Origin of the sequence: Pseudomonas graminis, from assembly GCF_013201545.1 — a bacterium.
GTDB lineage: Bacteria > Pseudomonadota > Gammaproteobacteria > Pseudomonadales > Pseudomonadaceae > Aquipseudomonas.
In genome coordinates this window covers 5,076,883-5,132,993 of record NZ_CP053746.1, presented here as the reverse complement: position 1 = coordinate 5,132,993, position 56,111 = coordinate 5,076,883, and the positions used below count along the sequence as shown (strand labels likewise).

Genomic DNA, 56,111 nt, shown 5'->3' with positions numbered 1-56,111 from the left:
ACACGTCCATCGAGCAGGTCATGCGCCTGATGGTGCCATTCCTGGCGGCCGGCATGCGCGCCGAAACGGGTGTCACCGATAACGCCATGCTCACCGCGCAACTCAGGCCCCGGACCAAAACCTCCACACCGTTGCCTGCCAAGGTCTGAAGCGCGTCACCGGCTGGCGGTGGCGTAATTTGCATCACATCCTTCGATCCCTCACCATGCCGGCTTGAGCATTGGTTGTTGAAGGATCTTCCTATGAGTTCTGGCCTGCAAGGCTCCCTGATGGTGGACGTCGCCGGTACCTGGCTGACCTCCGAAGACCGTCAGTTTCTGCGTCAGCCCGAAGTGGGCGGCCTGATCATTTTCGCGCGCAATATAGAGAGCCCACGGCAAGTGCGTGAGCTCTGTGCATCCATTCGCGCCATTCGTCCCGAGTTGTTATTGGCTGTCGACCAGGAGGGCGGCCGCGTGCAGCGCCTGCGCCAGGGTTTTGTCCGGTTGCCGCCGATGCGCGCCATTGCCAGCCATCCCAATGCCGAAAGCCTCGCCGAACATTGTGGCTGGCTGATGGCTACCGAAGTCCTGGCAGTAGGGCTGGACCTTAGCTTTGCGCCGGTGCTGGATCTGGATTATCAGCGCAGTGCGGTCGTTGGCACCCGATCCTTTGAAGGCGAGCCCGAGCGCGCGGCATTATTGGCCGGCGCCTTCATCCGCGGAATGAATGCGGCGGGCATGGCCGCTACGGGCAAGCATTTCCCGGGGCATGGTTGGGCCGAAGCGGACTCCCATGTGGCTATCCCCAACGACGAGCGCAGTCTGGAAACGATCCGCGCCAACGACCTGGTGCCCTTTCAGCGCCTGAGCAAACACTTGGCAGCGGTCATGCCTGCCCACGTGATCTATCCCCAGGTCGATCCGCAGCCGGCGGGTTTCTCCCGCCGCTGGCTGCAGGACATCTTGCGCGGCGAGCTGGGATTCGATGGGGTGATCTTCAGCGATGACCTGTCGATGGCTGGCGCCCATGTGGTGGGTGATGCCGCGAGCCGCATCGAGGCGGCGCTTACCGCCGGTTGTGACATGGGCCTGGTGTGCAACGACCGCGCTGCGGCTGAGCTGGCGTTGAGTGCCGCGCAGCGCCTGAAGGTCTCGCCTCCTGCGGCGCGACTTCACAGAATGCGCGGGCAGGGCATAGCGTCCACCGAATACCGGCAGCACCCGCGCTGGCTGGCGGCACTGACTGCCTTGCGCGCTGCTCAACTGCTCGAATAAGGATTCCCATGACTGTTTACGCGATTATCGGCGGCACTGGCCTGACCCAGCTCGACGGGCTGACGATCCGTCAATCCCTGGCGGTGAATACGCCTTACGGCGCGCCGTCCGGCGATATCCATTTGGGCGAGTACGCCGGCCGCGAGGTGATGTTTCTGGCCCGTCACGGTCACCCGCATCGCTTTCCGCCACACAAGGTCAACTACCGCGCCAACATCTGGGCGCTGAAGCAGGCCGGGGCCGAAGCGATTCTGGCGGTCAACGCCGTAGGCGGAATCCACCCTGACATGGGCACCGGCCATTTCTGCGTGCCCCATGATCTCGTGGATTACACCAGCGGTCGCGATCACACGTTCTTTGCCGATGACCTGGAGCACGTGACCCACATCGATTTCAGCTTCCCCTACAGCGCGCCGTTACGGGCCCGGCTGATTGCGGCGCTGGCTGCCGAGGGCTGCGCCCACAGCGATTTCGGCGTGTACGCCTGCACCCAGGGCCCGCGTCTGGAAACCGTGGCGGAGATCGCGCGACTGGAGCGTGACGGCTGCGACATCGTCGGCATGACCGGCATGCCGGAAGCGGCCCTGGCCCGTGAGCTTGACCTGGAATATGCCTGTCTGGCGCTGGTGGTCAATCCGGCTGCCGGCAAGTCGGCGGCAGTGATCACCATGGCCGAAATCGAGCAGGCTTTGCACGACGGAATCGGCAAGGTCAAGGCAACACTGGCAAGGGTGCTCAGCGCCGCTTGATGCAGGAAAATGTCGGTCTGGCGGGGCCTTTCTAGAACGCTGGCTAGGCCGGGGAGAGCAGCAAAGTCAACGCCATTTCGTTGAAAAAGTTGTCCACGGAAAGCGTGAATATGTCTGTGGATAAGTTTCTGTAAGCCAGTAGTTGCAAGGCTTTAGCTGCAATGGTCGTTTAATGATCAGGTTTGCCAACGGCACCGATGCAGCAGGTTAATCGTCAGAATTCTCTTCGAATCGGGCCGGAACGGTGGGAGGTAAAGCGAGGGGGAAGATCAGGCGGCGGGTGCCCGGCAGCGCATCAGGAATGACGCGCTGCCAAAGCAAGTTTCCGTAGGGAAAAGTCAAATATCACATCAGGACAAGGAAGCCTGATCGGCTGATCAGGATTCAGCCCACTCGACATCGGTCAAGCCCAGTTGCTCGGCTTTTGGCTTGGTAACCTTCGGAACGCGATCCGAGCGGTATTTTGGAATCTGACCAAACCCGGCATCCACAGACGCCCAATGCCAGGCAGATGCGTTGTCCATGGCTTCAGCGCTGATGTAGAAGCTTTTGTAGCTGCCGTGCAGCAGATAATCGATTCTGAAATGCTTGTACTGTGCCACGCTTGCAAACCTCCCTATCAGTCACTCTCTTTGTAACTGAGTCGTCACCGCCGGGAAAATTCACTCGAAATTCTCGTTCTAAGCCAAATGGTTAGCTTTAGTACAGAACGATGAGCGAACCGTCGATCACCCTCACAAATGAGTGGCAAGCCCCGGTTTTGAGCGGTTCCAGCGACGCCATGGCGGCATGAAGCACAGAGCGATGCGGCAGTGACGACCCTTCACATCGTCCTGCCGCCCCTTTTCACACTCAAATGGTTACTTGTTCAGGAATTTGAACACAGTGGTCTGGGTGTAGGCCTTACCTGGTTCCAGGCGAGTCGAAGGGAAGGCCGGCTGGTTCGGCGAGTCGGGGTAGTGCTGGGTTTCCAGCGTGAACGCGCCCCAGTGCGGATAGATCTTGCCGCCCTTGCCTTTCACAGTGCCGTCGAGGAAGTTGCCCGTGTACAGCTGAACACCGGGCTCGGTGGTAAAGAGCTGCAAACGACGACCCGACTTCGGATCGACCACGTCCGCTGCCAGATTCGACAGCTTGCCTTTGGTATCGAGCACCCAGTTGTGGTCGTAGCCTCCCTGGGTCGCTTCAGCGAACTTGAGCTGCTCGTTGTCTTCACGGATGCGCTTGCCGAAGGCGACAGGTTTGAGGAAGTCAAACGGTGTGCCGGCCACTGGCGGCAGCTCACCGGTCGGGATCAGCGTCTCGTTGACCGGCGTGTAATGCGCAGCATGCACCACCGCCACCTGATCCAGGATGTCGCCGTTACCCGCGCCCGCCAGGTTGAAGTAGCTGTGGTTGGTGAGGTTGAGAACGGTCGGTTTGTCCGTTGTCGCGTGGTACTGGATGCGCAACTCGTTCTTGTCATTCAGGCTATAGGTGACTTCGGTTTTCAGCGTACCGGGGAAACCCATCTCGCCGTCGATCGAGACGTACGTCAGCTTGACCCCGACCGAGCCTTTGCCCTTGACCTCTTCAGCCTTCCAGATCTGCTTGTCGAAGCCTTTCGGCCCGCCATGCAGGGAGTTGGTCTTGTCGTTCAGCGGCACCTGATAGCTTTTGCCATCCAGGGAAAACTTGCCGCCCGCGAGGCGATTGCCGAAGCGGCCAATGGTGGCGCCGAAAAACGCGGTGCCTTTGACGTAGCCATCCACGTCGTCGAAGCCTAGAACCACGTCTTCAGCCTTGCCGTGCTTGTCCGGCACCAACAGCGATTGCAACGTGCCGCCGTAAGTAATGACGGTGGCCTGCATGCCCTTGCTGTTGCGCAAGGTGTATTTCTCGACCGGCGTGCCATCGGCGAGTTTACCGAAAGCACCGTGTTCAGTGGACAGCCCGGCGGCTTGCACGTGCAGGGCGGCGGCCATCAGTGACAGCCCCAGGGCAGGGATAAGCGTCTTTCTCATTGCGTCGGTCCTTTTGTTTTTATGGGCATGTTGTCATGGGGTATTTGAGGCATACCGCCCGAAGGCGGCACCTTTGTTGCTCGAAGCGGGTGCGGCGAAGCAGTAGGTCAATCACTCAGGATTCTACAATTGGTCATACTATTTAAGTTGGCTGGTCCTGATAATTCGATTTATAGATCAAAACCACTCGCTTTAAAAATAAATTGTAATACTATTTGGCGAAAGGCAGTGTCTGTCCTGACGCGGGAAGGTCTAGCCCAGAATCGCTCGCCTGTACAGGCGATTGACGCCTAATCGTATGATCATTAGCCTCGATTTGCGGAACACACCGCAAACAGGGGCGGATCAATGAGCAGCAGTTTTCACGCGTCGACGGTAGACGGCCTGGGGGCCTGGATTGCTCAAGGCAACGTGATGCCGGGGCAGTCGCTGAAGGTTGAAGCGGCATTGGGTGAAGAGTTCGGGGTCAGCCGGACGGTGATTCGTGAGGCCATCAAGACCTTGGTGGCCAAGGGGTTGCTGGAAGTCGGGCCTAAGGTGGGCACGCGGGTATTGCCGGTGCGCGCCTGGAATCTGTTTGACCCGCAGGTTGTGGGCTGGCTGGCGGCAAAAGGTCTGCCGACAAGTTTTGTGCTGGACCTGCTGGATTTACGACGCGCCATTGAACCGATGGCCGTGCGATGGGCGTGTGAAAGGGCGACACCGGAGCAGATTGCCGGGATTCAGGCAGCCTATGCGCAGCTTGCGGCCAGCGTCGCCGACTTCGGCGATTACAACGCTGCGGATCAACGCTTCCATGAAGCGGTGCTGGCGGCGAGTCACAACCAGTTTATCGAGCAGATGCTGCCGGCACTGGGCGCTCTGCTGGCGATTTCGTTTGAAGTGTCATCGGCGGTGCCCGGCGAGCTGGGCAGAACCTTGCCGTTGCACAAGGATCTGGCGGACGCCATTGCGAATCGGGATTCGGCGCGGGGTGTGTGGGCCTGCATGAGTCTGATAGAAAACGCTGGTGAAGTGATCGCGCGTTCACGGGAACAACCGCCGTCACGCTATTCCTGAGCAGGCACGTTTGACGTTTCAGAGGTGAGCTTTTTGAGTGGCTCACAGACCTACAATAATAAGCAGGAAATCTTCCATGAAATGGCTGCCGGTCTGTGACCAGCGTTTCAAATTGGCCGAAGGGCCGTTCTGGGACCATGCCCATCAGGCGTTGTACTGGGTCGATATCGCCGGCTTCCGCGCGCTGCGCCTTCACGCCGGCAAGCTGTCCCACTGGCAGTTCACCGAGCCGGTCTCCGCCTTCATTCCTACCATGACAGGCGATGCACTGGTCACCCTCGCCAGCGGGGTCCACCGTCTCGACCTCGATTCCCCGTCCCATCAGCCTGTTATTTCTCTGCTATGCGCCGCCGACCCTGTGGCCGGCAATCGTGCCAACGAAGCCCGTTGCGACCGGCATGGCCGGCTGTGGCTGGGGACCATGCAGAACAACCTGGACGAGGAGGGCGGTGACCTGCCGATCGAGCGTCGCTCCGGCGGACTTTACCGCGTCGACGGCGATGCCTCGGTCGCGCCGTTGCTGAACGGGCAGGGCATCGTTAACACACTGGTCTGGCCGGAGAACGATGCAGCGGTACTCACCGCAGACACTCTGGATGGCGTGATCTATCGCTACCCGATCAACCAGGATCATTCCCTCGGCGAGCGGGAGGTCTGGGCCCATGAGCATTCGCGCGGTGCCCCCGATGGCTCGGCGATGGACGAAGATGGTTTTGTCTGGAACGCCCGCTGGGGTGGTGGCTGCCTGATCCGTTTTGCCCCCGATGGCAGCGTTGATCGGGTCGTCGAGTTGCCGGTCAGTCACCCGACCAGTTGCGTGTTCGGCGGGCCGGACATGACCACGTTATTCGTCACCAGCGCGCGGCCTGCAGATGGCGCGCTGGAGCTGGATGGGTCTGTGATTCAGATGAAAATTGGCATCAAGGGCATGGCCTCGCATCGCTTTGCGGGGTGAGCCAAACCCTGTGCGGTAGAGGTGTGACACTCGGTTACATAGGCTTCATTGATAATATGATATGACTGTTTTCAGTCGGTCGGCCTGCGTTGTTCCAGCTGCATTCCGTCCCGACACTCACTGCTGAACGCTGTAGCTAGTCAATAAAAATAAGGAGTTAGCTATGTTGAGTCGCCACGGGATTCGTTCCCTGTGCTGTGCTGCTGTTGCCACCGCCATCCTCGGCATGAGCGGCGGTGTATCTGCCGCTGATAAGGTCAAGATCGGCTTCCTGGTCAAACAGGCTGAAGAGCCCTGGTTCCAGACCGAATGGGCCTTCGCTGAAAAAGCCGGTCAGGAACACGGTTTTGAAGTGATCAAAATTGCCGTTCCCGACGGTGAGAAAACCCTCTCCGCCATCGACAGCCTCGCCGCCAACGGCGCCAAAGGGTTTGTCATCTGCCCGCCTGATGTTTCCCTCGGCCCGTCCATCGTCGCCAAAGCCAAAGCCAATGACATGAAAGTGATGGCCGTCGACGACCGTTTCGTCGACGCCAAAGGCAAGTTCATGGAAGACGTGCCGTACCTGGGCATGGCCGCGTTCGAAGTCGGCCAGAAACAGGGCGCGGCCATGGCCGACGAAGCGAAAAATCGCAAGTGGGACTGGAAAGAAACCTACGCGATCATCAACACCTACAACGAGCTCGACACCGGCAAGAAGCGCACCGACGGTTCGGTGGATGCGTTGAAGAAAGCCGGTTTGCCTGAGGATCACATCCTCTTTGCTCCGCAGAAAACCCTCGACGTGCCAGGCAGCATGGATTCCACCGGCGCTGCCCTGCCGAAGCTGCCGTCGGCCGCGAAAAATCTGATCATCGGTGGCATGAACGACAACACCGTACTCGGTGGCGTGCGTGCAACCGCTGGCGCCGGCTTCACCGCCGCCAACGTCATCGGCATCGGCATCAACGGCACTGACGCCATCGACGAGCTGAAGAAGAAGGACAGCGGCTTCTTTGGGTCGATGCTGCCTAGCCCTGACAAAGAGGGTTACAACACCGCTCTGGCGATGTACGAGTGGGTCACCACCGGTAAAGAACCCGCGAAATACACCGCCATGGACGACGTGACGCTGATCACCCGCGCCAACTTCAAGGACGTGCTGACCAAGATCGGTCTGTACAAGTAAGCGCGGCAGTCGAGTCGGGACGCCTGAAACTCAGGCGGATATCTGCAAGGCCCCGTTTCACTCGCAAAGGGTGGGGCGGGGTGGAGGTGGTTCATGCAACAGGCATCGGTTCAACAACAGGTTCAGCCTGGCGGCAGCCTGCGCTTCAACGGGATCGGTAAAACCTTTCCCGGTGTGAGGGCGCTGTCGGACATCAATTTCGAAGCTCGGCCAGGCAGCGTTCACGCGCTGATGGGCGAGAACGGCGCGGGTAAATCGACGCTGCTGAAGATTCTCGGTGGCTCGTACCAGCCCAACAGCGGCGATCTGCAGATCGGCGATCAGCACCTGGCGTTCAAATCAACCGCTGACAGCATCGCGGCCGGCGTCGCGGTGATTCACCAGGAACTGCACCTGGTCCCGGAAATGTCGGTGGCGGAGAACCTGCTGCTCGGTCACATGCCCAATCGCTGGGGCATGATCAACCGTCGGGCCATGGTCCGACGCGCGAGGGAGCTGCTCAAAGGTCTGGCTGACGAGATCGACCCGAACACGCGCCTGGGTGATCTCTCCCTGGGTCAGCGGCAATTGGTGGAAATCGCCAAGGCCATGTCGCGCAACGCCCATGTGATTGCGTTCGACGAACCCACCAGCAGCCTGTCGGCGCGCGAGATCGATCGTCTGATGGCGATCATCACCCGGCTGCGGGATGAAGGCCGGGTCATTCTCTACGTGTCTCACCGCATGGAAGAAATCTTCCGCGTGTGTGACGCCGTCACCGTGTTCAAGGATGGGCGCTTCGTGCGCACCTTCGAGGACATGGCTGATCTGGACCATGACCGCCTCGTGACCTGTATGGTTGGGCGCGACATCCAGGACATCTACAACTATCGGCCGCGCCAGCATCAGGGGCCGAGCCTGCGAGTGACTGGCCTGATGGGCCCCGGTTTGCAGGAGCCCGTCAGTTTTGCCGTGGAGAAGGGGGAGATCCTTGGCTTCTTCGGGCTGGTCGGCGCCGGTCGGACCGAGATGTTTCGCATGCTGTCGGGGCTGACGCGCAGTCAGGCCGGGGCCTTACAACTGGAGGGCAAGCCGCTGAACCTGCGTTCACCGCGCGACGCCATCGACGCCGGCATTCTGCTGTGCCCGGAAGACCGCAAAAAAGAAGGCATCGTGCCGCTGTCCAGTGTCGCCGAGAACATCAACATCGGCGCGCGGCCTCGCCATGTCAGCCTGGGCTGCCTGATTCAGGGCCGCTGGGAGCGTGACAACGCCCGGCACCAGATCAAGTCGATGAACGTCAAGACGCCTTCGCCCGAACAGCAGATGCTGTTTCTGTCGGGTGGCAATCAGCAGAAGGCCATTCTCGGCCGCTGGCTGTCGATGCCGATGAAAGTGCTGCTGCTGGACGAGCCCACCCGGGGCATCGACATCGGCGCCAAATCCGAGATCTACCAGATCATCCACAACCTCGCTGCCGATGGCATTGCGGTCATTGTGGTGTCCAGCGACCTGATGGAGGTCATGGGCATTTCCGATCGGATTCTGGTGATGAGTGAAGGCGCCATCACCGGCGAATTGTCCCGCGAAGAGGCTAATGAACAGCGTCTTCTGCAACTGGCATTGCCGCGTACGCGCGGTTGAACCTGGCCTTGAAAACTGGCTATGAAAAATAAGAACGAGGTGCGTATGTCTACCGAATCCAGCCTGACGGCTCCCCGCCAAGGCATGAACCTGCGTCGATTCGTCGACGACTGGGCCATGCTCATGGCCGCCCTGGGCATCTTTGTGCTCTGTGCGCTTTTGATCGACAACTTCATGTCACCGCTGAATATGCGTGGCCTGGGCCTCGCGATTTCCACCGTCGGCATCGCCGCCTGCACCATGCTGTACTGCCTGGCGTCAGGGCATTTCGACCTGTCGGTCGGTTCGGTACTGGCGTGCTCAGGCGTCATTGCCGGGATCGTCATTCGTGACACCGACAGCGTGTTTCTGGGCGTATCGGCGGCGCTGGCCATGGGCTTGCTGGTCGGGCTGATCAACGGCATCGTCATCGCCAAGCTGCGCATCAACGCGCTGATCACCACGCTGGCGACCATGCAGATTGTGCGGGGGCTGGCGTACATCTTCTCCAACGGTAAAGCCGTGGGCGTCGGCGACGAGGCCTTCTTCGTGTTCGGTAACGGTCAGCTGTTCGGCGTGCCGGTGCCGATTCTGATCACCATCGTCTGCTTTATCTTCTTCGGCTGGCTGTTGAACTACACCACCTACGGACGCAATACCCTGGCCATCGGCGGCAACCAGGAAGCGGCGTTGCTGGCAGGCGTACACGTCGACCGGACCAAGATCATCATCTTTGCCGTGCACGGGTTGATCGGCGCGCTGGCCGGCGTGGTGCTGGCCTCGCGCATGACCTCCGGTCAGCCGATGATCGGACAGGGCTTTGAGCTGACGGTGATTTCCGCGTGCGTACTGGGCGGGGTGTCCCTGAGCGGGGGCATCGGCATGATTCGCCACGTGATCGCAGGGGTATTGATTCTGGCAATCATCGAGAACGCCATGAACCTGAAGAACATCGACACGTTTTACCAGTACGTAATCCGCGGCACGATCCTGTTGCTGGCGGTGATCATCGACCGGTTGAAGCGTCGCTGATTCGGGGTCGTCTGGACTGCGCTGTGTGAGGAGGGCCTCTCCCCACACAGCCTCATCTCCTACCATGCCGCTTTACACCAGCTTCGAGGTCTCGAAGATCAACTTCATCGTGGCCTGGGCCAGCGACTGCGCTTCAACCCGGATCGTTTCCAGCTGCACCGTTGCTTCGCTGAACCGAGCATCGTGGTTGCGCACTTCGATGAGTTGCGTCAACTGCAGCGAAGCCTCAATGAGGCCGTATAAATTACGGTGCAGCTGATGGGTGACTTTGGTGAGATGGGGGTATACGTCCGGCGGTTCCTCAGGATCTATCACCGATGCTCTGTTCACTGCGCTCGGCGATGCCCTGTTGCCACTCATGACGTAGTTCAGGTCGACACCGGCCTCGGCGATGCGCAGCAGATAATCGGCCTTCGGCGACCGGGTGCCGTTCTCGTAATTGCCCTGTGCGTTGGTCTCGACGCCGCCAATAGCGCCTAATGCGCTCTGTGACAGCTTCAGTCTGTTGCGTTCCTGCCTGAGTCGCAGGCCAATGCCTTTCATGTGCTCAACTCCGTTTGAGGATCCCTGAGGTCAAGCAGCTGAATGCGAATTCATGGACCGACTCGGCGGGAGGATGAGCAGATCAACGCAAACGGGTGCGGCTTAAGAGATTTGTCTATTCATACAGGACCAGACAATACCGTCATTCGGTTTGAATGTGGATCCGAAAATAGCGTGTTGTAGGAATTTTCTCAAACAGTTGTATTACAACCATTCGAACGAATGACTTGGGTAGGACCGGTGGGCTTTATGGATAGTGGCGTGAAGGAGGTGCGCTGATGGGAACGCCCGGGCGTCTGGGGACCGGGCGTCGACGCTGTCAGGAAGGGCAGCGGGCATCGGGTTGGCGCGCCCATTGCGAGGCGGTCCGCGCGATGGCTTCAGCGAGAGCCGACACGGCTTGCTGATGAGCGAGCACCAGGTTTTCCATGCCGAGTGCTGCTGGTTGCCGAATCACGCTGCTGCAGGTAAGGGTCTGTCGCTGGGTACCGGGCCCGGCACCGCTGCCGCGCAGGCTCAGGTTCCAGACCACGTCGATCAGGGCGTATTGATCCAGCACCGATTCAAAGCGACGTACGTCGGTGCGCACCGATAGCACCGGCTGGTTACTCTGTTTCGGCAGCCCGGCAAGGTCTCGGGACCCGAAGCGACGCTCCAGCTGTCCAGTCAGCGCGTCATGGAATTCATCGCCCAACGGCGCGCCCCAGCGTTCGTTCTCCAGAATCGCCAGGCTGCCATTACCCTGGCGGATGACCAGCGGCGGCTGGTCGACCTGCACCGCCATGAGCACAGCCTGCATTTCGAACTGAAACGGCGCCGGGCTTACATTCGCCGGCACCGGAGTGGCCGGCGCGATCAACGTGTAATAGTGGGTCGGCGTGGAGGCGCAGGCCGCCACACCGAGCACACACCCCAGGGCGAGAAGAGAATTACGCAGCGTCATTGGGCCGGCTCCGGAGCGATTTCACGGGAAGAGGATGATCCTTTATACGAACCGGGCGCCGCATCGCCAGTGCGACCGCGAATCAGCGATTCCGGATGGCGACTGAGGAAGTCGGTCAACACCCGCACTGAGCGCGCCGTCCGCTGGACTTCGTCCATGGCCTGACCCAGTTGCTGACGTGCCGGCGAGTCATCCGACAGCGCTTCGTTGGCCGTGCCCAAGGTTTTTTGCGCTTGCTGCAACGCGCCACGCATCTGTGGCAACACGTCGCTGTTGACCTGCTTCATGGTTTTCTGGAGTTCGATCAGGCTGCCGTTGAGGTTCTTTGCCAGGTCGTCGAGGGGGATCTTGCCAAGCTTGTCGACAAACTGCTGCAACTGCTCCTGCAGCTTATCGAAACTGCCGGGCACCGTCGGAATCTCCAACGGACGCGCCTTGGCGTTATAGGAAATCTTCGCCGCCTTGGGATCGAAATCCATGGCCACATAAAGCTGGCCGGTCAGCAGGTTGCCGGTGCGCACCTGCGCCCGCAGCCCGCGCTCGACAAACTGACCGAGAATTCTGGAGGTCTGCTCTTCATCGTCGCCGCCGCCGGCCTGCTGTTTCAGCTTGTCATTGGCTGCGCCCAGCCGCTGTGGATAGATCACGGCGCCGACGATGCCGGGGAAGGTGCCCGTCGCCGCGTCATAGTCGAGGTCAACGGACACCACGCGGCCCACATTGACGCCGAGGAAGTCCACCGGCGCATTGACCACAAGGCCGCGCAGCGACTGGTTGAAGCGCATGCGGATGTATTTGGGTTCGCCGTCGGGCGGGGCCAGCGCAGTGGCCTGGTCCTCAAACAGCTTGAATTCGGCGTTGCCGTTGGCCGGCTTGGCGTCCGGACTGTACTTGGGTTCACGGAAGGCGATACCGCCGGAGAGGATCGACGCCATGGACTGGGTGGAGACTTTCAGGCCCGAAGCACCGAGGGTGACGTCCACACCGCTGGCGTTCCAGAAGCGTGAATCGTCGAGGACGAATTGATCGTTGGGCGCGCCGACGAAAATTTCGACGTCCACACCCTTGCCGTCCTTCGCCAGTTCGTAGGCCACGACCTGGCCCACCTGGATGCGGCGGAAGTACACCGGCGAGCCGATGTCCAGCGAGCCAAGGTCGTCGGTGTGCAGAATGAAGCGCTTGCCTTTCTCGCCAAACGTCACGGCCGGCGGGGTTTCCAGGCCAGTGAAGTCTTTCTTGGTTTCTTCCGAGTTGCCGGCATCGGCGCCGATGAACGCCCCTGATAACAGGGTATCGACGCCGGTCACGCCATGGGCGCCGATCCGCGGCCGCACCACCCAGTACTGTGTGTCGGCGCGGGTGAACGGCACGGCCGACTGGTTCAGGTCGATGCTTGCCAGCACGTGAGTGCGGTCATCGCTGAGTTCGATGTCGGTGACCATGCCGATGACCACGTTCTTGTACTTGACCTGGGTTTTCTTGGCTTCCAGACCTTCGGCCGTGAGGAAGCTCACCACCACTTTGGGGCCGACGTTGAGGAAGTCATGAACCACCATCGACAAGCCGATCAGGGCGGCGACGATCGGCACCAGCCAGACCAGTGACACGCGGACCTTGCGTGCCTTGACCTGCGGTCGGGTCGGCGGGGAGGGGGGTAGGGTGTTATCGGACATCTTCAACCTCTGCGTCCCAGATTAGCCGGGGATCGAACGTCATGGCGGCAAGCATGGTCATCACCACCACCAAACCAAAAAACAGAATGCCAAGGCGCGGCTCGATGGTGCTGAGCCCGCGAAACTGAACCAGCGCTGCCACTAGCGCGACCACCAGCACGTCGAGCATGGACCAGTAGCCGATCAGTTCAATGAAACGAAACAGCCGCGAGCGCTCGCGCATCGCCCATGTGCTGCGGCGCTGGCAAGTCACCAGCATCAGCCCCAGCACCAGAAACTTGATGCAGGGCACGACCACGCTGGCGATGAAAATCAGGATGGCGATGTCCCATGAGCCGCTTTCGGCGAACTCGATGACCCCGCTCATGATGGTGTTCTCACTGCTGCTGCCGAGCATGGTCGTATACATCACCGGCAGCAGGTTGGCCGGAATGTAGAAGATCAGCCCTGCAATCAGGAATGCCCAGGTGCGCGTCAGGCTGTTGGGCTTGCGCCGATGCACCGGCGAATCGCAGCGCGGGCATTCATGGGCGTCTTCCGGGCAGACGTAACTGCACACGTGACACAAGGTGACTTTGTAGTCGCGGGCGTAGGGAATGCCGTTCATTCCGGTTCAACTCCCAGTTCGTCCCACAGGCGGCGGATGTCTTTGCCGGCGATCAACAGGATCAGCACCATCAGCATTGCCATGGCCCACAGGCCTGCGCCTGCGTGTACGTCCAGCATGCCTGCCAGCTTGACGATCGCCACCAGAATCCCCAGCAGGCACACCTCCAGCATGCTCCAGGGCCGCAAGTGTTCGAGGGTGCGCATGCACATCTTGAAGCCGGGGGCGATCTCGCCGCGATGGGCATGCGCCAGTACCCAGAACAGCAGGGCGATCTGCAGCGCCGGCGCGAGAATGATGGCCAGCCCTGCGACCAGGGCGATCAGCGTGATCTGCCCCTGGGCCAGCGCTTGAACCGAACCCCAGAGGGTTACCTCGTTGTGCAGGCCTTGCATGCTGATGCTGATGACCGGAAACACGTTGGCGAAGATGAACAGGACGCAGGCGGCGAGGCTCAGTGCGAGCAGTTGCTCGATGGTCAGCCGGTGACTGCGGCGCAGAATCGCGGCGCAGCGCAGGCAATAGGCAGCCTCGCCTCTGTTCAGGGGCATGGCCTCGTAGACCGAGTCGCAATGCTCGCAGATGATCCACTGATCAGCGCGCGCGTGCGTCTCGCCCAGCGCTGGCGCGGGCGGTTGCTCGGATGCATGGGCCTGGCGGTGAGAAATGTCAGTCATCGGCGCGGGCGTCGCGGAAGTCATGGATGTGTTCACGATAGATCGGCTTTCGTCGATTGCGCGTGTGGGCGTTGGGCGGGCAACGATACCCTGTCGGCCAAGCGCAGGCTCGCATTAGTTGAAGTGAATGTCATGAAAGACGCGCCGGCGAGAAGACTTGAAAGATTGACCACAGTGCCATCATTGGGTTCGGCGTAATTTTGCAAAGGCGGTCGCGCTCTTTTCAGAATGCTGTCACAGGCAGGGTTGAAAGCGAGTTCGCTGTTGTGGCCGAGCATTGTAGCGGCGGCCAGTTACAACTCGCATCCACCTGCGGTGATAGACTCCCGCCACTTCAAACGAGGAGCAACAGACGTGCGCAAGATGGCAATGATGGTAGCGGTGTTGATGCTGGCGGGTTGTGATGGCGGCAAGCCGGCGACACCCGCCCAGGTTCCGAGCACTGACTCGGTGGCGGAAGCGCCGACGCCGGCTTCGCAGCAATGGACCATTCGTGTCCATTTGAAGGAAGCGCTGAGCGACATGACCTATTGGCTGGTTGAGCACCATTACCCGTCTTACGTGGTGAAGGTCGATGGCAGAGAAGTGGTCATGATCGGGCCGTTCGAGTCTCAGGCTGACGCCGAGAAGGCTAAGATGGATATCGATGCCGCGATGGCCAAGGCCCATCGACTGTCGCAGCTGGAAGTGATCCCGCCACACTCCTGAGGATCCGAGGCCGGTGACATCAAGGGATGCCCCGGCCAAAGCCCGTCTTGAAGCAGAGTCAGACGTCGATGATCAACGACGGCCCAGCAGCAGACCCACGACCAGACCGAAGCCCGCAGAGACCGCCACGGTCTGCCATGGGTGGCCGCCGATGTAGTTTTCGGTGGCATCGACGGCTGGCTTGGCGCGTTCGCGCACGCTGCTCACGGACTCCATGGCCTGCTTGAGCTTCTGGCTCAGTTGAGCGCGCACGGTGTCGGCTTCTTCGCCAACCAGTGAGGCGCTGTCCTTCAGCAATTTGTCGGACTCTTCAATGAGGGCGGCCAGTTCGCTGAACGCTTGATCCTTGATCTGTTCGACAGCGGCGTTTTGGGCAGCAGTTTTACGAGCCATGGCAAATTTCCTTTCAGTGGTTATGGCAGTGTGCAATGGAGTTTTGAGTGCCTAAAAAGTTGCAGCCCAAATCCGCCGGCGGCCAAAAAGTACCCGGCGGCCAAAAAAGTACAATGAACAGGGTCGGGAATTGTCTTCACCGGGTGTAAGATGCTGACGTTTTTCGAGCCGATACGGCTCCGTTCATGCGTTTCGTTTTGCACATCGAGGTACATACCATGAGCTACAACCTGGCCAATAAAACCCTTCCGGAACGCGCCGCCATCGAGGACGAAAAGTCTCGTCTGTTCGATCTGTGGCAGAGCAATCTGGGCAAGGCCAAGGGTGACGCTGCCCGGTTGATGGGCGAGCGGGCCAAACGCAAGGGCAAATGGTCGGAGTGGGTGCGCGGTGAACTCGACGCCATGTCGCCACCGGAGTACGCCAACATGGTGCGCGCCGAGGTCAATCGTCTGGTGGCGGCGGCGCGGGGTTGAGGGATTCAATACAGCGCTTTTGATGCCTTCCCGGCTAAAGCCGGTCCCACTGGAAGCTCAAAATCGGTCATGGGGCGCGGTGTCACCAACTTCCGCTAGCCGGTTTCGGCAGGCTCAGCGTGCCGCTGTCCTCGAAGCGCATCGTGCCGAACAGTCCGCCGGCCAGCTTGCCGTGCAGCTCGTAGGGCAGGTTGTCCAGCCGTTGCTGATCGGCAAGGCCCACCGCCTGGCGCAGTGCGGCAAAGGCTGACACGGTGACCGGCACCGTCAACACGCCTTCGGAAAACCGCCCGATCGTGCCTTTCTGGTCACTGACGCCAGAGGCCAGCAAGCGGCCGTTGACGTCCAGGTTCAGCGCCACACCGTCGTACTGGATGTCGGTGTCGTTGGGGTTTTGCAGGCGCAGCTTCACGGCGAAGCGGATTTCCAGATCCTGGCCGGGCAGGGGATCGATGCCCACTACGTTGATGTTCAGCGGATCGCGGTTGGGAAACAGCGCGCAGGCGCTGAGTGCGAGCACCAGGGTCAGGCCGGCGAGGAGGGTGCGGATCGGGCGTAGCGGCATCGGTGACTCCCGTGGCAGGCCGTTGGGGCGCAACACGCCCCTTCAAACGTCCTGACGATTCAAGTGTGCGACCCCGCGCGCCGGTAGAGGTTCTGCGTCAGGTCCCGCGGCAGGGCTAGGGGGCGGATCCTGCAGCACCTTAAGCGTGGCAGCTTCCGGGTCGAATTCGGTGAGCTCCGGCTCCTGGTATTCCTCCGGCAGAAAGATATTGAGGATGATCGCGCAGAACGCGCCGACGGTGATGGGCGATTCGAAAATGTTGTGCAGCGCCTTGGGCAGCTCGCGCAAGACCTCCGGCACGGCAGCGACGCCCAGGCCCATGCCCAGGGAAATCGCCACGATCAGCATATTGCGCCGATGCAGGCCGGCTTCCGAGAGGATCTTGATGCCCGCCACGGCCACAGTGCCGAACATGATCAGCGTCGCGCCGCCCAGCACCGGCTTCGGCATCAGCTGCAGCACAGCGCCGATGACCGGAAACAGGCCCAGCAGCACCAGAATCCCGGCGATGTAAAACGCCACGTAGCGGCTGGCCACGCCGGTCAGCTGAATGACCCCGTTGTTCTGCGCGAACGTCACCATGGGCAAGCTATTGAACGTCGCGGCCAGCGCCGAATTCAGCCCGTCCGCCAGCAGCCCCGACTTGATCCGGCGGATGTACACCGGCCCACTCACCGGTTGCCGGGAAATCATCGAGTTGGCGGTAAGGTCCCCAGCGGCCTCCAGCGGCGACACGAGAAAGATCACCGCGATCGGGATGAACGCCAGCAGATCGAAGGAAAAGCCGTATTTGAACGGCACCGGCAGGCTCATCACCGGAACATGGGGCATCTGCGCGAAATCCACCCGACCCATGAACCACGCGACGGCGAAGCCCAGGGCCAGGGCGATGATGATCGCACTCAGGCGCAGTAACGGGATGTTGAACCGGTTGAGGACCACGATGGTGATCAGCACCAGACCTGCCAGGCCCATGTTCGCCGCCGAACCCAGGTCGCTTGCGCCAAAGCCGCCGGCCATGTCGGTCATCGCCACTTTCAACAGCGACAGGCCCATCAGGGTAATGATCGTGCCCGTGACCACCGGGGTGATCAGCTTGCGCAATTTCCCGATGAACTGGCTGAGGGCGACTTCGACGAACGCCGCGCAGAAGCACACGCCGAAGATCGTCGAAAGAATTTCCTCGGTGCCGCCGCCGCGACTCTTCACCAGAAACCCCGCGCTGAGTATGACGCTGAGGAAGGAGAAGCTGGTGCCCTGCAGACACAGCAGGCCCGAACCGATCGGGCCGAAGCGTTTGGCCTGAACGAAGGTGCCCAGCCCGGACACGAACAACGCCATGCTGATCAGGTACGGCACTTCACTGTCCAGCCCGAGCACGCTGCCGACGATGAGGGTTGGGGTGATGATGCCAACGAAACTGGCGAGCACGTGCTGCAACGCGGCAAAGATCGCGGCGGTGAAATGCGGTCGGTCATGCAGGCCGTAGATGAGGTCTGTTCTGGATGAAACTGAAGCAGAAGCCGAGCGGGTCGGGGCGCTGTTGCGGGGTGCGGTCATGGTTAGCCTGCCATTTTGTTTTTATGGGGTCATGGGCTTTGCGGATGACACATCTCCGGCCGGTGCGGACATCTTGTCTTGCCGGTCAGGATTGCCGACTGTACAACATGTCCACACGCATAAATACAGTTTGGTAGGAGATTGTGTACAAAGCGCAAGGCGGGGCATGGCAGTCGGCCGAGGTAAAAAGGGCGCGCAGGATGCCAGAAAACATTACCCAGGTCAGCGATCGATGTCGGCTGGTTCCAGGCAAATGCTCACGGCGCTGAACCATCTTTTGCCGAAAGCCTCCATAATGTTGACCGCCAGTGTCGACCGCCATCAGTGGTGACCGTCATCAGCCTGTCGAGTTTGTTCCGCAGTATCTCTGGACAAGGAGGTTTTTACTGAGGCGTCACGATGATCAAGAGCACGGCACAGCAGTTCCCGTTGAGTGAGTCGCAAATCGCATTGATCGCCCGGGCGCTGGCGGACAGCCGACGCTTTCGGATCCTGATTCAGATCGGCGACAGCGAACAGGCGCTGCCCTGCGCCGAAGTGCTGAAGGTCCATCCCGTCAGCGCCGCCACCGTCTCCCACCACACCAAAGAGCTCGAGCGCGCCGGCCTCATCGCCACCCTGCGCGAAGGCAAATACGCCAGCTTCATGATCCAGCGCGAGGTGCTCCACGCCTACGCTCGGCAGTTGATGCAGATCTAATACACCCCGTGCGATCTGCAAGACGCGGAGCGTCCGGGGCGGTGTGACCACGCGGAGCGTGGGAACAATCAGCATCTATGGTGAACAAACCGGCCTCTTCCCGGCTAAAGCCAGTCCTACAAGGGCACCGTGTGCAGTCAGTGGGATCGGCTCGGACTGTAGGACCGGCTTCAGCCGGGAAGCTTTTGCTTTGCTTGTGATCTGCTTTTGATCTTCATGCACGGAAGGTCCAGCCACCGCCAATCGCGACTTTGGTGCAGGCTGAACGCAGGTCTTGCGGAGTGGGCCGAGCGGCATGGATGCCGCGAGAGCCGCCCCCCGCCATGGATGGCGGATGGCGGCGGGCCCACGGAGCGAGACCGGAGTGAAGGAACCCCGAGGAACGAGGGGCCCAACCGAGAGCAAGCACCCTTGGTTACTTGGGGTGCTTTTCCAAGTAACTCGCCGAAGGCGAAATATTCGGCCCCTAGGCCGACGCCCTTGATCTTCTTCAGCCCCATTGAAAATAGCCCTGACAACCCCTATGTCTTGAAAAGTCCCGCATCCGGAGTTCCCCATGTACCCAGACGTTCAGCTCTTCATCGATGGTCAATGGCGTGCCAGTGCAGACGGCCGCACCCTCGACGTCATCAACCCCGCCGACGGCGAAACCCTCGGCACCGTGGCCCATGCCGACATCGCCGATCTGGACCAGGCGCTGGCAGCGGCCGAGCGCGGCTTTGAAACCTGGCGCAGCACACCGGCCTACGACCGCTACAAAATCATGCAAAAGGCCGCCAACCTGCTGCGCGATCGCGTCGATCACATCGCCAACATCATGACCCGGGAACAGGGCAAACCCCTGGCCGAAGCGCGCATGGAAACCCTGTCCGCCGCCGACATCATCGACTGGCTGGCCGAAGAAGGCCGTCGCGCTTATGGTCGACTGGTGCCATCGCGCAATGTCTCGGTGGAGCAGAAAGTCATCAAAGAGCCGGTCGGCCCGGTGGCGGCGTTCACGCCGTGGAACTTCCCGATCAACCAGGTAGTACGCAAACTGTCCTCGGCGCTGGCGGCCGGCTGCTCGATCATCGTCAAGGCCCCGGAAGAAACCCCGGCGTCGCCTGCCGAACTGGTCCGCGCGTTCGTCGATGCCGGCGTTCCGGCGGGCGTCATCGGCCTGGTATACGGCGACCCTGCACAGATTTCCAGCTACCTGATTGCCCACCCGACCATCAAGAAAGTCACCTTCACCGGCTCGACCCCGGTCGGCAAGCAGCTGGCAGCGCTGGCCGGTCAGCACATGAAGCGCGCGACCATGGAGCTCGGCGGCCACGCCCCGGCGCTGGTGTTCGACGACGCCGATATCGACCTCGCCGCCCGCACGCTAGCCGGTGCCAAATTCCGCAATGCCGGGCAGGTCTGCGTGTCACCCACGCGCATTCTCGTCCAGCGCGGCGTGTTCGATGAATTCGTCGAGAAGTTCGTCGGCCATGCCCACGAGCTGAAAGTCGGCAACGGCCTGGAGCAGGGCGTGACCATGGGCCCGGTGGCCAATGAGCGTCGCATTCCGGCGTTGTCGGCGTTAATCAAGGACGCCAGCGACAAGGGCGCCAAGGTCCACGTCGGCGGCGAGGCCATCGAAGGGCCGGGCTACTTCTTCCAGCCCACTGTCCTCAGCGGCCTGACCACCGAAATGCGCATCATGAACGAAGAACCGTTCGGCCCGGTGGCGCTGCTGGTGCCGTTCGACACGGTCGAGGATGCCGTCAAGGAATCCAACCGCGTGCCGTTTGGTCTGGCGTCGTATGCGTTTACTTCGTCGATGAAAACCACCCACATCCTCAGCACCCGCATCGAAGCCGGCATGCTGTCGATCAACCACCAGGGCATCGGCCTGGTTGAGGTGCCGTTCGGTGGCATCAAGGATTCCGGCTACGGGTCCGAGGGCGGTACCGAAGCGATCGAGGCGTACCTGAACACCAAGCTGGTGACGGTGTTCAACGTTTAACGTCATGCAGCCGCATTGAAAAAAGAAGCCCACCGTTTGGTGGGTTTTTTTTAAGTTGTCGAGGGTGCTGCTGGGGACTGCTTTTAGTGGGACCGGCTTTAGTCGGGAAGGCGCCAGTACCAGCACCTTCGTTGTTGAGCCGGGGACAGAGTAATTTACGGTGAAGCGTTGTAAATAAATCAGTCCCCTCATCTAGCCGCCACATCACCCCCGCTGAACTCCCGCCCACCCCGCGAACTCTGAACCCACAGATCACTTCCGATCCACGGGGACGACTCATGGCGATCAGCAGCGTGCAGGCAGTAGCGGCAGACCCCAAAGGCGCAGTGTTTGAAACGGACCTGCCGGCCCGGCTCGATCGTCTGCCGTGGGGGCGGTTTCATACGTTGCTGGTGTTTGCGCTGGGCATCACCTGGCTGCTCGACGGGCTCGAAGTGACCCTCGCGGGCTCGGTGTCCGGGGCGCTGAAAGACAGCCCGGTCCTGCACCTGACCAACGCCGATATTGGTCTGGCCGGCGGCGCCTATATCTGCGGCGCGGTGCTGGGGGCGTTGTTCTTTGGCTGGCTGACCGACCGGCTGGGCCGGCGCAAACTGTTCTTCATCACCCTCGCGCTGTACATCACTGCGACCGCCGCCACGGCGTTTTCCTTCAGCGTCTGGAGTTTCCTGCTGTTCCGGTTCCTGACCGGGATGGGGATCGGCGGCGAGTACACGGCGATCAACTCGACCATTCAGGAATTCACGCCCGCACGGTTTCGCGGCTGGGTGGACCTGACCATCAACGGCACCTTCTGGATCGGCGCGGCCTTGGGCGCGGTCGGCTCCATCGTGCTGCTGGACGCCTCCTGGGTCGGCGCGGACATGGGTTGGCGCCTGTGTTTCGGCATCGGCGCGGTGCTCGGTCTGATCATTCTGCTGATGCGCCTGTGGCTGCCGGAAAGTCCGCGCTGGTTGCTGATTCACGGCCAGGGCGAGGAGGCGAGGGTGATCGTGGAAGGCATCGAAGAGCGCCTGCGCCGTCAGGGCCACGACCTCTCCGCGCCAACAGGTCCACCCTTGCGTCTGCACGCCCGGGACCACACGCCGCTGAAAGAGATTTTCCACACGCTGTTCAACACCTACCGCCGTCGCGCGCTGGTTGGCCTGACGTTGCTGACCGCCCAGGCGTTCTTCTATAACGCGATTTTCTTCACCTACGCGCTGGTGCTCACCGAGTTCTATCAAGTACCGTCGGCCTCCATCGGCTGGTACGTGCTGCCCCTGGCGCTGGGCAACTTCTGCGGGCCCTTGCTGCTCGGCCGGCTGTTCGATGTGGTGGGGCGGCGGGTCATGATCAGCCTGACTTACGCCGTCTCCGGGGTTTTGCTGACCGTCAGCGGCTATTTGTTTCAGCAGGGCATTCTGGACGTCACCCAACAGGCCATCGCCTGGATGATCATCTTCTTCTTCGCCTCGGCAGCGGCCAGTTCGGCGTACCTGACCGTCGCCGAAACCTTCCCGCTGGAGATCCGCGCGCTGGCGATTGCTGTCTTTTACGCCTTTGGCACGGCGCTGGGTGGCATTGTCGGTCCAACACTGTTCGGCGAGCTGATCGACACCCACGAGCGCGGGCCGGTGTTCTTTGGGTACCTGATCGGCGCGGCGTTGATGTTGCTGGCCGCGGTGGTGCAGGCCATCTGGGGCGTGGCATCGGAAGGCAAATCCCTCGAAGAAGTGGCGCGGCCCTTGTCCCAGGCCCACGACTGACCCAAGCCCACGACTGACCAGGCATGGCCTTGGCGATTGGTCAGTTTTGTTCAATCGCCGCCCGGCCGCCCTTTGTACACTCACTTCACAGTCAATGAAGGGTGAGACGTGCAATGAACCTGATGATTTCCATGGCGGCGTTCGCGCTGGCCGCGTCCATATCGCCGGGGCCGGTGAACGTCGTGGCGCTCAGCTCGGGTGCGCAGTTCGGCCTGATCGCCAGCCTGCGTCATGTGCTCGGCGCGACGGTGGGTTTTGTCGTGCTGCTGATGTTCACCGGGTTCGGGCTACATGAAGTGCTGCAGCGTTACCCGATGCTCACCGAGATCATTCGCTGGGCGGGGGTAGCGTTTCTGCTCTATCTCGCGTGGAAACTGTCCATGGACGACGGCCGCCTCGACGTTGCCAAACCGACCCGCGAGCCGTCGTTTCTGTACGGCGCGGCGATGCAGTGGCTGAACCCGAAAGCGTGGCTGGCGGCCGTGGCGGGGATGGGCGCGTTCGTGGCGGATGGCGAGGCGCGACTGATTGGTCTATTCGCGCTGATCTACTTTGTCGTGTGCTACCTGTCGGTGGGCTGCTGGGCCTACGCCGGTGCGTTTCTGGGCCCTTACTTACGCAGCCCCCGGCGTATCCGCGTGTTCAACCGCAGCATGGCGGCGCTGTTGGCAGGCTGCGCGGTGTCACTGTTTTACGTCTAAGCCCGTTCAGGTCCGGGCAAGCAAAAGTCTGATCACGGTTTGTACTGGCCCGGCGTCAGGGCCAGATGCTTTTTGAACGCCCGCTGAAAGTGCGCCTGATCGGCAAAGCCACTCTGCTGGGCGATGTCGGCGATGGGCTCGCCGCTGCGCAATTGTGCCTGGCCGTGCTGGATGCGCCGGTTGACCAGCCAGGCGTGGGGCGTCATGTGGTAATGCTGCTCGAACGCGCGAATCAGGTAGGCCTCGGACAGATTCGCCACCGCGCAAAGTGCTTCCAGCCGAATCGGCTGCAGATAATGCGCATCGATGTACCGCGCCACACGTTCCACCTTGGGATTGGCCCGTCTCGGTGTCAGCGTCGAGCCGCCCAGACGCTGTTCGACCCGCGTGAAGAACCCGACAGCGGCCTCCTGTTTTGCCAGCGTGTCGAGCTGCGAATCCACCAGCTGCCGATGCAGCGCCAGCAGCCCGTCGAACAACAGCGGGTCACGACTGTGGGTGGTCGGATACCCCCGAAACACGCCCTCATTGTTGACCCCGCAATCGCGCTGAAGCGCGCCCAGCCATTGCGCGTTGACGTACAGCATCAGGTAGGACCACGGCTGATCGTCGATGGGATTGCAGGCGTGGACCTCGCCGGGGTTCATCACCACAACGGTGCCGGTGGCGATGGTCTGGGTGGTTTTCTCGTGCAGGTACGTGCTTTGCCCGGCAGTGATTGCGCCGATGGAGAACACGTCGTGGGAATGACGGGAATAACAGACCTTGCGGCCGTCGTCGATAGAGCGCGCTTCAATGAACGGCAGCTGCGCGTCCCGCCAGAACACCGGTTGATCAAGACGTTTCACCGGGTTCTGGCAGGTCATTTCAACTCATCCCTTGTTGCGTTTGCAGCTGTGAAAGAGGTCCAGCGCCGGCTGGTATTCCGTGCTGGTAACGCCGAGCAAGCCTAGCACCGAATGAAACATATAGTCATGGCTCAGGTCCGGCTGGTCTTGCCTGGCGGCCAGGCAGGTGCGATCGACGCCGGCGTCTTCCAGTGTCGAGTGGCCGAACCACATCACCATCGGCACATGGGTCTGGGCCGTCGGAGCGATGGCGTACGGCGCGGCGTGCAGATAGATGCCGTTTTCGCCGAGGGACTCGCCGTGGTCCGAGACGTAGATCATCGACGCATCGACCTTATCCTGATTGCGCTTGAGCAGTTCGATGGTCTGGGCCAGGAAATGGTCGGTGTAGAGAATGGTGTTGTCGTAGACATTTTTCAGCTCGTCGGACGTGCAACTGCCCAACTGATTGGTGTGGCAAACCGGCGTGAATCGTTCGAGGCTTTTAGGGTAGCGATCATAGTATTCCGGGCCGTGGCTGCCATCGGAATGGAGGACGATGATGGCGTTGTCCTGCAGCGAATCGATGTAGTCCTGCAAGCCCACCAGCAGCGATTCGTCGAGGCAATTCTGACCATCGCAGAACGGGCTCGGCTGATTTTTCGGAATGTCGCGGTGGGGCACTCGCAGGCAGGTGCCTTTGCAATCGCTGTTGTTGTCCAGCCACAGCACCTTCAGGCTGGCGCGCTGGAGCATGTCCAGCAGACCCTCGTAGGTCTTGCCCTTTTTGTCGCTGTAATCAGTGCGCGGAAACTTCGAAAACATGCACGGCACTGACACGGCGGTTGACGTGCCGCACGAGGCCACGTGGGTGAAGTTGAGAATGTCCTGCTTCTTCAGCTCCGGGTTGGTCTCCCGCCCGTAACCGTTGAGAGAGAAGTGATCGGCGCGGGCCGTTTCGCCGACGACGAAGATCATCAGGCTCTTTTTCGGCCGCTGTTGCGCTTGCGGGCTGAGCGCTGCGTCGGCGCCAACGGTCTGGATGTTCAGCGTCTCCTTGATGGCGACGGTCTGCTTGGTCAGCTTGCCAATGGCGTAGAGGTAGTTGGTCGGGTTGATGAAGTGGGTGAGCTTGTCTTCGTCGCGAAAGATCGGCGCATAGGTCGAGTAGAAGGGTCCGACGGCAGCGGCGATCACCAGCAGACAGCCGACGCACACCAGCACCTTGTTGACCAGCCCGGGCAGCACGCGGCGATAGCTCACCGGCAGCCACCAGATCAGCGCAATCGGCAACACGCCCAGCAGTCCCAGGTAGAGAAACAGCTTGCCGCTCAACAGGGCCTGGGCCTCGCCGGGGTTGGTCTCGATCACGTTTTCCATCATCGTCGTGTCGATGCTGATGCCGTAGGTGTTCATGAAATACGCCGCGGCCGCCGAGCACAGCGCAACCAGACTCAGCACCGGCTTGAGCGTCGCGCGAAACGAAAAAGGCGTGAGCAGCAGGGTGATCGCAGCCCACAGCAGGAGGGCAAACGACACATAAAACGCGATGGCTTTGACGCCCTGCAATTGCGCCAGATCAACCAGTGCGCGCCAGGTCGCCAAGTTGTAGAACACCACCAGACACAGGGAAAACAGCATCACCAGACGAGTAGACGTGACCGGTTTGACCATCGGATTCATTTCCATATAAGGGGTCGCGCAGTGCCTGGCGTGCGGGTGCAGCAGGCGTTTCCATCCTTGGGGCCGTGACGTCTGACTGAGTCAGTCAATGGCTGCCGGGAGGGTAGGCGGGACAGACCGCGCGGAGTTTTCCAAAACGATTGTGAAGGCTTTGTGAAATGCCTGAGGCATGAGTTTTCGGGGCGTGATAACAGATTTTGCAGCCCATATTTCCTTGGGGATTGCTCGCTATTACTGCCCGGCGATGACCCTGTCCACGGTGCCGTTCTGCTTGAGTCGGGCGAACGCGGCGGTGATCCGCTGCACCGTCTCATCCGGGGTGCTGGCGCTGAGGGCGACGTACAGACCTTTGGACAGTTCGTCGAGGGTGAAGACGCTTTCCAGGTCCTCGAAATCGATGTGCAGATCGGCGCATTGTTCCCGCGCCTCGCGTTCGGGCATGGGAATCAGCTCGACCTGGCCGCTGATCAGTTTGCGCAGGTTGTCGAGGTTATTGGCCGACACCACCATCCTGCTGAAACCCTTGCCCTCCAGGTACTGCTGGCGCGAATCGTCGCGCACCACGCCGACGGTGTAGTGACTGGCGTCCTGCAAATCCGTGACCAGCACATCGCGGCGCTTGCGGAGTTTGTAGAACGAAGGCATGACGTGTTCAAGCTCGCCGACCCACTTGAACAGCCCTTCGCGCGCACTGCTGCGAATCATCGGGTAGATGAGCACGTTTGCTTCCAGGCGCGCGATGTCGTAGGCCCGTGCCCAGGGGTAGAGGGCCATGTGGTAGTCGGTGATGCCGGCGTGGGCGAGGGTCATCTCGACGACTTCACTGGCGACCCCGACCACCTTGTCGCCGTCAAGCGCGCTGTAGGAAGAGTCCTCGGTCACCACTTGCAGCGGCGTGGCGTCGGCGTTCAGGCACACGAACAGCATCAGGAAAGTGGCCAGAACACTGTGCTGACAATGAATTTTTCCCATGGCATCCCTCTCGGTTCAGATCACACAGCGGTCCCGGCCCTGGCTTTTCGCCCGGTACAGTGCCCGGTCGGCACTCTGCAGCAGTTGATCGAAGTGCTCCATGTTCGCCGGGTCGAGCTCGGCCACGCCGATACTCAAGGTCACGAAGGGCGAGACCGGTGAAGCGCTGTGGACCAGTTGTTGCCGGGCCAGCAGGCCGCGCAGGCGATCGGCCGAGGCCAGCGCCTGTTGCTCATCCTGGCCCGGCAGCAGCACGGCGAACTCTTCGCCGCCGAGCCGCGCCACCAGTTCGCCGGAACGCGAAAACAGCGCGCTCATGGCCAGCGCCACATCGCGCAGGCATTGATCGCCCCGGGCATGGCCGTAGGTGTCGTTGTAGAGCTTGAAGAAATCGATGTCGCACATCAGCACCGACAGCGGCTGGCGATGACGCAAGGCGCGGTTGAATTCCAGCTCCTTGAGCTCGTCGAAATGGCGGCGGTTGGCGAGCCCCGTAAGGGGATCGAAGCGGGTCAGGGCTTCAAGTCGCGTATTGGCGGCCTTGAGCTGTGCAGTGCGCTGCTCGACCAGTTCGGCGAGGTGATCACGGCTGGCGGCGAGGGCGACTTCATCGTGTGCCTGACGCTCCAGGTGCGCAGCCAGTTTGTCCTGCAGGTCATTGACGCCCGCTTCCAGCAAGTCAAGTTCGTCTCCTCCCTTGCCGCGCCGTTCCAGGGTCAGGTGGGTCTTGAGGTTGAGCGGCGTCAGGTGCTCGAGGTGCCGGGCAATGCGCCGCACGTGCAGGGTCACCGAGCGGTTGAACATGCCCATGATCACCCCGGCCAGCGCCAACGATTGGATGATTTGAGTGAGCATGATAATCGCGACTTCTTTCCACAGGCGTCTCCACAGCAGGCTCTCGTCGCCTTCAATGGTCAGCTCGCCCACCACTTCGCTGGCGCCGGGATAGGGCGCGACGGTCAGCTGCCGATACAGCGCCGGGGCGCGAATCGAGCCGGTGTGGCCGGGGTGCTGGCGTTCGAGGATTTCAGGGGCGCGACCGGGCCGCAGGACCTTCAGCTGTACCCGACCCACCGGCGCCGCCGTGGCGACGCTGTCGATCTGGGTCTGCAGCGCCTGGTCATCCATTTCCCACACGGCCTTGGACAGCGTGCCCTGAAACACCTGATCGATCAGAGTCAGCTCGGCATTCATGTTCGCCAGGTTGGTGTTCCAGGCGAACCAGGTACGCACCAGCACCGTCGCGACAGTGAATAGCACGCAAAACGCCAGCGTCGCCAGCACCAGACGCCGCGCGAGCGACCCGGTGCGCTGCCCGTTGCGAGGGCCCGGGCGGGTGTCGCCGGGCGGCCCGGAAGGCGTTTCGCTCTGCATGCTCATTGCCACTTGCGCGCGATGGCGTCGTAGGTGCCATTGGCGCGAATCGTCTCCAGGGCTTTCTGAAACAGCTGCACCGTGGCATCGGGCGTTCCCGTGCTTAACGCCATGTTGAAGCCGCCGGCTTCCTCCAGCTCTTTTACGCGCAGGGATTGCACCAGGGTTCGGGCAGGGTCATCACCAACTTGCCGGGCGAGGTAGTAAGCGTTGAGCTCGTCGGAAATCCACAGGTCGACGTGGCCGGTCTGCAATTTCTGGTAATTAAATTCGTAGCGGTTGCTCGATTGCAGCTGATGGCCGATCTCGAACGCGCGCGCCATCAGGTACTGCTCGCCAACATCTTCATTGACCGTCGCGGTCTGCCAGTCCCGGGCATCGTCCAGGCTCAGCAACGTAACGGGATGGCTGGCGGACGAATAGAGAAACCAGCGCGACGCGGCGATGGTGCCGACCCACTTGAACAGATGCTCGCGTTCGGCGGTGCGGGTGATGGAGTAAATCAACACATTGGGCGTGTGCAGCGCCAGATCATATGCCCGTGCCCAGGGCATGGACTGAATGGAGGCCTGCACATTGACCTCCTTCAACACCGCCTGAACCACCTCGGTGCTCATACCGGTGAGCACCCCGTCGCGGGTCATGTTGTAGGGCGGCAGTTCTTCGGTGACTACGTGAATCTCGGCATGAAGCGCGTCTGAGTTAATCGATTCAGCTCCCGACGCGCCTGTCCCCATGCACAGCAACAGCGCCATACACAGTGCGCTGCCCAGTGAGTGAATGAGCGAATGGAGTGTCATCGATAACTACCTCATGGGTGCAAAAGCGACCGATTCCGGGCCGTGAATAACCCGGCGCAACCGTCACCGACTGCCTTGCACATTGGGATATCGGCTGAATAATCCGTCACTTGAGACGGCTTCCTGCCGGTCATCCTAACAGCTTGAACAGACAAATCCGGGTTCCCCCACTGCCGCGCGCAACCTCACACAACCTCCCCGACCCCCAGACAAAGCACATCGCGCGGCAACCCCTGAACTCCAGTGACCGGACGGGCCTCTTCCCGGCTGAAGCCGGTCCCACTAAAAAGCCGTGTGCAGTCAGTGGGACCGGCTTCAGCCGGGAATGGACGCGGAGCGTCCCGGGATGCATACCCACGCAGAGCGTGGGTACGATCATCTAGGCGTAGTGGGACCGGCTTTAGCCGGGAAGCTTTTGATCTGCTTTTGATCTTTGTACGCAGAAGGTCCAGTCACCGCCAAACGCGACTTGGGTGCAGGCTGAACGCAGGTTTTGCGGAGTGGGCCGAGCCGCATGGATGCGGCGAGAGCGCCGTCAGGACATGGATGTCCGTTCGGCGCGGGCCCACGGAGCAAGACCGGAGTGAAGGAACCCGACGGAGGAGGGCCAAACCAGGAGCTGGCACCCTTGGTTACTTGGGGTGCTTTTCCAAGTAACTCGCCGAAGGCGAAACCCTCTGCCGTTAGGCAGAGCTGTGGCGTTCTGCCACATCAGAGTAAACGCGATTCCTTGACCTGGATCAAAGGTGCACGAAGGAGCTGTAGGAAAAATACCCCGCACCCCGACGAGTCCTCAACATGCCCGGTCCCTTCGACTTCCTCAAACACCCCCTGGCCAAAGACATCAGTCTGATCCTCCTGATCAAACTCGTCCTGCTCATGGGCATCCGCAGCGTCTGGTTCGACGCCCCGGTCGAAGTCAAGGACGACGGCGTGCAAGCCGGCCTGCACCTACTGAGCACCCCATCCGCACCCTCTGAGAAAAACCCAAAATGATATCGGAATCAGTCGTCGACCTCTCCCGGCTGCAGTTCGCGATGACCGCGCTGTACCACTTCCTGTTCGTCCCGTTGACCCTCGGCATGACCTTCCTGCTCGCCATCATGGAATCGGTCTACGTCATGACCGGCAAGCAGGTCTACAAAGACATGACGAAGTTCTGGGGAAAACTGTTCGGCATCAACTTCGCCCTCGGCGTCACCACCGGCCTGACCATGGAATTCCAGTTCGGCACCAACTGGGCCTACTACAGCCACTACGTCGGTGACATCTTCGGCGCGCCGCTTGCCATCGAAGGGATGATGGCGTTCTTCCTCGAATCGACCTTCATCGGCCTGTTCTTCTTTGGTTGGGACCGCCTGACCCGCGTCCAGCACCTGACAGTCACTTGGCTGGTGGCGATCGGCTCGAACATGTCGGCGCTGTGGATCCTCATCGCCAACGGCTGGATGCAGAACCCGGTCGGCGCCGAGTTCAACTTCACCACCATGCGCATGGAACTCACCAGCTTCAGCGACCTGCTGTTCAACCCCGTCGCCCAGGTCAAGTTCGTCCACACCGTGGCGTCCGGCTACGTCACCGGCGCGATCTTCGTTCTGGCGATTTCCAGTTGGTACTTGCTCAAGGGCCGCGACATCGCCTTCGCCCGGCGCTCGTTCGCCATCGCCTCGGCATTCGGCATGGCCTCGATCCTGTCGGTGATCGTGCTGGGTGATGAATCCGGCTACGAAATCGGCGACGTGCAGAAAACCAAACTGGCCGCCATCGAAGCCGAATGGGAAACCGAGCCGGCCCCTGCGGCGTTCACCCTGTTCGGCTTGCCCAACCAGGCCGAGCAGCGCACCGACTACGCGGTCAAGATTCCCTACGTGATGGGCATCATTGCCACCCGCTCGGTGGACAAGCAGGTCACCGGCATCAAGGACCTGGTCCGCGAACACGAAGGCCGCATCCGCAACGGCATGACCGCCTACGACTTGCTTGGCCAACTGCGCGGCGGCGACAAGAGCGAGCAAACCCTCGACGCTTTCAATGCGGTGAAAAAGGACCTCGGCTACGGCCTGTTGCTGAAGAAGTACACCGACAAGGTCGTCGACGCGAGCGAGCAACAGATCAAGCAGGCCGCGCTGGACTCGATCCCGCAGGTGGCGTCGATCTTCTGGACCTTCCGCGTGATGGTGCTCAGCGGGATGCTCATGCTGCTGTTGTTCGCCTGTGCCTTCTGGGCGTCGGCGCGCAAGAACGAGACCCGCAAGCGCTGGCTGCTCAAGTGGGCGCTGTTCAGCCTGCCGCTGCCGTGGATTGCCACCCAGACCGGCTGGTGGGTCGCCGAACATGGCCGTCAGCCCTGGTCCATCGGTGAAGTGCTGCCCGTGCACCTGTCGGCCTCGACTCTGTCAGCGGGGGATGTGCTCGGTTCGATTGTGGCGCTGGTCGGCTTTTACACCGTCCTGCTGATCATCGAGATGTACCTGATGATCAAGTTCGCACGGCTCGGTCCGAGCAGCCTGCACACCGGTCGCTATCACTTCGAGCAAGCCGCGCAGGGCAACGCTGCTCACGCCAAACAACCGGCCCTGGCCTGAGGAATCACCGATGTTCGATTACGAGACACTGAAAATGATCTGGTGGGTGCTGGTCGGCGTATTGCTGATCGGCTTCGCCCTCACCGATGGCTTCGACCTGGGCGCAGCGATGCTGATGCCTTACGTCGGGCGCAGCGACACCGAGCGGCGTGTGGTCATCAACACCATCGCCCCGCACTGGGACGGCAATCAGGTCTGGCTGATCACCGCCGGCGGTGCGCTTTTTGCCGCATGGCCACTGGTCTACGCCGCGGCGTTCTCGGGTTTGTACTGGGCGCTGCTGCTGGTGCTGTTTGCGCTGTTCGTGCGCCCGGTGGGGTTCGATTACCGCAGCAAGCTGGAAAACACCCGCTGGCGGCAGAGCTGGGACTGGGGCTTGTTCATCGGTGGCGTGGTGCCGTCGCTGGTCTTCGGCGTGGCGTTCGGCAACCTGTTGCTGGGCGTGCCGTTCCAGTTCGACGACACCCTGCGTTCCAGTTATCAGGGTAACTTCTGGCAGCTGTTGAGCCCGTTTGGCCTGCTGGCTGGCGTGGTCAGCCTGAGCATGCTCGGCCTGCACGGCGGCAGCTGGCTGCTGATGCGCACCGAGGGCGCCATCGCCCAACGCTCACGCCGTGCGGCCCAGTGGCTGTCGCTGCTGTTCTTGCTGTCGTTCATCGGGGCCGGCGTGTGGCTGCTGCTCGGCGGCATTCAGGGCCTGGCGATCACCTCGGCGTTCGATGCCGGCGCGGCGCTCAACCCGCTGGCGAAAACCGTGACGGCCAGCAACCACGGCTGGCTGGGGAATTATCAGCAGCACCCGCTGACGGTCGTCGCACCGTTGTTGGGGATTTTCGGTGGCTTGCTGGCCTTGCTCGGCGCCAGTGCGGGGCAGGGCAGGACGGCATTCCTCGGCAGCAGCCTGGGCATCGTCGGCGCGTTGTGCACCGCAGGTTTCGCGCTGTTCCCGTTCGTCATGCCGTCGAGCCTGGACCCGGCGTCAAGCCTGACCGTGTGGGACGCTGTTTCCAGCCATAAAACCCTGATGATCATGCTGATCGCGGCGTCGATCTTCGTGCCGCTGATCCTCTGCTACACGCTTTGGTGCTACGCGAAGATGTGGGGCAAGGTCACCACCGCGCACATCGACCACAACCCCCACGGCCTGTACTGAGCCGCGCTTTAAAGGAGAGACAAACATGTGGTATTTCGCCTGGATTCTCGGCGTGTTGCTGGCCTGCAGCTTCGGCATCATCAACGCGCTGTGGCTGGAGTCGTCCGACGCCGCAGCGCTGGAGAGCGGCCGTGACCGCTGAAGCGCTGAACGCGCCCCTCAGGCAAGCCATCGGCCGGGCATTGTCCCTGCTGATGGCCGTGCCGCTCAGCCTGGTGTTGCTGATTCATCCGGCGTCGATGCTCGACGCCAACGGCCATTATTCCCACAGCCTGCTGATGCTGATCATGTGGGGCGTGGCCGGGGGCTTCGTCCACGGCGTCGGTTTCGAGCCGCGGGCGATGGCCTGGCGGGTGGTGTTTCACCCGCTGCTGGCCTGGGCGCTGATGGCCTTGGGTTTTGGGATGTGGCTGACGGCGCGGCAGTGGCTTTAGGCTCTTTATGAGGCAGCTGCAGCGTTGGCCGTCTTCACCGCGGGCACGATGGACAGCGCGATCAACGCGGCAATCGCGCACAACAGGCCGGAAATGAAAAACGTCGGCAGGTAGGTGGCGAAATGCGTGCGCGTCCAGCCGGCGCCGAAGGCGGCAAACGCTGCACCCAGCTGATGCCCGGCGAACACCCAGCCAAACACGATATTGGCGCGTTCTGCGCCAAATCGCTGGGCGGTCAGCTTTACGGTTGGCGGCACCGTGGCAATCCAGTCGAGCCCGTACAACAGGGCAAACACGGACAGCCCGAACACGGTGAAATCCAGAAAGGGCAGCAGCACCAGCGACACGCCGCGAAAGCCGTAGTACCAGAACAGCAGCCAGCGGTTATCGAAGCGGTCCGACAGCCAGCCGGAGCCGATGGTGCCGAAGAAATCAAAAATCCCCATCACTGCCAGCATTCCGGCTGCCGTCGTCGCGGCCAGGCCGTAATCGCCGCACAGGCTGATGAAATGGGTCTGAATCAGGCCGTTGGTGCTGGCGCCGCAGATGAAGAACGTCATGAACAGCACCCAGAACGTCCAGGTTTTCGACACGTCGCGCAGCACTCGCAGCGGCGTGATCAACAGCTGAATGAACGTATGGCTGCTCTCGGCAACGGGTTGAATGTCCTTATCACCATAGAGCGGCAGTTGCAGATCGGCAGGGCGATTGCGCATCAGTGCCAGCACCGCGACACCGGCAATGACGATGGCTGCGCAGATGCATGTCAGCGCCGCGCGCCAGCCGAAATGCTCGGTCATGTTCGCCAGCAATGGCATGAACACCAACTGGCCCGTGGCAGAACTCGCCGACAGTAAACCCATCGCCAGCCCGCGACGCGCGGAGAACCAGCGCGTCGCGACGGTGGCGCCGAGCACCATCGCCGTCAGCCCCGTGCCGAAGCCGACCACCACGCCCCAGAGCACGACCAATTGCCAGAACTGCGTCATGAACAGCGATAACACCATGCCGCTGGCCACCAGTGTCAGGGCCGTCAGCACCACCTTGCGCACGCCGAAGTGGTTCATGAATGCGGCGGCAAAAGGGCCAACCAAACCGAACAGGGCAAAGCGTATCGCCAGCGCCGAAGAAATCTCGGCGGTGTCCCAGCCGAATTCCGCTTGCAGCGGCCGGATGAACACCCCCGGCGCGCCCACTGCACCGGCCATCACCAGCATGGTCAGGAAAGTGACGGCCAGAATCACCCAGCTGTAATGGACGCGGCGGCGCGACAGCGAAGCCGCCAGAACGGACGAAACCATGGAAATTCACCAGAGAACGGAGTAGTTGGATGATGGGTGTACTTCAATATGAACGCTCAGCCATCGTGCTTCCGTCAAGGGGATATTTCTGAATGTTGCAGATACCTGGGCGTTCAGCCTTTCAAGTGGCTCAGGGAGCACGTTTTCACGGTCAGCATTTCACCCGGTGAAACGGTGGATTGCCTTTTCTGGTGATTCTCCAATCCAGCGGTCAGGCCCACTATTCATTCCACCAGCGCGGCTCACCATTGCGGCACCGCCGCCCCACGCTGAGTTGATTCACTTGCCCAGGAGCCCACTCCATGACCGCCATCACGCTCTATCACTTCCCGTTGTCTGGCCACTCCCACCGCGCCGAGCTGATGTTGTCGCTGCTGGGCCTTGATCCGAAGATCCAGTTTGTTGATCTGGCCAAGGGCGAACAGAAAAGGCCGGAATTCCTGGCCATCAACGCCTTCGGCCAAGTACCAGTGATTGATGACAACGGCGTCATCGTCGCCGATTCAACCGCGATTCTTGTGTATCTGGCCAAGAAGTACGACCCGTCGGGCCGCTGGTTACCGAATGATCCCGAGGGCGCGGCGCAGGTGCAGCGCTGGTTGTCTGCCGCGTCTGGCGCGATTTATCTGGGCCCGGCGCGGGCGCGTCTGATCACGGTGTTCGGCGCGGGCTTCGATCCGAAAGACACGATCCAGCGTGCCCATGACGCCCTGCTCGTGATCGATCAGCACCTGAGCGGCCGCGAATTCCTCGCCACCGATCACGCCACCATCGCCGACGTCGCCGCCTACAGCTACATCGCCCACGCGCCGGAAGGCAATGTGTCGCTGGACGAATACGCCAATGTGCAGGCATGGCTGGCGCGCATCGAGAACCTGCCGGGCTTCACGCCCATGCCGCGCACGGCGGCAGGGCTTGTCAAGTAATCATCCGGGATTCCAGGGAGTTCGCGCCATGAACGAGATTCGCACTGAAACGGCATCGCCATGGCATTCCGGCGAGCGCGCTCTGCAGGCCAAAGTCGGCGTTGCAGAGCGCATGGAAAACTTGGGCAAGCGCGTCATTCGCGACTACATGCCCGATCAGCACCGGGAGTTCTACGAGCACCTGCCGTACCTGATCATCGGTGCCGTGGACGCTCAAGGCTGGCCGTGGGCGAGCGTGCTGGACGCCCAGTCAGGTTTTATTCGTTCACCCGATGCCAGGCGGCTGGACATCACCCGACGTCCCGATGCCGAGGACCCGGCCGGCGGCGGATTTGCGCCGGGCGCCGCGTTGGGCATGCTCGGCATCGACTTGCACACCCGCCGCCGCAACCGCCTCAACGGCCACATCAGCGACGTCTGGGAAAACGGTTTCTCGGTGAGCGTCGAGCACTCGTACGGCAATTGCCCGCAGTACATTCAGCTGCGGGCGCTGAAGCAGGTGCCGCTCAAAGCTGTGGCGGAGCGTCCCCCGGTGCAGCGATTGACCGCACTGGATGACGCCGCGATCGCGACCATTCGTGGCGCTGACACCTTCTTTGTCGCCAGTTATGTCGACCTTGAGGGCGCGAAGCCCCATCGTTCGGTGGACGTCTCCCACCGTGGCGGCCAGGCGGGGTTCGTGCGTGTGGAGGGCGACGTGCTGACCATCCCGGATTTCGCCGGCAACCTCTTTTTCAATACCCTGGGCAATTTCCAGGTCAACCCCAGAGCGGGTCTGCTGTTTGTTGATTTCCAGACCGGCGAGCTGTTGCACGTGGCAGGCACTGTCACGTTAATCCTCGACGGGCCGGAAATCGCGGCGTTTCAAGGCGCCGAACGGCTCTGGCAAGTGCGGGTGGAGCAGGTGGTGCGTCGGCCGGCGGCGTTGCGCTCGCGCTGGCACTTCGAGGGGTGGTCGCCGAACAGCCTGATGACCGGCGACTGGCAGCAGACCGCCGCCCGTTTGCAGGCCGATGCCCTGCGCGATCAATGGCGGCCCATGGGGGTGACGCGGATCGAGGACGAAAGCGACGGCATTCGTTCGTTCTATCTCGAGCCTGCCGACGGCGCCGGGTTGCCCGCGTTCAAGGCCGGGCAGCACCTGCCGCTGCGCCTGGCGCCTGAAGGCCGTACGCCGCCGGTGATTCGCACCTACAGCCTGTCCAGCGCGCCGTCCGACGGATTTTTCCGCATCAGCGTCAAGCGCGACGGCCTGGCTTCGGCGTACCTGCATGACCACGTCAGCGTCGGCGATCTGCTCCAGGCGCGGGCACCCCAGGGCAGTTTCGTGGTGGACCCGCAAGAACGCCGGCCATTGGTGCTGCTGGGTGCGGGGATTGGCGTCACGCCCATGCTGTCGATGCTGCGAGAAGTCATCTACGAGGGCAAACGGGTGCGAGGAGGGCGGCCGACCTGGTTCATTCAGAGTGCACGTCGTCTGACCGACCTGGCGTTTCGGGAAGAAGTGGACACACTTATTGCAAAGGCTGGCGATCAGCTAACAGCGATCCGTGTGCTGAGCCAGCCGGAAACGTCGGCGCGAGTGGGTGAAGATTTCCAGCTGACCGGCCGTATCGACCTCGACCTGCTTAAGGCGCTGCTGCCGTTCGACGATTTTGATTTCTATGTGTGCGGGCCGGCCGCGTTTACCCAAGCGATCTACGACGGCCTGCGCGGCCTGCACATTCGCGACGAGCGCATCCATGCCGAGACGTTCGGCCCTTCCAGCCTGAAGCGCAGCGGCGATTCCCAGGCGATCGCCTTTGAGCAACCACCCGCCGCCACCGAAGCGGTGCCGGTGGTCTTCGAACGCTCCGCCAAGGAGGCGCGCTGGCAACCCGGCGGCGGCACGTTGCTCGAACTGGCCGAAAGCCGCGGGTTGAGCCCGGAGTTCAGCTGTCGCGGCGGATCCTGTGGCACCTGCAAGACCCGGCTCGTCAGTGGCCAGGTGCATTACCCGGTCCTGCCCGCTGAAAGGCCGGCGCCGGACCACGTGCTGATCTGCTGCGCAGTCCCGGCTTCAGGGCCGTTGGTGCTCGATCTGTAACCATCCATGCGTGTGCGGGAGAGACGGCGATGAACCCATGGCCAGCGTTCGAGAAAGATGAAACCCCGATGCCTTACCAGGCCACCGAGCAGGAGATCTCCTGGTTGTTGCCGCAGTCGCTGGCGTCTCTGGCCGGCGAGCTTGCGGCGAGCCACGAGCCCATCGACACGCCAGCGACGTTGCGGCTGTTCATGTGGGTGCGTTCGGTGTCGGCCTTCAAACGATCACCCTGAGGCCGCGTGCGATGGGCGATGGGCACGGTCCCGTGACTGTGCCGGTTTTGCGGCTTATGGTTGTAATGTCCCAACGTCTGGAAGGATGATGTGCGCCGGTTTGCTTACCGTTCGCAGCCGCTCACCGGCAGCTCCTCTTATCATGGGATGGCTGCCATCAGCCGTGCGGCGCTCGTTGCCCTTCACAAGGACGTTCATCTTGATCACCCGCAGAACCCTCATCGGCGCATCGTTGTTGGCCGTGCCCTCGCTGCTGAGCCTTCCCTCGTTCGCTGCCGAACGACGGCCCGAGCCGTCCTCGGACCGGATCATCCAGCAACAGCTGGCCGACCTCGAACATCGTCATGGCGGCCGGCTGGGTGTCGCTATTTTGAATACGGCCAGCCAGCGGCTGATCAGCCATGGCGGCGATGAACGCTTTGCCCTGTGCAGCACCTTTAAATGCCTCGCCGCCGCCTGCGTGCTGTCGCGGGTCGATCAAAAGCGGGAGGACCTCGCGCGGCGCATCGCTTATTCCGCCGAGCAACTGGTGCCGTATTCACCCACCACCGAGCTGCACGTCGGCGGGCAGGGGCTGAGCGTCGGTTCACTGTGCGAGGCAGCGATGACGCTGAGCGACAACACGGCGGCCAACTTGCTGCTCGACAGCCTGGGCGGCCCTGATGCGTTGACCGCCTGGCTGCGATCGATCGGTGACACACAAACCCGCCTCGACCGACGTGAGCCAGAGCTGAATGAAAACCGGCCGGGTGACCCGCGCGACACCACTACGCCCGTCGCCATGCTGCACACCCTGAACACCCTCGTTCTGGGCAGTGAGCTAACGCTGCCGTCCCGCGATCAACTGACAGCGTGGCTGGTGAACAACCAGACGGGTGACAAGAAGTTGCGCGCCGGGGTCCCTGCCCACTGGCGTGTGGGCGATAAGACCGGCTCCGGCGCCAACAATGCCAGTAACGACGTCGCCGTGATCTGGCCCGGCGACCGGTCGCCCATCCTTGTCACGGCTTATTGCACTGGCTCCAAGGCCAGCGGTGATCAGATCAATGTGCTGATGGCCGACATCGGGCGTCTGGCTGCTGCGGTGTAAAGGGCGAGCGTCGAGGTGTATCGCGGCGAGTCGTAAGATCTCGATACACATTGCCGCCATGAATCTGCCATTCGCCACAGACGGCGGGCCTCTGCCTACGCCCCATGACGGCGCTGCGCCGCTCCTGCGGTGCCCCATGCCTTGGGCAATTGCGACAAAATGCTCGCCTTTGCGCGGGCATGTGGCGCATTGATATTAAATTCCCTTCCGCTAGACAACTTCAGCCGCAGCCAGCAAAACCGGGCATTCCAGTTTTACAAGCTGTAGGAAAAAGCTGACAGACGCCTCCGTTTTTGCGCGCGGTCTCAAGACTGTCATCAAACAGAAATGTTTCCAGTTTTAAATCTGCCTCGGGTCTTCAACTGTGACCACACACACAAAATTCTCTTGTTGAGGTATTGCCGTGATTCTGCTGACTAAAAAACGCCTGTCGCTTCTGATGGCTTCGATGTGCCTGTCGGGTATGGCACACGCCGTTGATGTGACGGGCGCTGGTTCGAGTTTCGTATTCCCGGTTATCTCCCAGTGGTCGCAGGACTACAGCAAAACTGCTGACAATCGCGTCAATTACCAGTCGATCGGTTCGGGTGGCGGTATCGCCCAGATCAAGGCTGCCACCGTAGACTTCGGCGCGTCCGACGCCCCGATGTCCGCTGAAGACCTCAAGGCCGGCGGCCTGGGTCAGTTCCCAAGCGTGATCGGCGGCATCGTTCCGGTCGTCAACATCGAAGGTGTAAAAGCCAACGACCTGAAACTGAGTGGCCAGGTCCTCGCTGACATTTTCCAGGGCAAAATCACCAAGTGGAACGACCCTGCAATCGTCGCAATGAACTCGGGCGTAAAGCTGCCTGAAACCAACATCACCGTCGTTCACCGTTCGGACGGCTCGGGCACTTCGTTCAACTTCACCAGCTACCTGACCAAAGTCAGCGACGCATGGAAATCCGGTCCAGGTACCGGCTCCGCCGTTCAATGGCCAGTGGGCGTGGGCGGCAAGGGTAACGAAGGTGTGGCGGCTTACGTAAAACAGATCAAGGGCTCGATCGGTTACGTTGAATACTCCTACGCCACCAAAAGCGATATCGCTTTCACCCAGCTGAAGAATGCCGCCGGCAAGGATATCAAGCCTGACTCCAAAGCCTTCGCCGCTGCTGCTGACACCGCTGACTGGGCCAACGCCAAAGACTTCAACCTGATCATGACCAACGCCCCGGGCGAGAAAGCATGGCCGATCACCGCGACCACCTGGATCATCATGTATAAGCAGCCGAAGAACGCCGAGAAAAGCGCTGCTGCTTTCGACTTCTTCAAATGGTCCCTGGAAAAAGGTCAGAGCGCCGCTGAAAAACTGGAATACGTACCTCTGCCTGCCTCGCTGGTCAGCAAGATCGAAGACTACTGGAAAACCGAGTTCACCAAGTAACTCGACGTCATCCGGCTAACCCCTGTCACCGAGCGCTCGGTGACAGGGTTTCCTTGCGAGTGGACCTACCATGACTGATAACACCCAATACATGTCCGCTGTGATTCCGGATGCAATATCCGAGAGCGAAAAACGCGCGGCCCGCGATCACCGACACGACGCCTGGTTTCGGCGCACGATGCTGGGAGCGGCTCTGTTGGTGCTGCTGTTGCTGGCGAGTATCGCCGGCTCGACACTCTGGGGCGGTGCCCTGGCGTTCAAGACCTTTGGCTTCGAATTTCTTACCAGTACCGAATGGGATGTGGTCAACGGCAAGTTCGGCGCGTTGGTGCCGATCTACGGCACGCTGGTCACCTCCTTTCTCGCGCTGCTGATCGCCGTTCCGGTGAGCTTCGGCATCGCGGTTTTTCTGACTGAAGTCGCACCGCCCTGGTTGCGCATGCCCATCGCTTCGGCGGTGGAGTTGCTGGCCGGCATTCCTTCGATCATCTACGGCATGTGGGGCCTGTTCGTGTTCGGCCCGTTCATGGCGCAATACATGGCCCCGTGGATCAACGACAACCTTGGCGCGCTGCCGCTGATCGGCCCTGTGTTCCAGGGCCCACCCCTGGGCATCGGCATGCTCACCGCCGGCATCGTGCTGGCGATCATGATTATCCCGTTCATCACCTCGGTCATGACCGAAGTGTTCCGCAGCGTGCCCATCGCCCTTAAAGAGTCGGCGTATGCACTGGGCGGCACAACCTGGGAAGTGGTCTGGGACATCGTCCTGCCTTATACCCGCTCTGCGGTGGTCGGCGGGGTGTTCCTGGGACTGGGCCGTGCGCTCGGCGAAACCATGGCGGTGACCTTCGTGTTGGGCAACGCCCACCAGTTCTCCGCATCGCTGATGATGCCAAGCAGCTCGATTGCTTCGGTGATTGCCAACGAGTTCAGCGAGGCCTACACCGACCTGCACCGTTCTGCGCTGATCGCCCTGGGCTTCCTGCTGTTCGTGGTTACCTTCATCGTGCTGGCGATCGCCCGTCTGATGCTCTCTCGTCTGTCGCGCAAGGAGGGTCTATGAGTAAGGCCGATAACGAAAACCTGTACCGCTCGCGCGCCATCAAGAACAGAATCGCGATGGTACTGAGCTGCGCCGCGACGGCCTTCGGCCTGTTGTGGCTGGTGTGGATTCTGCTGACCACGATCGTCAACGGGTTCGAAGCACTGAACCTGCGGCTGTTCACCGAAATGACCCCGCCACCGGGCTCATCGGGCGGACTGGCCAACGCCTTTTACGGCAGCATCCTGATGTCCGGCATCGGCCTGCTGATCGGCACGCCGATCGGATTGATGGCCGGTATATGGCTGGCAGAGTTTGCCCGCAACACCAAGCTGGGCAATGCGGTGCGCTTCATCAACGACATTCTGCTGTCGGCGCCGTCGATCGTGCTCGGTCTGTTCGTGTACACCGCGGTGATTCTGCCCCTCAGCGCCGTGACCAACCACCAGGTCGGTTTCTCCGCCATCGCCGGCGCCCTGGCCCTGGCCCTGCTGGTGATCCCGGTGGTGGTGCGAACCACCGATGAAATGCTCCAGCTGCAACCGTCGACCATGCGCGAAGCCGCATTGGCCCTGGGTGTGCCGCAATGGAAGCTGACATTGCAGATCGTCCTGCGTGCGGCCAAGGCCGGCGTGGTGACCGGCATCCTGCTGGCGCTGGCGCGCATCACCGGCGAAACCGCGCCGCTGCTGTTCACCGCCTTCGGTAACCAGTTCTGGAGCAGTGACCTGCTCAAACCGATCGCAAGCGTGCCTGTGGTGATTTTCCAGTACGCGATGAGTCCGTTCGATGACTGGCATTCCCTGGCCTGGGCCGGCGCTTTGATTATGACCATGTTTGTACTGGTACTGAGCCTCAGTTCCCGTCTTCTCCTTTTGCGCAATAGGGCGTCCTGATGAACAACCTTTCCCTCGCCGACGAAAAAACCAAAATCCAGGTACGCGGTCTCGATTTCTACTACGGCACTCAGCGCTCGCTGAAGTCGGTCGACATGATCATCCCCGAGAAGCGCATCACCGCGATCATCGGCCCGTCCGGCTGCGGCAAGTCCACGCTGCTGCGCGTGTTCAACCGCATTTACTCGATGTACCCGAAGCAGGAAGCCAAAGGCGAAGTGATGCTCAACGGGGAGAATATTCTCGCCCCGGGTTACTCGATGAACCGCCTGCGCAGCAACGTCGGCATGGTGTTCCAGAAGCCGGTGCCGTTCCCGATGTCGATCTACGACAACATCGCCTACGCGGTGCGTCACCACGAAAAACTCTCCCGTCGCGAGATGGAAGAGCGCGTCGAGCAGGCCCTGCGTGGCGCGGCGTTGTGGGATGAAGTGAAAGACAAGCTCAAGCAGAGCGCCCAGAGTCTTTCCGGTGGTCAGCAACAGCGTCTGTGCATCGCCCGCACCATCGCGCTGCGCCCGCAAGTGCTGCTGCTGGACGAACCGACTTCAGCCCTCGACCCGATCTCCACCGGTCGCATCGAACAGCTGATCACCGAGCTCAAAGAGCAGTTCACGGTGATCATCGTGACCCACAACATGCAACAGGCCGCGCGCTGCTCGGACTACACCGCGTTCATGTTCATGGGCGAACTGATCGAACACGGCGACACCGACACCATCTTCACCAAGCCGTCCAAGACCCAGACCGAGGATTACATCACCGGTCGTTTTGGCTGATCGGGGTTATCGCGGCGCTGCGGGAGGTTGTAGTGGGACCGCGCGCCTCGTAGGACCGGCTTTAGCCGGGAATGCGTCGGGCGCTACTGCGGGGCGCTGGTCGCCGTCGAATCCCCCATGAACGCCTCCAGCCGCTTGCGCAGCCAGCGTTCGGCGGGGTCAGTGTCCATGACGCTGAGCCAGACCATCGACAGGTCCAGGTTCGGCGTCACGAACGGCAGCGGTTCACCGCGCAGACCGGTTCGAGCCATGGCACGGGTCAGGTGATCCGGCAAGTTGCACAGCAGGTCCGTCCCCTCCATCAACGCCGGCAACGTGCTGTATTGCGGCACCGACAATACGGCAGTGCGCTTGCGGCCGATCGCGGCCAGCCACTCATCCGCAAAGCTCGAAATGTTCGCCACGTGGGAAACCACGACGTGGGGCCGTGTGCAGTATTCATCCAGGGTGATCGGCTCCGGCGAAGAATCGGCGCGCACCACCATTGGCTGCACGGTGCGGAGCATTTTCCGCTTGGCGTTTGCCGGCAGTTCACGGGTCAGGCAGACGCCGACGGTGATGTCGCCAGACATGAGCAGCTCCGAAACATTCCAGAAATTGACCTGCTTGATCACCAGCACGATGCCCGGTGCTTCTTCACGAATCGCGCGCAGCATCGGCGGCAACAGGCTGTATTCGACGTCGTCGGACAGCCCGATGCGGAAGGTCATGTCGCTGCTGGCCGGGTCGAATTCCCGCGTAAGGCTCAGGGCCACGGACATGGCGTCCAGCGCCGGCGACAGGTGACTGATGATCTCGTTGGCCCGTGCTGTAGGCTCCATGCGGTGACCGACGCGAATGAACAGCGGGTCGTTGAACAGCGCACGCAGGCGATTGAGGGCAGCGCTGATAGTGGGTTGGCCGAGGAACAGCTTCTCGGCGGCGCGGGTCACGTTACGCTCTTGCATCAAGGTCTCGAACACCACCATCAGGTTGATGTCGGCCTTGCGCAGCTCATTGCGATTCATAGATCGTCCCCGTTACCCGACATTCGTCACCCTGCTGTGGATGGCCTGCGACATGATGGGCGCCAGTTTATGGAGCGCGGTTGTTCGGCGTCCAGCGTTCCCGGCTAAAGCCAGTCCTACTGGATATACGCATGCTGTTGGCAGGACCGGCTGGGCCGCGAATTGTAGGACCGGCTTCAGCCGGGAAGAGGCCAGCCTGTGCACCGTCGATTTTGCGCCATGGCTACTGACGTCTCCCGGCTAAAGCCAGTCCCACCGGGTATGCGCATGCTGTTAGTGGGACCGGCTTCAGCCTGGAAGGGCCAGCCTGTGCACCCTCGATTTTGCGGCGTGACCACCGACGCCTTCCCGGCTAAAGCCAGTCCCACTGGGTATGCGCATGCTGTTAGTGGGACCGGCTTCAGCCGGGAATAGGCCAGTCCGGGCATCCTCGATTTTGCGCCATGGCTACTGACGCCTTCCCGGCTAAAGCCAGTCCCACTGGGTATGCGCATGCAGTTAGTGGGACCGGCTTCAGCCGGGAAGGGCCAGCCTGTGCACCCTCGATTTTGCGTCATGGCTACTGACGTCTTCCCGGCTAAAGCCGGTCCCACCGGGTATGCGCATGCAGTTAGTGGGACCGGCTTTAGCCGGGAAGGGCCAGCCTGTGCACCCTCGATTTTGCGCCATGGCTGCTGACGTCTTCCCGGCTAAAGCCGGTCCCACCGGGTATGCGCATGCAGTTAGTGGGACCGGCTTCAGCCTGGAAGGGCCAGCCTGTGCGCCCTCGATTTTGCGGCGTGACCACCGACGCCTTCCCGGCTAAAGCCAGTCCCACTGGGTATGCGCATGCTGTTAGTGGGACCGGCTTCAGCCGGGAAGAGGCCAGCCTGTGCACCCTCAGTTCTGCAGCGGACCGCCAAGGCCCTGCCTGCCAATGCCAGCCGGGGGGGCTTTTCGCCACGGGCGTACTCATCTCGCTGAACTTCGGCAGAACCCCGTGAGTCAGCATTAAAACGCTCACCATGAGGCTCTACATTCCATGCAGATTTCGTTGAAAGGCCAAGTCGCCATCGTCACCGGCGCCAGCTCCGGACTGGGTGCCGGCGCAGCGAAAGGGCTGGCGGCGTCAGGCGCGGCGGTGGTGATCAACTACCACTCGCAACCCGAACCCGCGCAGAAGCTCGCGCAAGAAATCATCGACGCCGGCGGCCAGGCCATCGCCATTGGCGCCGACGTCTCCAACGAGCAGGACGTGGAAAAGCTGTTCGCCGAGACCCTCGACGCATTCGGCCGTCTGGACATCCTGGTCGCCAATTCCGGACTGCAGAAGGATGCCGCCTTCGCCGACATGTCACTCGAAGACTGGAACACCGTCATTAACGTCAACCTCACCGGTCAGTTCCTCTGCGCGCGCGCCGCCGTGCGGCAGTTCGCCAAACAGGACATCCGCTCTGAGGTGTCCCGCGCCCGGGGCAAGATCATCCACATGAGCTCGGTGCATCAGGTGATCCCTTGGGCCGGTCACGTCAATTACGCCGCCTCGAAGGGCGGCGTCGATTTGCTGATGCGCAGCATTGCCCAAGAGGTTGGCGAACAGCGCATCCGAGTCAACAGCATCGCGCCAGGCGCTATTCGCACGGCCATTAACACCAAGGCCACCAGTGGCGACGCCGAAAAGAAACTGCTGGAGCTGATCCCGTACGGTCGGGTCGGCGAGGCCGACGATGTGGCCAACGCCATCGTCTGGCTGGCCTCGGATGCGTCCGATTATGTGCATGGCACGACGCTGTTCATCGACGGCGGCATGAGCCTCTACCCGGAGTTCCGCAACAATGGCTGAACACACCCCGCACCCGGATGACCCGACCGAGCAAGAACCGCAGAACGCTATCGAAAACCACGGGATCATTGGCGACATGCGCAGCGCCGCGCTAGTGGCCGACACCGGGAGCATCGACTTCTGCTGCTGGCCCGATTTCGACAGCCCCAGTATTTTTACCGCGCTGCTGGACACTCCGGACGCCGGGATTTTCCAGCTGGCGCCGATCCTCCCTGATGCCCGTCGCCAGCAGCTGTATCTGCCGGAAACCAACGTGCTGATGACGCGCTGGATTGCCAAGGACGCCGTGGTAGAAGTCACCGACCTGATGCCCATCGCGTCCGAAGTGGATAACCTGCCGCGCCTGATCCGCCGCATTCATGTGCGTCACGGCCAAACCGCCGTGCGCATGCGCTGCCGGGTACGCCACGATTACAGCCGCGCCGACACCACCGCGCAGATGGACGGCGAAGACATCCGCTTTGACGCCGAAGGCCAGCCCGCCATGCGTCTGGCCGCAACGACTCAATTGACCCTCGAAGGCCATGCCGCGGCGGCCGAGTTCGAAATGAAGCAGGGCGATGTGGTGGAGTTCATGCTTGGCGGCGCTGATGATCCGCTGGTCAAAGCCACGAATTGCGACTGCGATCTGAAAAACACCGTCAACTTCTGGCAGCACTGGAGTCGGCATTCCAACTACCGGGGCCGTTGGCGCGAAGTGGTCAATCGCTCGGCCCTGGCGCTCAAGCTGCTGACCTCACGCAAGCATGGCGGCATCGTCGCGGCGGCGACCTTTGGCCTGCCGGAGGAAGAGGGCGGCGAGCGCAACTGGGACTACCGCTACACGTGGATCCGCGACGCGTCGTTCACCGTCTATGCGTTCATGCGCCTGGGCTACACCGAGGAAGCCAACGCCTTCATGCACTGGGTCCGCGAGCGCATGGGCGATTGCTGCGAGGACGCCAACAAGCTTGGGATTCTCTATGCGCTGGACGGCCGCGAAGAATTGCCCGAAGAAGAACTGGACCACCTGAGCGGCTACGGCGGTGCATCCCCGGTCCGTATCGGCAACGAAGCCTACAAGCAGACGCAGCTGGACATTTACGGCGAGCTGCTCGATGCGGTGTACTTGGCCAACAAGTACGGCGAGGCTATTTCCCATGAGGGCTGGAAGCACGTCACCCGCCTGGTCAACGATCTGTGCGAGACCTGGAACAGCAAGGACGTCGGGATCTGGGAAATGCGCGGCGACGATCAGCATTTTCTCCATTCGCGGCTGATGTGCTGGGTCGCGCTGGACCGGGCGCTGCGGCTGTCGCTGAAACGCTCGCTGCCGGCGCCATTCGAGCGCTGGGACCAGGCGCGTCAGGCCATCCACGATGACATCTGGGAAAACTTCTGGGACGCCGATCTGGGCCACTTCGTCCAGCACAAAGGCAGCAAGAACCTCGACGCGTCCATGTTGCTCATGCCGCTGGTGCGCTTCGTTGGCGCCAGCGATCCCAAATGGCTGAAGACGCTGGATGCCATTGAGCGCGCGCTGGTGCGCGACGGTATGGTGTTCCGTTATCGCAACGATGATGACTATCACGATGGTCTCGGCGGTGAAGAGGGGGCGTTTGTTGCCTGTTCGTTCTGGTACGTCGAATGCCTTGCCCGCGCCGGGCGAGTGGAGCAGGCGCATCTGGAGTTTGAACAGTTACTGCGCTACGCGAACCCGCTGGGCTTGTACGCCGAGGAATTCGACGCCCACGGCCACCATTTGGGCAACACGCCGCAAGCCCTCAGCCACCTGGCGCTGATCAGTGCGGCGAGTTTTCTGGATCGCAAGCTCGAAGGCAGCCAGACCCTCTGGCAGCCCTGATTCAAGGAGAAAAAGATGGCTCATGCATTCAAGGTCGGTGATCACGTACGCTGGAACTCCGAGGCCGGGCACATCGTCGGCAAAGTGACGAAGGTGCACACCAAGGAAGTCGAGTTCATGGGCCGGCATCGTCACGCCTCGCCGGACGCGCCACAGTACGAGGTCAAGAGCGACAAAACCGGTCACCTCGCGATGCATAAAGAGGACGCCTTGGAAAAGGCTTGAGTCGTGCGTCTTTGATACCAGATGGCCCGGATACGAAAACGCAGCGATGACCGAAATCATCGCTGCGTTTTTTTGTGGCCGGTTCAGCCGATCAAGGAATCAGGCGCTGGGCCCGCAACGTGTCGAATACGTCGAAAAAGGCCTGGTCGCTGGCCTGAAATTCCTTGAAGCCCAGGGTCCGGCTTTTTGACATGTCGGTCACCACTTCGATGGGGCGACCGAGGTCAGCATCGGTGTGCCACGGCGAAATCAGGCGGCTGATGTCGGCTTCTTTCAAACCGTGGGCGCGCACGAGCTCGTCCCATGCCCCTTGATCGTTGGCCATCTGCTCTTCCAGCGGGGACACCTTCTCCGGGAATGCAGCAGGGTGCACACCGAAGTACTCGGCGATCTGGCCCCACATCCACTTCCAGCGAAACACGTCGCCGTTGGTGATGTTGAACGCCTGATCCGCCGCCGCAGGCGTCGTCGCTGCCCACAGTTGCTGTTTGGCCAATTGCCGCGCATCGGTCATGTCGGTGAGGCTGTCCCACTGCACGCGGGAGCCGGGGAACACGAACGGGCGTCCGGTGGCTTTGCAGATCGACGCATACACCGCGAGGGTAGTCGCCATGTTCATCGCGTTGCCCACTGCGACGCCGGTAACGGTGTGCGGACGGTGCACGCTCCAGGTGAAGCCGTCACGCTTGGCGGCGGCAAACACTTCATCTTCCTGGGCGTAATAGAAATTCTCGATGTCCAGCCGACCCTGGGACTCGCGGAACGGCGTCTGCGGCAGGGTGCCTTTGCCGTAGGCTTCGAACGGGCCGAGGTAATGCTTCAGGCCGGTGACCAGCGCGACGTGCTTGACGCTCTTCGCCGGGCTCAACGCGTCCAGCACGTTACGCACCATGGCGGCGTTGACGCGGATGTTTTCAGCTTCCGTCGCTTGACGCGACCAGGTGGTGAGGAAGACATGGGTCGGTTTGAGATCCGCCAGGGCCTGCCTGACCGAGGCCGGGTCTTGCAGGTCTGCCGCGACGGGGATCACACCGGGCGTCTGGGAGGGACGGCGGGAGAGGGCGGCCACCTGCCAACCGTTATCGAGCAACAGTTGAGTGGTTGCGCTGCCGACGATGCCGCTGGCGCCGACGACCAAGGCCGTTTGGGTCATGGGGGTCTCCTGTTTGATCGAGATGAATGGGCTTCATAAAAATGCAGCTCTCAGGTTTCAGAACGGCACCGATGCTCATAGGTTCAGCTCGATTGGCCGGGTGCGACCACAGACCACGCCGGCAGCCGCCCGTTGACTTACCCGACCAGTAGCGCCGCGCCATACATGCCAGTGGCGAAGACCACATGGCCGACCACATTCTGCAACCGCGCCACGTTCGGTTTCGGCGCCTTGTTGCACGCCATGCCGACACCCATGCCGGGCTGCAGGATGAACCAGCCGGCACCGATGGTCACCAGTCCGACGATCAGTGCCGGCAGAAAGGTCGGCGCGTGCGCCCATTGCACGCCCCAGATGAACAACAGCGCCGCGGCGAACAGCACGCCGACGGTGTAATGCATGAACCAGCCAATCGCCAGCTCATTGGGTACGGGAGGGGAACTGCCAATGCCCTTGCGGTGCACGAACTGCCCCTTGGGCATCCCGGCGAACCAGCGACCGACGAGGTGCCAGGGCGGGGTCGGCAAACCCAGCAGCGCCTTGAGCAACAGCGCCCAGAGATCCAGCAGCGCGGTGCCGCCGATGCCGATGAGAATTGCCAGGTAGATGAATTCGAACATGTCCGTTCCTGCGTGCTTTCAGTGGTCGATGGGCGAGTGATGGCCGGACACGTTAGCAGTTTTGCCAGGGAAAGCGCGTGAGTTGAATGTATGCGTTGCATGGGTGGGACCGGCTTCAGCCGGGAAGAGGCCTGCATGAACACCGCGAGATTTGCGGTGTGACACCCGACGCCTTCCCGGCTAAAGCCGGTCCTGCATTAAAGGTCGCTCAAGCACTTACCAGCGGTCATTGCCCCGACCGTGGTCGAAACCTCGGCGGTAGCCACCGTCGTAATAGCCATGGGGCGGCGGTGGTGCGAAGCGGCGATACTCGACCCGCTCACGCACCGGCACATAGACAACCTGCTGGTACCGCGGCTGATAACGCGGCGCGTAGCGTGGTTGCGGGCGGTAATCCTGATAGCGATCGTGACGGTCGTTGTTCGACTGACTGATCACCGCGGCCAGTACGGCACCGACGGCGGCTCCGGCGATGACAGGCACAATCACGTTGCGTTCGCTGGCGGACGCCGTGCCGGCGCCAACGAGCAGACCGGACAGGATCAGGGCTTGGGTCATCTTGGAAATCATGGTGTCTCCTTTGGCGAAAGAGTGGGTTCGCCATGGACGTATGAAACACCGGATCCGTGTAAACCCACGTCTAGGATCGGTAAAGGTTGGGTAAACCCGGATGTGCTCAATCGGCGCAGCAGTGCACGACCGGCGATCGGTTAACCGCCTGCGACGATGTGATGTTCGGCCATCCGAGAGGTCACTTGTGCAGTCCAATGGATTGCGACGGCCTTGTCCTCCTCGTGTCACGCTTTCCCCTGCCACCTCAGGCACCTCTTTTTGACATCGTTGCCACTGGAAAACAGCCCATGCGCCTGGCCGACTTCATCCTGCAGAACATCGAACCCATCCTGCAAAAGTGGGAAGCCTTCGCCAGGACCATGACGCCCGCCGCCAATGGCATGGACTCCGCCGAACTTCGCGACCACGCCGAACAGATGCTCCGCACGATCGCCGCTGACCTCCAGACCTCACAGACCGATGAGGCGCGGGTATCCAAGTCGAAAGGCGAAGCGCCCGATTCCGATAACGTCACGTCGGCCGAGACCCATGCTGAGGTCCGTCATTCGTCCGGCTTCACCATCGGTCAGATGATCGCCGAGTACCGGGCCTTGCGCACCAGTGTGCTGATGCTGTGGATGCCGCCCAAGGAAGTGAACCGGGCAGACGAGATTGCCGACATTCTGCGCTTCAACGAAGCCATCGATCAGGCCTTGGCCGAGTCCGTCATGACCTACACCGATAATGTCGATGCTGCGCGCAACGTCTTCCTCGGCATCCTCGGTCACGATTTGCGCAGCCCGCTGGGGGCGATTTCCCTCAGCGCCGAAGTGCTTCTGCGTGCAGGCGACCTGCCGCCCAAGGCAACCAAAAACGTGTCGCGCATCTACACCAGCGTCAAGCGTTCGACCAAAATAGTTGGTGATCTGCTGGACTTTACCCGGACTCAACTGGGCTCGGGAATTCCGGTCCGAGTGGCGCGGGATGATTTTTTCCAGGCCTGCGAAGCCATGGTGGAAGAGGCCAGGGCCTACCATCCGGATCGTGAGATCGACATGCGCGGCGACACCCGAGTCGTCGCGCAATTTGATCGGTCACGGATGGAACAGGTCATGTCCAACCTGATAGGCAACGCGATCAAGCATGGCAACCCCCTGACTCCGGTCACCGTCACGCTGATGGCGGGTGCCAAAACGGTGTCCCTCTCGGTGCACAACGAGGGCCCGCCCATCGAGGACAGCGTGAAAGCAACACTCTTCAACCCGATGGTGCGCAATTTTCAGGACGGAAAAGTGGAATACGGCGCGGCCGCAGGTCTTGGCCTGGGGCTGTATATCGCAGCGGCGATCGTCGACGCCCATAACGGCAGCATCAAGGTCGACTCCGCAGCCGACCGCGGCACCACCTTCACCGTGTCCTTGCCGTTGATCGGTGACGCAGGCGACTGAAACGCGCAGATCTCGGGGCACAAATGCTGCAATCGATACACAGGGCAACGACCGCCGATCAGCCGGCGGTCAGGCTCGGGAAACCTCGAGCAACAAGTTGAATCAACTGGTTACATAGGTGAGGTTAGGGGAAGTATATGGTGACCGACGATCTAGTCCGGTGGAACAGCCACTGGCGGTTAACCGACCACACAGTGTTGTGCAGGACCTGCAAAGCCAGGCAAAGCGAAGCCGAACGAGAAGCGACCTTCGTGCATCTGCCCACCTGCGGCTATGCCCGAGAGGCCGCCCATCCCTGGGATGAGCTCGACGCGAGCTGCGGAATGCTGCAGACCTCCCATTGAATCGGACCCTGTCGCCGATCGCTTACTGCGATGGCTCGGCCACGGCGCTGAACATCAGGCTCGGGACCTGACCGGGTACGTCATCGAGCTCGCCGCAACGGTGCATGCCGATTTTCTCCAGCACCCGAATCGACGCCGCGTGGGTCGGCCGGACGTAACCGTAGACATCTTCCAGCTTCAAGCTTGAAAACCCGAAGTCCAGCGCCGCTTTGCCCATCTCCGTGGCAAACCCCTGTCCCCACGCCTCAACGGCGAACCGATAGCCCAGATTGACCCTTTGCACGCCCAAAAAGTCATGCAACCCGATGCCGCCGAATCCGATGATATGTTCGGGCAACTCCTTGCGCGCGATGGCCCACCATCCATAGCCATGGGTCTGCCAGTGCTCGATCCAGCCCTCAAGCAGGGCTGCGGCCTGGGCCTTGTCGGTCATCGGCCCGGAAGGGTTGAACAACTGGGTCTGCGGGTCGCTGTAGATGGCGAACAGGCGGTCGAGGTCTTCAACTGCCGGGGCACGGTAGATCAGGTGAGCGCTGCTCATGGGCATGGCGAGGGATCCTTCGGTGAGCCTTCACGGCAGGTGCAGCGCATTGACGCCTTCGAGGCTCTGATCTACCAGTTGAATGCGGTTGCGTCCACCCCGTTTGGATTCATACAGGGCTGCATCGCTGCGCTCGAGTAACGCCGCCAGGCTGGGCGGCGGTTGGCTGAACAGATTGGCACCAATGCTCAGCGTCACTGGCTGGGGCGTGGAAAAGCTTTCCGAGGCGATCGAGTGGAAGGCCTCACGCAGCGTGCGGCCCAGCGCCAGAATCTGCTCGCTGGACGTGTCGCTGAGCAGCATCACGAATTCATCCCCGCCCAGGCGCGCGACCAGAGCGCCCTTGGGCAAGGCCGAACGGATAATTTCACTGAGCGCGACCAGCAGCCGGTCGCCAGCGCTGTGGCCGTAGAGGTCGTTGACCAGCTTGAAATTGTCGACGTCCATCAGGAGCAGCGCCCCCGGCCGAGCGGCCGAGACACTGTCCAGCAGACGCTGACCGCGCATTTCCAGCGCACGACGGTTGTACAGCGCCGTCAGTGGATCACGCGCCGCCAGCCGGGCAATGCGCTTTTCCCGGCGATGACGCTCCGAGCCGGTCATCGACAGGGCGATCAGCATCACCGCCATCGTCCCTTCGACCAGTGAGATTTGAATGATTGCGCCACGAAAGGCCGCCAGATCAATCAACGTACCAGGCATCACTGCCGTGACCGCCTTGGAAAAATAGAATACGCCGTGGGCCAGCAGCACATAGCGCAACTGCACCGCGCCGACGCTCAGGGACTTGCCATGGGGGCGCAGCAACCCGCTGGCCTTGACCATCAGCAGAGAGATCAACAGCGAGTTGGCTGCCAGCATCACTTTCGACCACCACGGCTGGTCCGGCAGCAACAACAGCCCGATCCACAGGACGAAGACCAGGTACCAGGCGCGCGACAGCCGAGTTTCGGTAAACCGCGCAACCCCCAACAGGAACAGCCAGTGGGCGGTCACCAACAACCCGTTCGCGAACCAGATACCAATCAGCAGAATGCCGCTGCTGCGCAGCAACGCCAGGGTCGAGCCCACCGAAATGATGGCGAAGCCCGTGCTCCAGAACAGCAGCGAAGGCCCTCTCACCGTCCGCCACTCCACGGCCAGATACAGCGCGGCGGCTGCAGCGAGGGCGATGGTCATCGTCAGCAGGGTGATCGGGTCGAGCGCCATAAGCAGCCTGATGGGTAAGGGGCGGTGGGTCGGGCGAGTGTCAGCGCGTGCAGGCTTTTTTTCGCGGGCGGTTTTGTATCGGCCACTCCGACAAAACTTTAACCCCGGCGCCGTTCCGCTAGAATGGCGCGGACCCGGTCCAGCCCCCGTTTGATCAACATCTTCCGAGTCAGCAAACGGCGGCGAACCGCAGCAACCCATCAGCATCCCGGGCGGGACGCAAAAGCGAGGCGGCAGTGATCGAGCGGCGAGCATTCAGCGGAGGCATGAAGGGCAAGAACCTTCGCTACGTGGATGAAAACAGGCGAAGCCCCTCGGCCCGCACCCGTACCGGCTTCGTGCTGCTCGAGCACTTCTCGTTGCCGGCCTTCACCCAGACGCTGGACACATTCGTCACCGCCAACCTGCTGCGCCCCGATTTGTTCACGTCGCAGACGTTCGGCATGCACGAGGGCGAAGTGACCAGCGATCTGGGGCTGGTGATCCGGCCTGACGCGCGGCTTGACGCGTCGGCGCTGAAGGCGCTGGATCTGCTGGTGATTTGTGGCGGTTATCGCACCGAACTCAAGGCCGACGAGCAGCTGGTGCACCTGCTGACCACCGCCGCCGAACAGGGCATCACCCTCGCGGGGCTGTGGAATGGCGCCTGGTTCCTCGGCGCAGCGGGTTTGCTCGACCGCTACCGGTGCGCCATTCACCCTGAGCACCGCGCCGCCCTGGCGGAGATCTGCAAAGTCAGCGAAGTCACCAGCGAAGCGTTTGTCATCGACCGCGATCGTCTCACTGCCGCAAGTCCCGCCGGGGCCTTCCACATGGCGCTGGAATGGATCAAGACGCTGCACGACAAGGCGCTGATCGAAGGCATCGAGGACATTCTGTCTTTCGAGGAGTCGCGCTATCGGCGGATCAAGCCGAGCCGGCACATGACGGTCAGCGCGCCGCTCAAGGAAGTGGTCAAGCTGATGGACGCCAACCTTGAGGAACCACTGGAACTGGAGCAACTGGCGGTGTACGCCGGACGTTCACGGCGACAGATCGAGCGGCTGTTCCAGGAACAACTGGGCACCACCCCGCAGCGCTACTACCTGGAACTGCGCATCACCGAGGCCCGCCGCCTGCTGCAGCACACTGAGCTGACCCAGGTGGAAGTGCTGGTGGCCTGCGGGTTCGTCTCGCCGAGCCATTTCAGCAAATGCTACAGCGCGTACTTCGGCTATCGGCCCTCGAAAGAAAAGCGTCTGGTCAAATGAGCGCGGCCTTGATTTGTCCCTCGGCCAGCCCAACCCTGTAGGCTTCGCCCATACCAGACCAACGTACCCAGCCCGGGGCAGAGACAGCGTGAATGAGTGAGATCAGCACCAAAATAATCACCGTCGAGGGCCATGCCGCCCTGAAGAAGGAGCTCGATTACCTTTGGCGCGAGCACCGCCCGGACATCACGCAAAAAGTGGCATGGGCGGCTTCCCTGGGGGATCGCAGCGAGAACGCCGACTATCAGTACAACAAGAAACTGCTGCGCGAGATCGACCGGCGTGTGCGCTACCTGCGCAAGCGTCTCGAAGACATGCGCGTGGTCGCCTATTCGCCGGAGCAGGAAGGTCGGGTGTTCTTTGGCGCATGGGTCGAAGTCGAGGACGAGGAGGGCGAAAGCAAGCGTTTCCGCGTCGTCGGCTACGACGAGATATACGGACGCATGGACTACATCTCCATCGATTCACCCATGGCACGGGCGCTGCTCAAGAAAGAGGTTGGCGACGAAGTCTCGGTGCCGGTTCCCTCCGGCAGCAAGCAATGGTGGATCACGAAAATCGAGTACCTGAAATAGCTGGAGTTTTGCGCTGGTTGACGGTGAGCGGCGCAGTGCCGCCCACCGTCATGCCCCACCGCTAACCCTCTCGCAGCACTTGCAGCGGACTAGCGTTCAACGCCCGGCGTGTGCCGAACACACCCGCGCCGCCCACCAGCAAGGCGCCGATCAGGGGCAGCACCAGCAGCCAGGCATGGGGGTGCCACTCAAGGTTGAAGGCGTAGCGGTAGAGCGCAAAGCTCACCAGTTCGCAGCCAATCGCCGCCAGCACACCGCTGACCGCCCCGAGCAAACCGAACTCGATGCGTCGAGCCTTGATTAACAACGCGCGGTTGGCGCCCAGCGCCCGCAGCAGCGCACCCTGTCGAATTCGCTCGTCCAGGGTTGCCTGCAAGCCGGAGAACAACACTGCCATCCCGGCGGCCAGGACGAACAGCAGCACGTACTGCACCGCCATCGTCACCTGATCGAGGATGCTGCGCAGCTGCGCCAGCAAGGCCTCCACCTGCAGGATCGTCACGGCCGGGTAGGCCCGGGACAGTTCGACGATCTGCTGATCATTGCCCGGCGCCAGATAGAAGCTCGTCAGGTATGTGGCCGGCACGTCCTTCAGGGTGCCCGGCTGGAAGATCATGAAGAAGTTGGGCTGAAAGGTGTCCCAGTTGATGTCGCGAAGGCTGGTGACCTTGACCTCCCGGGTCAGACCTCCGATTACGAAACCCAGGGTGTCGCCCAGCTTCATGTTCAGGCTGTTGGCCAGCTTGGTTTCCACCGACACGCCGGGTACCACGCCGTCGGCGGGCGGCTGATTGCTGGTCCACCACTG

At 61.6% G+C, this 56,111-nt stretch carries 56 protein-coding genes (2 of these 56 only partly in view); 33 read left to right on the top strand and 23 right to left on the bottom strand.

The genetic code is table 11. From position 1 onward, the window contains the following. From FX982_RS22805 to FX982_RS22795, 3 genes are all read left to right on the top strand, one after another. On the top strand, positions 1 to 149 hold the end of the coding sequence (locus FX982_RS22805; protein WP_172612702.1) for a TetR/AcrR family transcriptional regulator. The gene continues 562 nt to the left of window position 1, outside the view; 149 of the gene's 711 nt are visible here — the last part of the coding sequence; the start codon falls outside the window, past its left edge; it ends in the stop codon at positions 147 to 149. A 105-nt stretch (positions 150 to 254) separates the two neighbouring features. Further along, positions 255 to 1,256 (top strand): beta-N-acetylhexosaminidase, encoded by a 1,002-nt coding sequence (gene nagZ, locus FX982_RS22800; protein WP_172613153.1) that lies wholly within the window; start codon positions 255 to 257, stop codon positions 1,254 to 1,256. A gap of 8 nt (positions 1,257 to 1,264) precedes the next feature. Beyond that, positions 1,265 to 2,005: an S-methyl-5'-thioinosine phosphorylase gene (locus FX982_RS22795; RefSeq protein ID WP_172612701.1), complete on the top strand. Its 741-nt coding sequence runs from the start codon at positions 1,265 to 1,267 to the stop codon at positions 2,003 to 2,005. 377 nt (positions 2,006 to 2,382) lie between these two features. Here the strand turns inward: FX982_RS22795 and FX982_RS22790 are convergent, their stop codons facing one another. Together FX982_RS22790 and FX982_RS22785 are read right to left on the bottom strand one after the other, a co-directional pair. Beyond that, positions 2,383 to 2,607 (bottom strand): DUF6555 family protein, encoded by a 225-nt coding sequence (locus FX982_RS22790; RefSeq protein WP_037011182.1) that lies wholly within the window; start codon positions 2,605 to 2,607, stop codon positions 2,383 to 2,385. A gap of 258 nt (positions 2,608 to 2,865) precedes the next feature. Then, entirely contained in the window at positions 2,866 to 4,008 is a 1,143-nt protein-coding gene (locus tag FX982_RS22785; protein WP_172612700.1) for an aldose epimerase family protein, read from the bottom strand. Positions 4,009 to 4,356: 348 nt separating this feature from the next. Here FX982_RS22785 and FX982_RS22780 point away from each other — a divergent pair, with 348 nt between their 5' ends. From FX982_RS22780 to araH, 5 genes are all read left to right on the top strand, one after another. Then, positions 4,357 to 5,067, top strand: a complete 711-nt coding sequence (locus FX982_RS22780; RefSeq protein ID WP_172612699.1) for a FadR/GntR family transcriptional regulator — start codon at positions 4,357 to 4,359, stop codon at positions 5,065 to 5,067. A 76-nt stretch (positions 5,068 to 5,143) separates the two neighbouring features. Further along, on the top strand, positions 5,144 to 6,022 hold the full coding sequence (locus FX982_RS22775) for an SMP-30/gluconolactonase/LRE family protein (RefSeq protein WP_172612698.1): 879 nt from the start codon (positions 5,144 to 5,146) through the stop codon (positions 6,020 to 6,022). A gap of 163 nt (positions 6,023 to 6,185) precedes the next feature. After that, positions 6,186 to 7,190 carry a substrate-binding domain-containing protein gene (locus tag FX982_RS22770; protein WP_172612697.1) on the top strand — a complete coding sequence of 335 codons (1,005 nt, stop codon included), beginning with the start codon at positions 6,186 to 6,188 and terminating at the stop codon, positions 7,188 to 7,190. Positions 7,191 to 7,283: 93 nt separating this feature from the next. Continuing rightward, positions 7,284 to 8,813 carry an L-arabinose ABC transporter ATP-binding protein AraG gene (gene araG / locus FX982_RS22765; RefSeq protein ID WP_172612696.1) on the top strand — a complete coding sequence of 510 codons (1,530 nt, stop codon included), beginning with the start codon at positions 7,284 to 7,286 and terminating at the stop codon, positions 8,811 to 8,813. A 45-nt stretch (positions 8,814 to 8,858) separates the two neighbouring features. Continuing rightward, entirely contained in the window at positions 8,859 to 9,824 is a 966-nt protein-coding gene (gene araH, locus FX982_RS22760; RefSeq protein ID WP_065988753.1) for an L-arabinose ABC transporter permease AraH, read from the top strand. 72 nt (positions 9,825 to 9,896) lie between these two features. On the opposite strand, the gene FX982_RS22755 is transcribed toward araH, so the two are convergent. From FX982_RS22755 to FX982_RS22735, 5 genes are all read right to left on the bottom strand, one after another. Continuing rightward, positions 9,897 to 10,367, bottom strand: coding sequence for a helix-turn-helix domain-containing protein (locus FX982_RS22755; RefSeq protein WP_172612695.1), 471 nt, complete (start codon positions 10,365 to 10,367; stop codon positions 9,897 to 9,899). Positions 10,368 to 10,686: 319 nt separating this feature from the next. Next, the gene (locus tag FX982_RS22750) at positions 10,687 to 11,310 is read right to left on the bottom strand and encodes a PqiC family protein (protein ID WP_172612694.1); all 624 of its coding nucleotides are present in this window, start codon (positions 11,308 to 11,310) and stop codon (positions 10,687 to 10,689) included. Continuing rightward, positions 11,307 to 12,983 (bottom strand): intermembrane transport protein PqiB, encoded by a 1,677-nt coding sequence (locus FX982_RS22745; protein ID WP_172612693.1) that lies wholly within the window; start codon positions 12,981 to 12,983, stop codon positions 11,307 to 11,309. The genes FX982_RS22750 and FX982_RS22745 overlap by 4 nt, the downstream gene beginning before the upstream one ends. Then, positions 12,973 to 13,590, bottom strand: coding sequence for a paraquat-inducible protein A (locus FX982_RS22740; RefSeq protein ID WP_172612692.1), 618 nt, complete (start codon positions 13,588 to 13,590; stop codon positions 12,973 to 12,975). The genes FX982_RS22745 and FX982_RS22740 overlap by 11 nt, the downstream gene beginning before the upstream one ends. Continuing rightward, on the bottom strand, positions 13,587 to 14,141 hold the full coding sequence (locus tag FX982_RS22735; RefSeq protein ID WP_254074947.1) for a paraquat-inducible protein A: 555 nt from the start codon (positions 14,139 to 14,141) through the stop codon (positions 13,587 to 13,589). The genes FX982_RS22740 and FX982_RS22735 overlap by 4 nt, the downstream gene beginning before the upstream one ends. A 480-nt stretch (positions 14,142 to 14,621) precedes the next feature. Here FX982_RS22735 and FX982_RS22730 point away from each other — a divergent pair, with 480 nt between their 5' ends. Beyond that, positions 14,622 to 14,975, top strand: coding sequence for a hypothetical protein (locus FX982_RS22730; RefSeq protein WP_172612691.1), 354 nt, complete (start codon positions 14,622 to 14,624; stop codon positions 14,973 to 14,975). A gap of 72 nt (positions 14,976 to 15,047) precedes the next feature. Here the strand turns inward: FX982_RS22730 and FX982_RS22725 are convergent, their stop codons facing one another. After that, positions 15,048 to 15,368 (bottom strand): DUF883 family protein, encoded by a 321-nt coding sequence (locus FX982_RS22725; RefSeq protein ID WP_122625365.1) that lies wholly within the window; start codon positions 15,366 to 15,368, stop codon positions 15,048 to 15,050. A gap of 218 nt (positions 15,369 to 15,586) precedes the next feature. Between FX982_RS22725 and FX982_RS22720 the strand changes: the two genes are divergently transcribed. Then, a complete protein-coding gene (locus FX982_RS22720) occupies positions 15,587 to 15,844 on the top strand; it encodes a hypothetical protein (RefSeq protein WP_122534790.1) in 258 nt (85 codons plus the stop codon). 82 nt (positions 15,845 to 15,926) lie between these two features. Here FX982_RS22720 and FX982_RS22715 read toward each other — a convergent pair whose 3' ends face one another. After that, positions 15,927 to 16,409, bottom strand: coding sequence for an LEA type 2 family protein (locus FX982_RS22715; RefSeq protein WP_172612690.1), 483 nt, complete (start codon positions 16,407 to 16,409; stop codon positions 15,927 to 15,929). A gap of 42 nt (positions 16,410 to 16,451) precedes the next feature. Further along, positions 16,452 to 17,969: a nucleobase:cation symporter-2 family protein gene (locus FX982_RS22710; protein WP_172612689.1), complete on the bottom strand. Its 1,518-nt coding sequence runs from the start codon at positions 17,967 to 17,969 to the stop codon at positions 16,452 to 16,454. Positions 17,970 to 18,368: 399 nt separating this feature from the next. On the opposite strand from FX982_RS22710, the gene FX982_RS22705 reads away from it, so the two are divergent. The 4 genes from FX982_RS22705 (at position 18,369) to FX982_RS22690 (ending at position 23,107) form a co-directional block, all read left to right on the top strand. Next, positions 18,369 to 18,668, top strand: a complete 300-nt coding sequence (locus tag FX982_RS22705) for an ArsR/SmtB family transcription factor (RefSeq protein ID WP_172612688.1) — start codon at positions 18,369 to 18,371, stop codon at positions 18,666 to 18,668. 556 nt (positions 18,669 to 19,224) lie between these two features. Further along, positions 19,225 to 20,658, top strand: coding sequence for an NAD-dependent succinate-semialdehyde dehydrogenase (locus FX982_RS22700; protein WP_172612687.1), 1,434 nt, complete (start codon positions 19,225 to 19,227; stop codon positions 20,656 to 20,658). A gap of 278 nt (positions 20,659 to 20,936) precedes the next feature. Beyond that, positions 20,937 to 22,406 (top strand): MFS transporter, encoded by a 1,470-nt coding sequence (locus tag FX982_RS22695; protein WP_172612686.1) that lies wholly within the window; start codon positions 20,937 to 20,939, stop codon positions 22,404 to 22,406. A 113-nt stretch (positions 22,407 to 22,519) separates the two neighbouring features. Then, on the top strand, positions 22,520 to 23,107 hold the full coding sequence (locus tag FX982_RS22690) for a LysE family translocator (RefSeq protein WP_172612685.1): 588 nt from the start codon (positions 22,520 to 22,522) through the stop codon (positions 23,105 to 23,107). Between the two features lie 32 nt (positions 23,108 to 23,139). Here the strand turns inward: FX982_RS22690 and FX982_RS22685 are convergent, their stop codons facing one another. The 5 genes from FX982_RS22685 to FX982_RS22665 form a co-directional block, all read right to left on the bottom strand. After that, positions 23,140 to 23,973, bottom strand: coding sequence for an AraC family transcriptional regulator (locus tag FX982_RS22685; RefSeq protein WP_172612684.1), 834 nt, complete (start codon positions 23,971 to 23,973; stop codon positions 23,140 to 23,142). Positions 23,974 to 23,979: 6 nt separating this feature from the next. Then, on the bottom strand, positions 23,980 to 25,623 hold the full coding sequence (locus tag FX982_RS22680; RefSeq protein ID WP_172612683.1) for a phosphoethanolamine transferase: 1,644 nt from the start codon (positions 25,621 to 25,623) through the stop codon (positions 23,980 to 23,982). 225 nt (positions 25,624 to 25,848) lie between these two features. Further along, entirely contained in the window at positions 25,849 to 26,589 is a 741-nt protein-coding gene (locus FX982_RS22675) for an ABC transporter substrate-binding protein (protein WP_254074858.1), read from the bottom strand. A 15-nt stretch (positions 26,590 to 26,604) separates the two neighbouring features. After that, positions 26,605 to 27,963 carry a GGDEF domain-containing protein gene (locus FX982_RS22670; protein WP_254074857.1) on the bottom strand — a complete coding sequence of 453 codons (1,359 nt, stop codon included), beginning with the start codon at positions 27,961 to 27,963 and terminating at the stop codon, positions 26,605 to 26,607. Between the two features lie 2 nt (positions 27,964 to 27,965). Next, positions 27,966 to 28,763 (bottom strand): substrate-binding periplasmic protein, encoded by a 798-nt coding sequence (locus FX982_RS22665; RefSeq protein ID WP_172612681.1) that lies wholly within the window; start codon positions 28,761 to 28,763, stop codon positions 27,966 to 27,968. Between the two features lie 798 nt (positions 28,764 to 29,561). Between FX982_RS22665 and cydP the strand changes: the two genes are divergently transcribed. From cydP to FX982_RS22640, 5 genes are read left to right on the top strand one after another with little or no spacing between them, the layout of a single operon-like run. Then, complete coding sequence (cydP, locus tag FX982_RS22660) at positions 29,562 to 29,759, top strand: cytochrome oxidase putative small subunit CydP (RefSeq protein WP_172612680.1); 198 nt, start codon at positions 29,562 to 29,564, stop codon at positions 29,757 to 29,759. After that, positions 29,756 to 31,348 carry a cytochrome ubiquinol oxidase subunit I gene (locus tag FX982_RS22655; RefSeq protein WP_172612679.1) on the top strand — a complete coding sequence of 531 codons (1,593 nt, stop codon included), beginning with the start codon at positions 29,756 to 29,758 and terminating at the stop codon, positions 31,346 to 31,348. Before cydP ends, FX982_RS22655 begins: the two co-directional genes overlap by 4 nt. A gap of 10 nt (positions 31,349 to 31,358) precedes the next feature. Further along, a complete protein-coding gene (cydB, locus tag FX982_RS22650) occupies positions 31,359 to 32,501 on the top strand; it encodes a cytochrome d ubiquinol oxidase subunit II (protein ID WP_172612678.1) in 1,143 nt (380 codons plus the stop codon). 25 nt (positions 32,502 to 32,526) lie between these two features. Next, positions 32,527 to 32,643, top strand: a complete 117-nt coding sequence (gene cydX / locus FX982_RS22645) for a cytochrome bd-I oxidase subunit CydX (protein WP_065988546.1) — start codon at positions 32,527 to 32,529, stop codon at positions 32,641 to 32,643. A 52-nt stretch (positions 32,644 to 32,695) separates the two neighbouring features. Then, complete coding sequence (locus tag FX982_RS22640; protein WP_254074946.1) at positions 32,696 to 32,935, top strand: cyd operon YbgE family protein; 240 nt, start codon at positions 32,696 to 32,698, stop codon at positions 32,933 to 32,935. 5 nt (positions 32,936 to 32,940) lie between these two features. On the opposite strand, the gene FX982_RS22635 is transcribed toward FX982_RS22640, so the two are convergent. Then, on the bottom strand, positions 32,941 to 34,236 hold the full coding sequence (locus FX982_RS22635) for an MFS transporter (protein WP_172612676.1): 1,296 nt from the start codon (positions 34,234 to 34,236) through the stop codon (positions 32,941 to 32,943). Positions 34,237 to 34,538: 302 nt separating this feature from the next. Between FX982_RS22635 and FX982_RS22630 the strand changes: the two genes are divergently transcribed. The 8 genes from FX982_RS22630 (at position 34,539) to pstB (ending at position 42,714) form a co-directional block, all read left to right on the top strand. Then, the gene (locus tag FX982_RS22630; protein ID WP_172612675.1) at positions 34,539 to 35,162 is read left to right on the top strand and encodes a glutathione S-transferase family protein; all 624 of its coding nucleotides are present in this window, start codon (positions 34,539 to 34,541) and stop codon (positions 35,160 to 35,162) included. Positions 35,163 to 35,190: 28 nt separating this feature from the next. After that, positions 35,191 to 37,248 (top strand): 2Fe-2S iron-sulfur cluster-binding protein, encoded by a 2,058-nt coding sequence (locus tag FX982_RS22625; RefSeq protein WP_172612674.1) that lies wholly within the window; start codon positions 35,191 to 35,193, stop codon positions 37,246 to 37,248. A gap of 29 nt (positions 37,249 to 37,277) precedes the next feature. Beyond that, positions 37,278 to 37,481: a hypothetical protein gene (locus FX982_RS22620; RefSeq protein WP_172612673.1), complete on the top strand. Its 204-nt coding sequence runs from the start codon at positions 37,278 to 37,280 to the stop codon at positions 37,479 to 37,481. Positions 37,482 to 37,680: 199 nt separating this feature from the next. Further along, the gene (gene bla, locus FX982_RS22615; RefSeq protein WP_254074856.1) at positions 37,681 to 38,571 is read left to right on the top strand and encodes a class A beta-lactamase; all 891 of its coding nucleotides are present in this window, start codon (positions 37,681 to 37,683) and stop codon (positions 38,569 to 38,571) included. A gap of 403 nt (positions 38,572 to 38,974) precedes the next feature. Further along, positions 38,975 to 39,994, top strand: coding sequence for a phosphate ABC transporter substrate-binding protein PstS (gene pstS, locus FX982_RS22610; protein ID WP_172612671.1), 1,020 nt, complete (start codon positions 38,975 to 38,977; stop codon positions 39,992 to 39,994). Between the two features lie 70 nt (positions 39,995 to 40,064). Beyond that, complete coding sequence (gene pstC, locus FX982_RS22605; protein ID WP_065988539.1) at positions 40,065 to 41,060, top strand: phosphate ABC transporter permease subunit PstC; 996 nt, start codon at positions 40,065 to 40,067, stop codon at positions 41,058 to 41,060. After that, positions 41,057 to 41,935, top strand: coding sequence for a phosphate ABC transporter permease PstA (pstA, locus tag FX982_RS22600; RefSeq protein ID WP_065988538.1), 879 nt, complete (start codon positions 41,057 to 41,059; stop codon positions 41,933 to 41,935). The genes pstC and pstA overlap by 4 nt, the downstream gene beginning before the upstream one ends. Further along, positions 41,935 to 42,714: a phosphate ABC transporter ATP-binding protein PstB gene (gene pstB, locus FX982_RS22595; RefSeq protein WP_065988537.1), complete on the top strand. Its 780-nt coding sequence runs from the start codon at positions 41,935 to 41,937 to the stop codon at positions 42,712 to 42,714. Before pstA ends, pstB begins: the two co-directional genes overlap by 1 nt. Before the next feature lie 83 nt (positions 42,715 to 42,797). On the opposite strand, the gene FX982_RS22590 is transcribed toward pstB, so the two are convergent. Beyond that, entirely contained in the window at positions 42,798 to 43,721 is a 924-nt protein-coding gene (locus FX982_RS22590; RefSeq protein WP_172612670.1) for a LysR family transcriptional regulator, read from the bottom strand. Positions 43,722 to 44,742: 1,021 nt separating this feature from the next. Here FX982_RS22590 and FX982_RS22585 point away from each other — a divergent pair. The 3 genes from FX982_RS22585 to FX982_RS22575 are packed head-to-tail and all read left to right on the top strand — an operon-like array spanning position 44,743 to position 47,611. Beyond that, on the top strand, positions 44,743 to 45,543 hold the full coding sequence (locus FX982_RS22585; RefSeq protein WP_172612669.1) for a glucose 1-dehydrogenase: 801 nt from the start codon (positions 44,743 to 44,745) through the stop codon (positions 45,541 to 45,543). Then, a complete protein-coding gene (locus tag FX982_RS22580) occupies positions 45,536 to 47,386 on the top strand; it encodes a glycoside hydrolase family 15 protein (RefSeq protein WP_172612668.1) in 1,851 nt (616 codons plus the stop codon). The genes FX982_RS22585 and FX982_RS22580 overlap by 8 nt, the downstream gene beginning before the upstream one ends. A 15-nt stretch (positions 47,387 to 47,401) precedes the next feature. Beyond that, complete coding sequence (locus FX982_RS22575; RefSeq protein WP_172612667.1) at positions 47,402 to 47,611, top strand: DUF2945 domain-containing protein; 210 nt, start codon at positions 47,402 to 47,404, stop codon at positions 47,609 to 47,611. A gap of 91 nt (positions 47,612 to 47,702) precedes the next feature. Here the strand turns inward: FX982_RS22575 and FX982_RS22570 are convergent, their stop codons facing one another. The 3 genes from FX982_RS22570 to FX982_RS22560 form a co-directional block, all read right to left on the bottom strand. Further along, the gene (locus FX982_RS22570; RefSeq protein ID WP_172612666.1) at positions 47,703 to 48,764 is read right to left on the bottom strand and encodes an SDR family oxidoreductase; all 1,062 of its coding nucleotides are present in this window, start codon (positions 48,762 to 48,764) and stop codon (positions 47,703 to 47,705) included. A gap of 137 nt (positions 48,765 to 48,901) precedes the next feature. Next, entirely contained in the window at positions 48,902 to 49,384 is a 483-nt protein-coding gene (locus FX982_RS22565; protein WP_172612665.1) for a DUF2938 family protein, read from the bottom strand. A gap of 216 nt (positions 49,385 to 49,600) precedes the next feature. Next, positions 49,601 to 49,954 carry a hypothetical protein gene (locus FX982_RS22560; protein WP_172612664.1) on the bottom strand — a complete coding sequence of 118 codons (354 nt, stop codon included), beginning with the start codon at positions 49,952 to 49,954 and terminating at the stop codon, positions 49,601 to 49,603. Between the two features lie 290 nt (positions 49,955 to 50,244). Between FX982_RS22560 and FX982_RS22555 the strand changes: the two genes are divergently transcribed. Beyond that, entirely contained in the window at positions 50,245 to 51,384 is a 1,140-nt protein-coding gene (locus tag FX982_RS22555) for a sensor histidine kinase (protein WP_172612663.1), read from the top strand. Positions 51,385 to 51,750: 366 nt separating this feature from the next. On the opposite strand, the gene FX982_RS22550 is transcribed toward FX982_RS22555, so the two are convergent. Next, a complete protein-coding gene (locus FX982_RS22550; protein WP_172612662.1) occupies positions 51,751 to 52,275 on the bottom strand; it encodes a GNAT family N-acetyltransferase in 525 nt (174 codons plus the stop codon). Positions 52,276 to 52,299: 24 nt separating this feature from the next. Next, positions 52,300 to 53,478, bottom strand: a complete 1,179-nt coding sequence (locus FX982_RS22545) for a GGDEF domain-containing protein (RefSeq protein ID WP_172612661.1) — start codon at positions 53,476 to 53,478, stop codon at positions 52,300 to 52,302. A gap of 266 nt (positions 53,479 to 53,744) precedes the next feature. Between FX982_RS22545 and FX982_RS22540 the strand changes: the two genes are divergently transcribed. Next, complete coding sequence (locus FX982_RS22540) at positions 53,745 to 54,728, top strand: GlxA family transcriptional regulator (protein WP_172613150.1); 984 nt, start codon at positions 53,745 to 53,747, stop codon at positions 54,726 to 54,728. Positions 54,729 to 54,829: 101 nt separating this feature from the next. Beyond that, a complete protein-coding gene (gene greB, locus FX982_RS22535; protein WP_172613149.1) occupies positions 54,830 to 55,303 on the top strand; it encodes a transcription elongation factor GreB in 474 nt (157 codons plus the stop codon). Between the two features lie 61 nt (positions 55,304 to 55,364). Here greB and FX982_RS22530 read toward each other — a convergent pair whose 3' ends face one another. Further along, positions 55,365 to 56,111 carry the 3' end of an ABC transporter permease gene (locus FX982_RS22530; protein ID WP_172612660.1) on the bottom strand. 1,767 nt of this gene lie beyond the right edge of the window, so only the last 747 of its 2,514 coding nucleotides appear in the window; its start codon lies off the right edge, out of view; its stop codon occupies positions 55,365 to 55,367.

Excerpts from the sequence above, each read along its gene's own strand:
- FX982_RS22740 (WP_172612692.1), bottom strand. The coding sequence starts at position 13,590 with ATGAACGGCATTCCCTACGCCCGCGACTACAAAGTCACCTTGTGTCAC.
- cydP (WP_172612680.1), top strand. The coding sequence starts at position 29,562 with ATGCCCGGTCCCTTCGACTTCCTCAAACACCCCCTGGCCAAAGACATC.
- FX982_RS22775 (WP_172612698.1), top strand. The coding sequence starts at position 5,144 with ATGAAATGGCTGCCGGTCTGTGACCAGCGTTTCAAATTGGCCGAAGGG.
- FX982_RS22555 (WP_172612663.1), top strand. The coding sequence starts at position 50,245 with ATGCGCCTGGCCGACTTCATCCTGCAGAACATCGAACCCATCCTGCAA.
- FX982_RS22755 (WP_172612695.1), bottom strand. The coding sequence starts at position 10,367 with ATGAAAGGCATTGGCCTGCGACTCAGGCAGGAACGCAACAGACTGAAG.
- FX982_RS22705 (WP_172612688.1), top strand. The coding sequence starts at position 18,369 with ATGATCAAGAGCACGGCACAGCAGTTCCCGTTGAGTGAGTCGCAAATC.
- FX982_RS22770 (WP_172612697.1), top strand. The coding sequence starts at position 6,186 with ATGTTGAGTCGCCACGGGATTCGTTCCCTGTGCTGTGCTGCTGTTGCC.
- FX982_RS22700 (WP_172612687.1), top strand. The coding sequence starts at position 19,225 with ATGTACCCAGACGTTCAGCTCTTCATCGATGGTCAATGGCGTGCCAGT.
- FX982_RS22540 (WP_172613150.1), top strand. The coding sequence starts at position 53,745 with ATGAAGGGCAAGAACCTTCGCTACGTGGATGAAAACAGGCGAAGCCCC.
- FX982_RS22715 (WP_172612690.1), bottom strand. The coding sequence starts at position 16,409 with ATGCCGCTACGCCCGATCCGCACCCTCCTCGCCGGCCTGACCCTGGTG.
- pstC (WP_065988539.1), top strand. The coding sequence starts at position 40,065 with ATGACTGATAACACCCAATACATGTCCGCTGTGATTCCGGATGCAATA.
- araG (WP_172612696.1), top strand. The coding sequence starts at position 7,284 with ATGCAACAGGCATCGGTTCAACAACAGGTTCAGCCTGGCGGCAGCCTG.
- FX982_RS22735 (WP_254074947.1), bottom strand. The coding sequence starts at position 14,141 with ATGCCCCTGAACAGAGGCGAGGCTGCCTATTGCCTGCGCTGCGCCGCG.
- FX982_RS22780 (WP_172612699.1), top strand. The coding sequence starts at position 4,357 with ATGAGCAGCAGTTTTCACGCGTCGACGGTAGACGGCCTGGGGGCCTGG.
- FX982_RS22550 (WP_172612662.1), bottom strand. The coding sequence starts at position 52,275 with ATGCCCATGAGCAGCGCTCACCTGATCTACCGTGCCCCGGCAGTTGAA.
- FX982_RS22635 (WP_172612676.1), bottom strand. The coding sequence starts at position 34,236 with ATGGTTTCGTCCGTTCTGGCGGCTTCGCTGTCGCGCCGCCGCGTCCAT.
- araH (WP_065988753.1), top strand. The coding sequence starts at position 8,859 with ATGTCTACCGAATCCAGCCTGACGGCTCCCCGCCAAGGCATGAACCTG.
- FX982_RS22690 (WP_172612685.1), top strand. The coding sequence starts at position 22,520 with ATGAACCTGATGATTTCCATGGCGGCGTTCGCGCTGGCCGCGTCCATA.
- cydX (WP_065988546.1), top strand. The coding sequence starts at position 32,527 with ATGTGGTATTTCGCCTGGATTCTCGGCGTGTTGCTGGCCTGCAGCTTC.
- FX982_RS22670 (WP_254074857.1), bottom strand. The coding sequence starts at position 27,963 with ATGCAGAGCGAAACGCCTTCCGGGCCGCCCGGCGACACCCGCCCGGGC.
- FX982_RS22580 (WP_172612668.1), top strand. The coding sequence starts at position 45,536 with ATGGCTGAACACACCCCGCACCCGGATGACCCGACCGAGCAAGAACCG.
- FX982_RS22575 (WP_172612667.1), top strand. The coding sequence starts at position 47,402 with ATGGCTCATGCATTCAAGGTCGGTGATCACGTACGCTGGAACTCCGAG.
- FX982_RS22585 (WP_172612669.1), top strand. The coding sequence starts at position 44,743 with ATGCAGATTTCGTTGAAAGGCCAAGTCGCCATCGTCACCGGCGCCAGC.
- FX982_RS22795 (WP_172612701.1), top strand. The coding sequence starts at position 1,265 with ATGACTGTTTACGCGATTATCGGCGGCACTGGCCTGACCCAGCTCGAC.
- FX982_RS22685 (WP_172612684.1), bottom strand. The coding sequence starts at position 23,973 with ATGACCTGCCAGAACCCGGTGAAACGTCTTGATCAACCGGTGTTCTGG.
- FX982_RS22720 (WP_122534790.1), top strand. The coding sequence starts at position 15,587 with ATGAGCTACAACCTGGCCAATAAAACCCTTCCGGAACGCGCCGCCATC.
- FX982_RS22710 (WP_172612689.1), bottom strand. The coding sequence starts at position 17,969 with ATGACCGCACCCCGCAACAGCGCCCCGACCCGCTCGGCTTCTGCTTCA.
- FX982_RS22665 (WP_172612681.1), bottom strand. The coding sequence starts at position 28,763 with ATGACACTCCATTCGCTCATTCACTCACTGGGCAGCGCACTGTGTATG.
- FX982_RS22785 (WP_172612700.1), bottom strand. The coding sequence starts at position 4,008 with ATGAGAAAGACGCTTATCCCTGCCCTGGGGCTGTCACTGATGGCCGCC.
- cydB (WP_172612678.1), top strand. The coding sequence starts at position 31,359 with ATGTTCGATTACGAGACACTGAAAATGATCTGGTGGGTGCTGGTCGGC.
- FX982_RS22620 (WP_172612673.1), top strand. The coding sequence starts at position 37,278 with ATGAACCCATGGCCAGCGTTCGAGAAAGATGAAACCCCGATGCCTTAC.
- FX982_RS22565 (WP_172612665.1), bottom strand. The coding sequence starts at position 49,384 with ATGTTCGAATTCATCTACCTGGCAATTCTCATCGGCATCGGCGGCACC.
- FX982_RS22640 (WP_254074946.1), top strand. The coding sequence starts at position 32,696 with ATGGCCGTGCCGCTCAGCCTGGTGTTGCTGATTCATCCGGCGTCGATG.
- FX982_RS22545 (WP_172612661.1), bottom strand. The coding sequence starts at position 53,478 with ATGGCGCTCGACCCGATCACCCTGCTGACGATGACCATCGCCCTCGCT.
- FX982_RS22570 (WP_172612666.1), bottom strand. The coding sequence starts at position 48,764 with ATGACCCAAACGGCCTTGGTCGTCGGCGCCAGCGGCATCGTCGGCAGC.
- FX982_RS22675 (WP_254074858.1), bottom strand. The coding sequence starts at position 26,589 with ATGGGAAAAATTCATTGTCAGCACAGTGTTCTGGCCACTTTCCTGATG.
- pstB (WP_065988537.1), top strand. The coding sequence starts at position 41,935 with ATGAACAACCTTTCCCTCGCCGACGAAAAAACCAAAATCCAGGTACGC.
- FX982_RS22625 (WP_172612674.1), top strand. The coding sequence starts at position 35,191 with ATGAACGAGATTCGCACTGAAACGGCATCGCCATGGCATTCCGGCGAG.
- FX982_RS22590 (WP_172612670.1), bottom strand. The coding sequence starts at position 43,721 with ATGAATCGCAATGAGCTGCGCAAGGCCGACATCAACCTGATGGTGGTG.
- pstA (WP_065988538.1), top strand. The coding sequence starts at position 41,057 with ATGAGTAAGGCCGATAACGAAAACCTGTACCGCTCGCGCGCCATCAAG.
- FX982_RS22655 (WP_172612679.1), top strand. The coding sequence starts at position 29,756 with ATGATATCGGAATCAGTCGTCGACCTCTCCCGGCTGCAGTTCGCGATG.
- FX982_RS22680 (WP_172612683.1), bottom strand. The coding sequence starts at position 25,623 with ATGGAAATGAATCCGATGGTCAAACCGGTCACGTCTACTCGTCTGGTG.
- FX982_RS22695 (WP_172612686.1), top strand. The coding sequence starts at position 20,937 with ATGGCGATCAGCAGCGTGCAGGCAGTAGCGGCAGACCCCAAAGGCGCA.
- FX982_RS22745 (WP_172612693.1), bottom strand. The coding sequence starts at position 12,983 with ATGTCCGATAACACCCTACCCCCCTCCCCGCCGACCCGACCGCAGGTC.
- FX982_RS22560 (WP_172612664.1), bottom strand. The coding sequence starts at position 49,954 with ATGATTTCCAAGATGACCCAAGCCCTGATCCTGTCCGGTCTGCTCGTT.
- FX982_RS22630 (WP_172612675.1), top strand. The coding sequence starts at position 34,539 with ATGACCGCCATCACGCTCTATCACTTCCCGTTGTCTGGCCACTCCCAC.
- FX982_RS22725 (WP_122625365.1), bottom strand. The coding sequence starts at position 15,368 with ATGGCTCGTAAAACTGCTGCCCAAAACGCCGCTGTCGAACAGATCAAG.
- FX982_RS22750 (WP_172612694.1), bottom strand. The coding sequence starts at position 11,310 with ATGACGCTGCGTAATTCTCTTCTCGCCCTGGGGTGTGTGCTCGGTGTG.